46 protein-coding genes and 4 pseudogenes (1 of these 50 running past the window's edge) are annotated in these 57,671 nt (G+C 69.5%); 29 read left to right on the plus strand and 21 right to left on the minus strand.

Going from position 1 to position 57,671, the window contains the following annotated elements:
• The 6 genes and pseudogenes from ABD357_RS08965 to ABD357_RS08990 form a co-directional block, all read left to right on the plus strand.
• A pseudogene (locus ABD357_RS08965) lies at positions 1-287 on the plus strand (sulfate adenylyltransferase subunit CysD); the annotation flags it as partial.
• Positions 288-289: 2 nt separating this feature from the next.
• Positions 290-1,645, plus strand: a complete 1,356-nt coding sequence (locus ABD357_RS08970) for a sulfate adenylyltransferase subunit 1 (RefSeq protein ID WP_344388832.1) — start codon at positions 290-292, stop codon at positions 1,643-1,645.
• A gap of 226 nt (positions 1,646-1,871) precedes the next feature.
• Entirely contained in the window at positions 1,872-2,981 is a 1,110-nt protein-coding gene (locus ABD357_RS08975; protein WP_344388833.1) for an aliphatic sulfonate ABC transporter substrate-binding protein, read from the plus strand.
• A 41-nt stretch (positions 2,982-3,022) separates the two neighbouring features.
• Positions 3,023-3,811 carry an ABC transporter ATP-binding protein gene (locus ABD357_RS08980; RefSeq protein WP_344388834.1) on the plus strand — a complete coding sequence of 263 codons (789 nt, stop codon included), beginning with the start codon at positions 3,023-3,025 and terminating at the stop codon, positions 3,809-3,811.
• Complete coding sequence (locus ABD357_RS08985; RefSeq protein ID WP_344388835.1) at positions 3,798-4,712, plus strand: ABC transporter permease; 915 nt, start codon at positions 3,798-3,800, stop codon at positions 4,710-4,712. Before ABD357_RS08980 ends, ABD357_RS08985 begins: the two co-directional genes overlap by 14 nt.
• 20 nt (positions 4,713-4,732) lie before the next feature.
• Complete coding sequence (locus ABD357_RS08990) at positions 4,733-5,542, plus strand: sirohydrochlorin chelatase (protein ID WP_344388836.1); 810 nt, start codon at positions 4,733-4,735, stop codon at positions 5,540-5,542.
• Between the two features lie 73 nt (positions 5,543-5,615).
• Here the strand turns inward: ABD357_RS08990 and ABD357_RS08995 are convergent, their stop codons facing one another.
• Together ABD357_RS08995 and ABD357_RS09000 are read right to left on the minus strand one after the other, a co-directional pair.
• Entirely contained in the window at positions 5,616-6,638 is a 1,023-nt protein-coding gene (locus ABD357_RS08995; protein ID WP_344388837.1) for a ketopantoate reductase family protein, read from the minus strand.
• A 107-nt stretch (positions 6,639-6,745) separates the two neighbouring features.
• Entirely contained in the window at positions 6,746-9,016 is a 2,271-nt protein-coding gene (locus ABD357_RS09000) for an MMPL family transporter (protein WP_344388838.1), read from the minus strand.
• 416 nt (positions 9,017-9,432) lie between these two features.
• On the opposite strand from ABD357_RS09000, the gene ABD357_RS09005 reads away from it, so the two are divergent.
• Complete coding sequence (locus ABD357_RS09005) at positions 9,433-10,641, plus strand: S8 family peptidase (protein WP_344388839.1); 1,209 nt, start codon at positions 9,433-9,435, stop codon at positions 10,639-10,641.
• Positions 10,642-10,713: 72 nt separating this feature from the next.
• On the plus strand, positions 10,714-11,259 hold the full coding sequence (locus tag ABD357_RS09010) for a DUF1697 domain-containing protein (protein ID WP_344388841.1): 546 nt from the start codon (positions 10,714-10,716) through the stop codon (positions 11,257-11,259).
• A gap of 14 nt (positions 11,260-11,273) precedes the next feature.
• On the opposite strand, the gene ABD357_RS09015 is transcribed toward ABD357_RS09010, so the two are convergent.
• Together ABD357_RS09015 and ABD357_RS09020 are read right to left on the minus strand one after the other, a co-directional pair.
• The gene (locus ABD357_RS09015) at positions 11,274-12,224 is read right to left on the minus strand and encodes a CDP-alcohol phosphatidyltransferase family protein (RefSeq protein WP_344388843.1); all 951 of its coding nucleotides are present in this window, start codon (positions 12,222-12,224) and stop codon (positions 11,274-11,276) included.
• A gap of 240 nt (positions 12,225-12,464) precedes the next feature.
• Positions 12,465-12,929 (minus strand): annotated as a pseudogene (locus tag ABD357_RS09020) (nucleotide disphospho-sugar-binding domain-containing protein); the annotation flags it as partial.
• Between the two features lie 318 nt (positions 12,930-13,247).
• On the opposite strand from ABD357_RS09020, the gene ABD357_RS09025 reads away from it, so the two are divergent.
• Positions 13,248-14,102, plus strand: a complete 855-nt coding sequence (locus tag ABD357_RS09025) for a phosphotransferase enzyme family protein (RefSeq protein ID WP_344388844.1) — start codon at positions 13,248-13,250, stop codon at positions 14,100-14,102.
• A 15-nt stretch (positions 14,103-14,117) separates the two neighbouring features.
• On the opposite strand, the gene ABD357_RS09030 is transcribed toward ABD357_RS09025, so the two are convergent.
• Positions 14,118-15,023, minus strand: coding sequence for a LysR family transcriptional regulator (locus ABD357_RS09030; RefSeq protein WP_344388845.1), 906 nt, complete (start codon positions 15,021-15,023; stop codon positions 14,118-14,120).
• A gap of 80 nt (positions 15,024-15,103) precedes the next feature.
• On the opposite strand from ABD357_RS09030, the gene ABD357_RS09035 reads away from it, so the two are divergent.
• The 3 genes from ABD357_RS09035 to ABD357_RS09045 all read left to right on the plus strand — a co-directional run bounded on the left by ABD357_RS09035 (position 15,104) and on the right by ABD357_RS09045 (position 18,534).
• Complete coding sequence (locus ABD357_RS09035) at positions 15,104-16,093, plus strand: DMT family transporter (protein WP_344388847.1); 990 nt, start codon at positions 15,104-15,106, stop codon at positions 16,091-16,093.
• Complete coding sequence (locus ABD357_RS09040) at positions 16,042-16,551, plus strand: YbaK/EbsC family protein (protein ID WP_344388848.1); 510 nt, start codon at positions 16,042-16,044, stop codon at positions 16,549-16,551. The genes ABD357_RS09035 and ABD357_RS09040 overlap by 52 nt, the downstream gene beginning before the upstream one ends.
• 174 nt (positions 16,552-16,725) lie before the next feature.
• Positions 16,726-18,534 (plus strand): protein kinase domain-containing protein, encoded by a 1,809-nt coding sequence (locus ABD357_RS09045; RefSeq protein WP_344388849.1) that lies wholly within the window; start codon positions 16,726-16,728, stop codon positions 18,532-18,534.
• A 143-nt stretch (positions 18,535-18,677) separates the two neighbouring features.
• Here the strand turns inward: ABD357_RS09045 and ABD357_RS09050 are convergent, their stop codons facing one another.
• From ABD357_RS09050 to ABD357_RS09065, 4 genes are all read right to left on the minus strand, one after another.
• Positions 18,678-19,400: a 3'-5' exonuclease gene (locus ABD357_RS09050; protein ID WP_344388850.1), complete on the minus strand. Its 723-nt coding sequence runs from the start codon at positions 19,398-19,400 to the stop codon at positions 18,678-18,680.
• Positions 19,401-19,522: 122 nt separating this feature from the next.
• Positions 19,523-20,785, minus strand: coding sequence for an SAV2148 family HEPN domain-containing protein (locus ABD357_RS09055; protein ID WP_344388851.1), 1,263 nt, complete (start codon positions 20,783-20,785; stop codon positions 19,523-19,525).
• Positions 20,786-20,857: 72 nt separating this feature from the next.
• The gene (locus ABD357_RS09060; RefSeq protein WP_344388852.1) at positions 20,858-22,189 is read right to left on the minus strand and encodes a copper amine oxidase; all 1,332 of its coding nucleotides are present in this window, start codon (positions 22,187-22,189) and stop codon (positions 20,858-20,860) included.
• Positions 22,190-22,253: 64 nt separating this feature from the next.
• A complete protein-coding gene (locus tag ABD357_RS09065; RefSeq protein ID WP_344388853.1) occupies positions 22,254-23,087 on the minus strand; it encodes a Tat pathway signal sequence domain protein in 834 nt (277 codons plus the stop codon).
• Positions 23,088-23,268: 181 nt separating this feature from the next.
• On the opposite strand from ABD357_RS09065, the gene glgX reads away from it, so the two are divergent.
• The 3 genes from glgX to ABD357_RS09080 all read left to right on the plus strand — a co-directional run bounded on the left by glgX (position 23,269) and on the right by ABD357_RS09080 (position 29,370).
• The gene (glgX, locus tag ABD357_RS09070) at positions 23,269-25,386 is read left to right on the plus strand and encodes a glycogen debranching protein GlgX (protein WP_344388855.1); all 2,118 of its coding nucleotides are present in this window, start codon (positions 23,269-23,271) and stop codon (positions 25,384-25,386) included.
• A 238-nt stretch (positions 25,387-25,624) separates the two neighbouring features.
• A complete protein-coding gene (gene treY / locus ABD357_RS09075) occupies positions 25,625-28,015 on the plus strand; it encodes a malto-oligosyltrehalose synthase (RefSeq protein ID WP_344388856.1) in 2,391 nt (796 codons plus the stop codon).
• A gap of 104 nt (positions 28,016-28,119) precedes the next feature.
• Positions 28,120-29,370, plus strand: coding sequence for a M14 family zinc carboxypeptidase (locus ABD357_RS09080; protein ID WP_344388857.1), 1,251 nt, complete (start codon positions 28,120-28,122; stop codon positions 29,368-29,370).
• 182 nt (positions 29,371-29,552) lie between these two features.
• Here the strand turns inward: ABD357_RS09080 and ABD357_RS09085 are convergent, their stop codons facing one another.
• Entirely contained in the window at positions 29,553-30,881 is a 1,329-nt protein-coding gene (locus ABD357_RS09085) for a M14 family zinc carboxypeptidase (protein WP_344388858.1), read from the minus strand.
• A 193-nt stretch (positions 30,882-31,074) separates the two neighbouring features.
• Positions 31,075-31,629, minus strand: coding sequence for an FHA domain-containing protein (locus ABD357_RS09090; RefSeq protein ID WP_344388859.1), 555 nt, complete (start codon positions 31,627-31,629; stop codon positions 31,075-31,077).
• 209 nt (positions 31,630-31,838) lie between these two features.
• Here ABD357_RS09090 and treZ point away from each other — a divergent pair, with 209 nt between their 5' ends.
• Positions 31,839-33,584 carry a malto-oligosyltrehalose trehalohydrolase gene (treZ, locus tag ABD357_RS09095; protein ID WP_344388861.1) on the plus strand — a complete coding sequence of 582 codons (1,746 nt, stop codon included), beginning with the start codon at positions 31,839-31,841 and terminating at the stop codon, positions 33,582-33,584.
• A gap of 136 nt (positions 33,585-33,720) precedes the next feature.
• Here the strand turns inward: treZ and ABD357_RS09100 are convergent, their stop codons facing one another.
• Complete coding sequence (locus ABD357_RS09100; protein WP_344388862.1) at positions 33,721-34,638, minus strand: aminoglycoside phosphotransferase family protein; 918 nt, start codon at positions 34,636-34,638, stop codon at positions 33,721-33,723.
• Positions 34,639-34,778: 140 nt separating this feature from the next.
• Positions 34,779-35,402 carry a LysE family translocator gene (locus tag ABD357_RS09105; RefSeq protein ID WP_344388863.1) on the minus strand — a complete coding sequence of 208 codons (624 nt, stop codon included), beginning with the start codon at positions 35,400-35,402 and terminating at the stop codon, positions 34,779-34,781.
• Between the two features lie 245 nt (positions 35,403-35,647).
• Between ABD357_RS09105 and ABD357_RS09110 the strand changes: the two genes are divergently transcribed.
• Positions 35,648-36,919: an endonuclease/exonuclease/phosphatase family protein gene (locus ABD357_RS09110; protein ID WP_344388864.1), complete on the plus strand. Its 1,272-nt coding sequence runs from the start codon at positions 35,648-35,650 to the stop codon at positions 36,917-36,919.
• Between the two features lie 279 nt (positions 36,920-37,198).
• On the opposite strand, the gene ABD357_RS09115 is transcribed toward ABD357_RS09110, so the two are convergent.
• The 4 genes from ABD357_RS09115 to ABD357_RS09130 all read right to left on the minus strand — a co-directional run bounded on the left by ABD357_RS09115 (position 37,199) and on the right by ABD357_RS09130 (position 42,981).
• Positions 37,199-37,876 carry an AIM24 family protein gene (locus ABD357_RS09115; protein ID WP_344388865.1) on the minus strand — a complete coding sequence of 226 codons (678 nt, stop codon included), beginning with the start codon at positions 37,874-37,876 and terminating at the stop codon, positions 37,199-37,201.
• 190 nt (positions 37,877-38,066) lie between these two features.
• A complete protein-coding gene (locus ABD357_RS09120) occupies positions 38,067-39,869 on the minus strand; it encodes a S8 family peptidase (protein ID WP_344388867.1) in 1,803 nt (600 codons plus the stop codon).
• Between the two features lie 592 nt (positions 39,870-40,461).
• Positions 40,462-42,231, minus strand: a complete 1,770-nt coding sequence (locus ABD357_RS09125) for an ABC transporter ATP-binding protein (RefSeq protein ID WP_344388868.1) — start codon at positions 42,229-42,231, stop codon at positions 40,462-40,464.
• Positions 42,232-42,450: 219 nt separating this feature from the next.
• Complete coding sequence (locus tag ABD357_RS09130; RefSeq protein WP_344388870.1) at positions 42,451-42,981, minus strand: ATP-binding protein; 531 nt, start codon at positions 42,979-42,981, stop codon at positions 42,451-42,453.
• Positions 42,982-43,222: 241 nt separating this feature from the next.
• Here ABD357_RS09130 and ABD357_RS09135 point away from each other — a divergent pair, with 241 nt between their 5' ends.
• The 4 genes from ABD357_RS09135 (at position 43,223) to ABD357_RS09150 (ending at position 48,532) form a co-directional block, all read left to right on the plus strand.
• Positions 43,223-44,098, plus strand: coding sequence for a helix-turn-helix domain-containing protein (locus ABD357_RS09135; protein WP_344388871.1), 876 nt, complete (start codon positions 43,223-43,225; stop codon positions 44,096-44,098).
• A 28-nt stretch (positions 44,099-44,126) separates the two neighbouring features.
• Positions 44,127-44,339: a DUF397 domain-containing protein gene (locus tag ABD357_RS09140; RefSeq protein ID WP_344389034.1), complete on the plus strand. Its 213-nt coding sequence runs from the start codon at positions 44,127-44,129 to the stop codon at positions 44,337-44,339.
• 130 nt (positions 44,340-44,469) lie between these two features.
• The gene (locus tag ABD357_RS09145; protein WP_344388872.1) at positions 44,470-45,285 is read left to right on the plus strand and encodes an SAM-dependent methyltransferase; all 816 of its coding nucleotides are present in this window, start codon (positions 44,470-44,472) and stop codon (positions 45,283-45,285) included.
• A gap of 145 nt (positions 45,286-45,430) precedes the next feature.
• The gene (locus tag ABD357_RS09150; protein WP_344388873.1) at positions 45,431-48,532 is read left to right on the plus strand and encodes a beta-N-acetylglucosaminidase domain-containing protein; all 3,102 of its coding nucleotides are present in this window, start codon (positions 45,431-45,433) and stop codon (positions 48,530-48,532) included.
• A gap of 6 nt (positions 48,533-48,538) precedes the next feature.
• On the opposite strand, the pseudogene ABD357_RS44585 reads toward ABD357_RS09150, so the two are convergent.
• A pseudogene (locus tag ABD357_RS44585) lies at positions 48,539-48,688 on the minus strand (sugar isomerase); the annotation flags it as partial.
• Positions 48,689-48,821: 133 nt separating this feature from the next.
• Between ABD357_RS44585 and ABD357_RS09160 the strand changes: the two are divergent.
• The 3 genes and pseudogenes from ABD357_RS09160 to ABD357_RS09170 all read left to right on the plus strand — a co-directional run.
• Positions 48,822-49,025 (plus strand): annotated as a pseudogene (locus tag ABD357_RS09160) (DUF6879 family protein); the annotation flags it as partial.
• A gap of 7 nt (positions 49,026-49,032) precedes the next feature.
• Positions 49,033-49,887: a helix-turn-helix domain-containing protein gene (locus ABD357_RS09165; protein WP_344388875.1), complete on the plus strand. Its 855-nt coding sequence runs from the start codon at positions 49,033-49,035 to the stop codon at positions 49,885-49,887.
• 14 nt (positions 49,888-49,901) lie between these two features.
• Positions 49,902-50,075, plus strand: a complete 174-nt coding sequence (locus ABD357_RS09170) for a DUF397 domain-containing protein (protein ID WP_344388876.1) — start codon at positions 49,902-49,904, stop codon at positions 50,073-50,075.
• A 482-nt stretch (positions 50,076-50,557) separates the two neighbouring features.
• On the opposite strand, the gene ABD357_RS09175 is transcribed toward ABD357_RS09170, so the two are convergent.
• The gene (locus ABD357_RS09175; RefSeq protein ID WP_344389037.1) at positions 50,558-51,157 is read right to left on the minus strand and encodes a hypothetical protein; all 600 of its coding nucleotides are present in this window, start codon (positions 51,155-51,157) and stop codon (positions 50,558-50,560) included.
• Positions 51,158-51,445: 288 nt separating this feature from the next.
• Entirely contained in the window at positions 51,446-51,889 is a 444-nt protein-coding gene (locus tag ABD357_RS09180; RefSeq protein WP_344388878.1) for a hypothetical protein, read from the minus strand.
• A gap of 278 nt (positions 51,890-52,167) precedes the next feature.
• Between ABD357_RS09180 and ABD357_RS09185 the strand changes: the two genes are divergently transcribed.
• The 3 genes from ABD357_RS09185 to ABD357_RS09195 all read left to right on the plus strand — a co-directional run bounded on the left by ABD357_RS09185 (position 52,168) and on the right by ABD357_RS09195 (position 53,715).
• Positions 52,168-53,136 (plus strand): AraC-like ligand-binding domain-containing protein, encoded by a 969-nt coding sequence (locus tag ABD357_RS09185; RefSeq protein WP_344388879.1) that lies wholly within the window; start codon positions 52,168-52,170, stop codon positions 53,134-53,136.
• Positions 53,137-53,212: 76 nt separating this feature from the next.
• Positions 53,213-53,509, plus strand: coding sequence for a Scr1 family TA system antitoxin-like transcriptional regulator (locus ABD357_RS09190; RefSeq protein ID WP_344388880.1), 297 nt, complete (start codon positions 53,213-53,215; stop codon positions 53,507-53,509).
• Entirely contained in the window at positions 53,506-53,715 is a 210-nt protein-coding gene (locus ABD357_RS09195) for a DUF397 domain-containing protein (protein WP_344388881.1), read from the plus strand. Before ABD357_RS09190 ends, ABD357_RS09195 begins: the two co-directional genes overlap by 4 nt.
• A gap of 110 nt (positions 53,716-53,825) precedes the next feature.
• On the opposite strand, the gene ABD357_RS09200 is transcribed toward ABD357_RS09195, so the two are convergent.
• On the minus strand, positions 53,826-54,590 hold the full coding sequence (locus ABD357_RS09200) for a sugar isomerase domain-containing protein (RefSeq protein ID WP_425584787.1): 765 nt from the start codon (positions 54,588-54,590) through the stop codon (positions 53,826-53,828).
• Positions 54,591-54,832: 242 nt separating this feature from the next.
• Between ABD357_RS09200 and ABD357_RS09205 the strand changes: the two genes are divergently transcribed.
• Positions 54,833-55,717 (plus strand): MurR/RpiR family transcriptional regulator, encoded by an 885-nt coding sequence (locus ABD357_RS09205; protein WP_344388883.1) that lies wholly within the window; start codon positions 54,833-54,835, stop codon positions 55,715-55,717.
• A 232-nt stretch (positions 55,718-55,949) separates the two neighbouring features.
• On the plus strand, positions 55,950-57,671 hold the beginning of the coding sequence (locus ABD357_RS09210; RefSeq protein WP_344388884.1) for a glycoside hydrolase family 38 N-terminal domain-containing protein. Its footprint extends 2,571 nt past the window's final position; only the first 1,722 of its 4,293 coding nucleotides appear in the window; its start codon is at positions 55,950-55,952; its stop codon lies off the right edge, out of view.

Genomic DNA, 57,671 nt, shown 5'->3' on the forward strand with positions numbered 1-57,671 from the left:
TCTACTTCGCGCATCAGCGTGAGGTCTTCCAGCGCAGCGGCATGTGGCTGACCGCCGGTGACTGGGGCGGCCCGAAGGACGGCGAGACCGTCGAGAAGCGCCTCGTCCGCTACCGCACCGTCGGTGACATGTCCTGCACCGGCGCCGTCGACTCCGACGCCACCACGCTGGACGCGGTGATCGCGGAGATCGCCGCCTCCCGGCTCACCGAGCGGGGCGCGACCCGCGCCGACGACAAGCTCTCCGAGGCCGCGATGGAAGACCGCAAGCGCGAGGGGTATTTCTAGCCATGACCAGCACCACCGAACCCACCGAGCCGCTGTCGGTCGAGCAGTTGTCGGGGACGACCCTGCTGCGGTTCGCGACCGCGGGGTCCGTCGACGACGGCAAGTCCACGCTCGTCGGACGGCTGCTGCACGACTCCAAGTCGGTCCTCACCGACCAGCTGGAGGCCGTCGCGCACGCCTCGCGCAGCCGCGGTCAGGACGCACCCGATCTCGCGCTGCTCACCGACGGTCTGCGCGCCGAGCGCGAGCAGGGCATCACCATCGACGTGGCGTACCGCTACTTCGCCACCGCCCGTCGCCGGTTCATCCTCGCCGACACCCCCGGCCATGTGCAGTACACCCGCAACATGGTGACGGGTGCCTCCACGGCCGAGCTGACGGTCATCCTGGTCGACGCGCGCAACGGCGTCGTCGAGCAGACCCGCCGGCACGCCGCGATCGCGGCTCTGCTGCGCGTCCCGCACGTGGTGCTGGCCGTCAACAAGATGGACCTCGTCGACTACCAGGAGACCGTGTTCGCCACGATCGCCGAGGAGTTCACGGCGTACGCCTCCGAACTGGGCGTCCCCGAGATCACAGCGATCCCCATCTCAGCGCTCGCCGGGGACAACGTCGTGGACCCGTCCGCGAACATGGACTGGTACGGCGGCCCGACCTTCCTGGAGCACCTGGAGACGGTTCCGGTCACCCATGACCTGGCCACCTGCCACGCGCGCCTGCCCGTGCAGTACGTCATTCGCCCGCAGACCGCCGAGCACCCCGACTACCGCGGCTACGCGGGCCAGATCGCGGCCGGTGCCTTCCGCGTCGGCGAGGAGATCACCGTGCTGCCCTCGGGCCGTACGTCGAAGATCTCCGGGATCGATCTGCTGGGCGAGCCGGTGGACGTGGCGTGGACGACGCAGTCGGTGACGGTCCTGCTGGAGGACGACATCGACATCTCGCGCGGCGATCTGATCGTGCCCAGCAAGGACGCGCCCGCGACCACGCAGGACATCGAGGCGACCGTGTGCCACGTCGCGGACGCGGCGCTGACCATCGGCCACCGTGTGCTGCTCAAGCACGGCACCCGCACGGTCAAGGCGATCGTCAAGGACATCCCCTCCCGGCTGACCCTCGACGACCTGTCCCTGCACCCGCACCCGGGGCACCTGGTCGCCAACGACATCGGCCGTGTGAAGATCCGTACCGCCGAGCCGCTGCCGGTCGACGCGTACGCCGACTCGCGGCGCACCGGCTCGTTCATCCTGATCGACCCGGCGGACGGCACCACGCTGACCGCGGGCATGGTCGGCGAGTCCTTCGCTTCGCCGGAGCCGGTGAAGACCGAGGCCGACGACGACGGCTGGGACTTCTGACATGACCACCGAAGACATGACGAGCGACGACTTCTTCTCGACGTTCGCGAAGGAGGGCGGCCGTGTGGGCAGCGGTGCCCTCGGAAGCGGGCAGGGCGGGGTTGCGCGATGTGTGTAAAGGCGTACGCGCATTGCCGGCGCGCCCCGTACCGACGAAAACCCCCTGCCGATCCCCCGGCCACGACCTGAGAGCGTGACCGCCGGGCCGACGAGAGGAACCCCTCCCGTGCCTGCCACCCACTCCGCCCTCCGCCGCGGCCTCGCCGTGGTGGTGGCCGTACCCCTGCTGGCGCTCGCCGCGCCGGCCTGCGGGTACGGCTCCCAGGCCAAGGACAACGGCACGGCGAACGTCGCCGCCCAGGGCAAAAAGCTCTCCGCCGACACCGTCAGGATCGGCTACTTCCCGAACCTGACCCACGCCACGGCACTCGTCGGTGACGAGAAGGGTTTGCTCCAGAAGGAGCTCGGGGGCACACAGGCCACGTACTCGCAGTTCAACGCGGGTCCTGCCGAGATCGAGGCGCTCAACTCGCAGTCCATCGACATCGGCTGGATCGGCCCGTCGCCCGCGATCAACGGCTACTCGACGACCGAGGGCAAGGGTCTGCGCATCATCGGCGGTTCGGCGTCGGGCGGTGTGAAGCTCGTGGTGAACCCGGAGAAGATCAAGTCCCTGAAGGACGTCAAGGGCAAGAAGATCGCAACACCGCAGCTCGGCAACACGCAGGACGTGGCGTTCCTCAACTGGGTCGCGGAGCAGGGCTGGAAGGTCGACGCGGAGAGCGGCGAGGGCGATGTGTCCGTGGTCCGTACGGACAACAAGATCACCCCGGACGCCTACAAGTCCGGTTCCGTGGACGGTGCGTGGGTGCCGGAGCCGACCGCGTCCAAGCTGGTCGCCGAGGGCGGCAAGGTGCTGCTCGACGAGGCCGATCTGTGGCCGGACAAGAAGTTCGTGATCACGAACATCATCGTGTCGCAGACGTTCCTGAAGGAGCACCCGGACGTCGTCGAGGCCGTACTGCGCGGCTCGGTGAAGACCAACGCCTGGATGAACGCCAACCCGGAGGAGGCGAAAGCCGCGGCCAACGCCAAGCTCGAGGAGCTGACCGCCAAGCCGCTGCCCGCCGAGGTGCTCGATCCGGCCTGGAAGTCGATCCGGTTCACCGACGATCCGCTGGCCGCCACCCTCGGCGCCGAGGCACGGCACGCGGTCGACGCGGGCCTGCTCGAGAAGCCCGACCTCAAGGGCATCTACGACCTCGCACCGCTGAACAAGGTCCTCAAGGCCGAGGGCGAGCCCGAGGTCGACGACGCCGGTCTCGGCGTCAAGTAAGTCCAAAAGCCCACACGTTGAGTTCACAGGAGGTGACGACCATGGCAACCGCCCTCGCCAAGGCCGCCGACGCCGGTGCGTCGGTGGCGCACGCCGCGCGCATCGAGCATGTCTCGAAGTCCTTCGCCGGCCCGGCCGGACAGCAGCTCGTCCTCGACGACATCACACTCGATGTCGCGCCCGGCGAGTTCGTCACCCTCCTGGGAGCCTCCGGGTGCGGCAAGTCGACGCTGCTGAACCTGGTGGCGGGCCTGGACAGGCCGACCACCGGCGGTATCACGACGGACGGCCGCCCGGCGCTGATGTTCCAGGAGCACGCCCTCTTCCCGTGGCTGACGGCGGGCAAGAACATCGAACTCGCACTGAAACTGAGGGGCATCGCGAAGTCCGAGCGGCGCGACAAGGCCGAGGAGCTGCTGGAGCTCGTCCGGCTGAAGGGCGCGTACGGCAAGCGCGTGCACGAGTTGTCGGGCGGTATGCGGCAGCGCGTCGCGCTGGCCCGCGCGCTCGCGCAGGACAGCAAGCTCCTGCTGATGGACGAGCCGTTCGCGGCACTCGACGCGATCACGCGGGATGTGCTGCACGACGAGCTGACCCGCATCTGGCGCGAGACGAACCTGTCGGTGCTGTTCGTGACGCACAACGTGCGCGAGGCGGTGCGGCTCGCCGAGCGCGTGGTGCTGCTGTCCTCGCGCCCCGGCCGTATCGCACGCGAGTGGACGGTCGACATTCCGCAGCCGCGCCGCATCGAGGACGCCGACGTGGCGGAGCTGTCCGTAGAGATCACCGAACAACTGCGTGGGGAGATCCGCCGTCATGGCCAGCACTGAGGCGACGGACGCCAAACCCACCAGGGGCAAGGCCGCCGGGGACGGCAACGATCTCGCCGGGCTCGAAGCGGGCCTGGACGCCCTGGAGACGGTCCAGACCGGACGTACGCCCTTCCGGAAGACCCTCGTCGACAAGATCCTGCCACCGGTCGTCGCCGTACTCCTGGTCCTGGCGGTCTGGCAGGTCCTGGTGTGGGCGGAGGTCGTCGACAGCTACAAGCTGCCCGCGCCGTCCGAGGTCTGGAGCGAGGTCCGGGAGGCCTGGCTGCAGGGCACGCTCCACGAGTACATCTGGACGAGCGTCTCGCGCGGGCTGCTGGGCTTCCTGCTGGCGCTGGCGATCGGTACGCCGCTGGGTCTGCTGGTGGCGCGGGTGAAGTTCGTCCGGGCGGCGATCGGCCCGATCCTGTCCGGCCTTCAGTCGCTGCCGTCGGTGGCCTGGGTGCCGCCGGCCGTGCTGTGGCTGGGCCTGAACGACCGGATGATGTTCGCGGTGATCCTGCTGGGCGCGGTGCCCTCCATCGCCAACGGTCTGGTGTCGGGCGTCGACCAGGTTCCGCCGCTGTTCCTGCGGGCGGGCCGTACGCTCGGGGCAACGGGCCTGCGCGGCACCTGGCACATCGTGATGCCCGCCGCGCTGCCCGGCTATCTGGCCGGTCTGAAGCAGGGCTGGGCGTTCTCGTGGCGCTCGCTGATGGCCGCGGAGATCATCGCGTCCTCGCCGGAACTGGGCATCGGTCTCGGCCAGTTGCTGGAGAACGGCCGTACGGCGAACAGCATGTCCCTGGTGTTCTTCGCCATCCTCCTGATCCTGATCGTCGGTATCGCCATCGACCTGCTGATCTTCAGTCCGCTGGAGCGGCGGGTGCTGCGCAGCCGCGGTCTCCTCCCGAACCGCTGACCCGGGGAGTGTCACGTCCCATGCGCCGACCGGTCCTACTTGTCATCGCCCACGGCAGCCGCGACCCGCGCCATGCCGCGACGGTGCACGCCCTGGTGCGCCGGGTGCGTGCCATGCGTCCGGGCCTGCGCGTGGAGACCGGCTTCCTGGACTTCAACGTCCCCTCCGTCCCGGCGGTCTTGGAGTCGCTTGCGGCAGAGGGCGTACGGGACGTGGTGGCACTCCCCCTGCTCCTGAACCGGGCCTTTCACGCGAAGGCCGACATCCCGGCGGTGTTGCGGGAGGCACCGTCGCGGCTGCGGATCCGGCAGGCCGAGGTGCTCGGCCCGTCGCCGCTGCTGACCGCCGCGCTCGAACGGCGGCTGTACGAGGCCGGCTTGAGCCCGGCCACTGCATTGTCCCGGGGGACAACCCTTGGGCCCCCGGCCGAAAACCCCTCCTGGCGGAGCCAAGTCGGCCGGATGAAGTCCTCGACCGGGGTCGTGCTGGCCTCGGCGGGGTCCACAGACCCGGAGGCGATCGCAGTGATCGCAGAAATCGCGCGGGAGTGGCGGCACACCGGCTGGTGCGCCGTGCGACCTGCGTTCGCCTCCGCATCCCTCCCCCGCACGGAGGAGGCGGTACGCGAACTGCGTGCGCTGGGCTGCGCCCGCGTGGCGGTGGCCCCGTACGTCCTCGCCCCCGGCTTCCTGCCGGACCGGATCGCGCGGGGCGCGGCCGAGGCGGACGTACTGGCGGATGTGCTGGGGCCGGCGCCGGAGGTGGCGCGGGTACTGCTGGAGCGGTACGACGGGGCGCGGGTGCCGGTGCTGGCGGCGCTGGGGGCTTGAGCAGCCGCAGACGCCCGCACCTTCTTCGCTGGACGACCCGCGGCTGCTTCCCTGCTCGAGCAAAGAGCGGCGCTCAGTCCTCTTGAACAGACGCGACCGCCTCGCCTGCCAGCCGTGTCAGCTCGGACACCGGCATCGACCCCGCCTCCCTGCGCTCGCGCGCGAAGTCGTTCGCGAGCCGTTGCAGCAGTTCGTTGAGCGGGGTCGGCACGCCGTGCAGGCGGCCCAGGAGGGCGATCTCGCCGTTGAGGTAGTCGGCCTCGATCGTGCCGGTGCCCCGGTGGAGCGACTGCCAGGAGGAGCCGGCTCCGCGGGCTGAGCCGTCGAAGGGTTCGAATCGGATCTTGTCGGCGCGGGCCTGCTTCTGCTCCTCGTCACCGGCGTACGCGATACCAGCCGCGGTGAGCACGGTCTCGCCCTCCGCACGGACGCGGTCGTAGAGCGCGATGCCCTCCTCGCTGGTGAGCACGCCGCTGACCGCCTCGATCGCGTTCGCGAGGTTGCCGAGGAGCTTGGCGTACTGCCAGCGCGTCACATCGGGTACGACCGGAGCCTCGAAGCGGGACTTCTCCAGATCGGCCGCGATACGGCGGGCCGTCTCGTCCGTGCCGGACGGGTAGCGGCCGAGGTGCAGAATGCCGGTCAGCGGCGTACCGGCGGCGGACACGACGCCCGGCTCGACAAAGGCCGCGGGCAGCCAGACGCACATGCCGTACACGCGCCGGAAGCGGCGCAGCGCGAGCCGCTGACTCTCCACCCCGTTCTGCGCGCAGACCAGGGGCAGCCGCTCACCCGCCGTCCCTCCGCCCGCCACCGTGACGGGAGCCCAACTCTCCAGGGCCGCCGCACTGTCCTGCGTCTTGACGGCGAGCACGAGCACGTCGTCCGCCCGCAACTCCCCGAGGGTGTGCGGCCCGTCCACCGTGGTCAACCGATGGACGTGCGGCCCGTCGGGCACCACCAGCCGCAGCCCACGCTCGCGCAGCGCCTCGTACTGTGCGCCCCGCGCGACCAACACGACCTCGCACCCGGCCCCGGCAAGGCGACCACCGATCGCCCCGCCCACCGCCCCCGCTCCGATGATGATGTATCGCATGGGTCAGAGCCTGCCACAGTCGCGTGTACCCGCCATCAAGATTCCGCGCACAGCAACGTGGCCGGGATGCGCGCACCCCGGCCACGTACCGAACTACCGCGAGAAGATCAAACTCCCACCTTCTCCCCCTCCACCGCCGGCGGAGGCGGCGAGGGCACCGGGCCCTGCGGGGACTCGTCGTGGGTGAGGTCCGGGAGGCGGTTGAGCCACTTCGGGAAGTACCAGTTGCGTTCGCCGAGGAGGGCCATCGCCGCGGGGAGCAGGACGCCGCGGATGATCGTCGCGTCGATGAGGACCGCCGCCGCGAGGCCCACGCCCATCTGCTTCATGGACTGCATGGACAGGGTGCCGAAGATCGCGAAGACGGCGACCATGATGACGGCGGCGCTGGTGACGACACCGGCTGTGGTGACGACACCGTGCTGGATGGCGTCCTTTGTCGTGCGGCCCCGCATCCGCGCCTCACGGATCCGGGAGACCACGAACACGTGGTAGTCCATGGACAGGCCGAAGAGGATCACGAAGAGGAACAGCGGCAGCCAGGTGATGATGGCGCCCACGCCCTCCGCGCCCACCAGCGAGGCACCCCAGCCGTGCTGGAAGACGCCGACGAGGATGCCGTAAGCCGCCCCCACCGAAAGGAGGTTGAGGACGATCGAGGTGATCGCGATCGTCAGCGAGCGGAACGACAGCAGCATCAGCAGGAAGGCGAAGACCACGACGAAGGCGAAGACCGGGGCCACCGCACCGGCGAGCTGGTCGTTGAAGTCCTTCGAGCCCGCGACCTGACCGGTGACCGGCGCCTCGAGACCGTCGACCTTGCCGAGCGTCGCCGGCCGCACCTCGTCGCGGATGGTCTCAAGGCTCTTCTCCGCCTTGTCCAGGTCCGAACCGCCCACCAGCGGTACGTACACGAAGGCGACGTTCTGCGCGTCGTGCACCTTGACGTCGACCGGGCCGCGTGAGGCACCCGATTCCACCGCCTGGGCACGGAAGTCGGCGATCGCGGACTTCACCTCGGGCGAGTTGATGTCGTCGGCCTTGACGACCACCTCGGCCGGGTCGGAACCGCCGGGGAAGGCCTCGTTGACCCGGTCGTACGTCGCCACGATGGGCAGGGAGTCGCCGAACTCCTGGTCCAGGGTGAGGTTCTGGGTCTTCATGCCGAGCGCGGGAGCCGCGATGGCCAGCAGTGCGCCGGCCGCCACGATCAGCGAGATCGCGGGCTTCGCCAGCACCACCCGCAGCACGCTCTTCCAGAACCGGCTCTCGCCGCCGGCCGAACCGTCCTTGCGCTTGCGCCGCTTGTCCGGGTGCAGGAACGGGATCCGCCCCTTCTCCACCCGCCCACCGAGCAGCGAGAGCAGTGCGGGCAGCACCGTCACCGAACCGACCATGGCGACCGCCACGACCATCAGCGAGGCCAGGCCCATCCCCTCGAACTCGGCGATCCCGGTGAACAGCATGCCCGCCATCGCCACGCACACCGTGACACCGGAGACGATGATGGCCCGGCCACTGGTCGCCGCGGCGATACGGAGCGCGGTCTGCGAGTCATGTCCGGCCGCCCGCTCCTCGCGCTCGCGGCGCAGGTAGAACAGGCAGTAGTCGACGCCGACCGCGAGGCCCACCAGCAGCATCACGGAGCTGGCGGTGTCGCTCATGGGCATCACATGGCTGACGATGCCCATCAGGCCCATCGTCGCGATGATCGCGGTGATCGCGAGGGCCACCGGCACCAGCGCCGCCACCACCGCTCCGAACGCGACCAGCAGAATGCCGAGGGCCACCGGTACGGCGGAGTACTCCGCCTGCTGGAAGTCCTCACCGAACGCGTCGTCGAACGTCTTCATCATGCTGGCGCTGCCGATCTGCTCGATCGTCAGCGACTCATGGTCCTTCTGCACCTCTTCGACGGCGTCGAGTACGGGCTCCACACGCTCGCCCGCGGTGTCCGCCTCGCCACGCATGTCGAACTGCACGAGCGCGCTGCGGCCGTCCTTGGAGATGGTGTCCGTCTCGTACGGCGAGGTCACGGCCGTCACCTCGCCGGTCTTCTCGACCGCCTGCATCACGGCCGTGACGGCGGCGCGGAAGTCCGCGTCCGTCGCCTTCAGGCCGGAGTCCTTGGCCTGGACGAGCACGGTCTCCCCGGCCGGTTCGTCGATGCCCGCCTTTTCGGCGATTGCCGCTGCCTGGCTGGTCTCGCCGCTGATCTGATCGCTGTCCTTGACCTCGACCGTGCCCGCCGCGGAGCCGAGCCCCATCGTCAGGACGACGAACAGCATCCAGATCCCGACGGCCGCCCAGCGGTGCCGGGCACTCCAGCCGCCGGCCCGGGCGGCTATGCCCCGCACCCGTGTGTCTCCGTTCCCCATGACGGGCTTGCCCCCTTGTCTCGGGTTGACGGCCCCCTGCCGCCTCCCTCGCTTTGAAGGTATGGGCCGGATAAGGGCATCTCGTCGTGCTGCCCGGTGAAGTGACGGAGGGCGGAGTCCTCCCCTTGGCCCCCGCGACATCAGCACCAAGGAGGAGGTGGCCCCTTACACGTAAATGGAGTTCTCGGGGTTCGCGATCATGTCGTCGGGCCCGTTGGACGCCGCGTCCGATCTGTCGCGCCTCAACCCCTTTGTTATTGCGAACACTTGTTGAATGTGTCACAGGTGTATGTAGGTGTTGATCTGCGCGCGTCAATCAGTCAGGGTTTCGTGCCAACCGCCGGGTAACTTTCGGTGCCCGGCGGCGAGTTTCCCCCACAAATCCCCCCACAGAAACCACGAGGAGACCCCTCTTCATGGCAAACAACCAGCGTGTCCGCAGAATCAAGCTGACCGCGGCCATAGCCGCCACCGCCACCGCGGTGGGCGTGACCGTCGTCGCCGGGACCACCGCCGGCGCCGCAACTCCGGCCGAGGGCAAGGTCTACGGCCTCGACGCCAAGGGCGCCGTTTCCGGCAGCTACATCGTGCTGCTCGACGAGAAGGCCACCAAGGGCGCCAAGAAGGACCTCGCCCAGGAGTACGGCGGCTCCCTGAAGCGCACGTACACCTCGGCCGTCAACGGCTTCTCCGCGTCCGGTCTTTCCCAGACCGAGGCCAAGCGGCTGGCCGCCGATCCGTCGGTCGCCAAGGTGGTCCAGAACAAGAAGTTCCACATCGACGCCACCCAGGCCAACCCGCCCTCCTGGGGCCTGGACCGCATCGACCAGACCGCGACCGCGGGCGACGGCGCGTACAACTACCCCGACAGCGCGGGTGAGGGCGTCACCGCGTACGTCATCGACACCGGAGTCCGCGTCAGCCACAGCGACTTCGGCGGCCGTGCCTCGGACGGCTTCGACGCGGTCGACAACGACAACACCGCGCAGGACGGCAACGGCCACGGCACGCATGTCGCGGGCACCATCGCGGGCGAGGCGCACGGCGTGGCGAAGAAGGCGAAGATCGTCGGCGTCCGGGTCCTCGACGACCAGGGCTCCGGCACCACCGAGCAGGTCGTCGCGGGCATCGACTGGGTCACCGCCAACCACGAGGGGCCGTCCGTCGCCAACATGAGCCTCGGCGGCGGGGTCGACGAAGCCCTCGACGCGGCCGTACAGAAGGCCATCGCGTCCGGCGTCACCTTTGCGGTCGCGGCGGGCAACGAGTCGGCCGACGCGAGCCAGGGCTCACCGGCCCGCGTCCCCGAGGCCATCACGGTCGCCTCCTCCACCGAGGACGACCAGCAGTCGGACTTCTCCAACTTCGGTTCCGCCGTGGACCTTTACGCCCCCGGCTCGGAGATCACCTCCGCCTGGAACACCGGCGACGACGCCACCAACACCATCTCCGGTACGTCCATGGCGACCCCGCACGTAGCGGGCGCCGCCGCCGTCTATCTGGCCGGCCACCCCGACGCCGACCCGGCGGCGGTCACCCAGGCGCTCACCGACGGCGCGACCGCGGACACGATCTCCAACGCGTCCCCGGCCACGCCGAACAAGCTCCTGAAGATCGTCGAATAAGCGAGTAACGTCATCGACCGCGGCCGTCGTGCCCGCCCCCACGGGGCACGGCGGCCGCTTTATCGTGTGCGGATGACGACGTATGCGGCGCTGTTGCGCGGGATCAATGTGGGCGGCAGCAAGAAGGTGCCGATGGCCGAACTGCGCACGCTGCTCGAGGGACTCGGTCTCGGCGGGGTGAGCACCTACCTCCAGAGCGGCAACGCGGTCTTCACCGCGGACAGTGGCGACGAGGACTCCCTGGCCGCGGACATCACCGCGGCCATCGAGAAGCGCTTCGGCTTCACCGTCGACGTCCTGGTCCGCGACCACACCTACCTCCAGGCGGTGCTGGAGGCCTGCCCGTTCCCGGCCGCCGAACTACAGCCCAAGCAGCTGCACATCACATACTTCTCTGTGCCGGTCGCCCCCGAACGGTTCGCGTCGATCGACCAACAGGCTTTCCTCCCGGAGGAGTTCCGCCTCGGGGAGCGCTGTCTCTACCTGTACGCCCCCGACGGCCTCGGCCGCTCCAAGCTGGCGGAGACCCTGTCGAAGCCCCGGCTGATGAAGGGCCTGATCGCCACCACTCGCAACTGGAACACCGTGGTCAAGCTGGCGGAGCTGACCCGTGACTGACCGCCACAAGGGGCTCAGGCCGCCTCGGTGACGGCCTCGCGCTCGAAGGAGTCGATCGTGCGGGTGAAGTCCCGGGTGGAGAGCAGCAGCTTGTAGATGATGGCGAGTTCGAAGACGAGGAGGAGGGCACCGGAGACGAGGGTCGCCTCGATCACCACGTCGAGGAGCGGGCCGACGATGAAGACGCCCATCTGGAACTCGACGCCGCTGACCAGGTGGGAGCGAATGCGATGCCGGAGCAGGAAGGACCGTACGCGCAGATAGACCGGGAAACGATGGCGGAACTCCTGGTGCAGATCGATGACTTGGGCCTGCGGCGGCGCACCCGTGCCCTCATCTGCCGTGGCCGTCCTGCGGAGGTCGTGTTCGACATCCGCCTCCGGGTTGTTGCGCAACAGGTCTTCCATGAAAGCGAGTTCGGTGGAATTCTCCGCGCGCCGCGCCTCCCGCATACGTGCCTTGATCTGCTTGCGCATGGAGTGGCGGATCTTGAAGATCTCCAGGGAATTGATGTAGCGCAGTGTGTCGAGGCCGATGACGGCGAGGGCCAGCCAGATGTAGACCGTGTCGTCGGTGCGCTGGTACTGGCCGGCCATCAGCGCGATTCCGCACACCATCACGCGGATGCGGTCGAAGACGAAGTCCAGCCAGGCCCCGAACACGGAGCCCTGGCCGGTGAGCCGGGCCAGCTTCCCGTCCATGCAGTCAAAGATGAAGCTCAGGTGGTAGACGAGCGCGCCGGCTATCAGCCAGCGCCAGTCACCGAGCGCGAAGCACGCGGCCGAGGCGAGTCCCAGCAGGAAGGCTCCCCAGGTGATCTGGTTCGGCGTGATCTTCGTGCGCATCGCGGTGATGCGCACGAGCGGCGTGGCGACCGGGTCGACGAGCAGCACGGTCCACCACGCGTCGCGCTTCTTCTGGGTGATGCGGCGCACCTCGGCGAGGGGCGGTAGTTCTCGGCGCATAGGTCAGCTTCCCAGAGTTGGGCTTGAATTCACCTCACGCTAAGAAGCCGTTCAGGAAAGGACAAGAAGCGGCCCGTGCAACCTTCGAACGGGGGTAACGGTCCGACTCGGTAACCCGGTCCATGCCTCGACCGGGCACACGCCGCGTTATCCGAGCGTTACCGAATGGCTTTTCCGTTATCCAAAGCGCACCATGACTTCACCGTTGGCGTAGAACCGGTCCTGTTCCAGCCACCGGCCCTATTCAATTTCCGCCTCGATCAGGTCCGCCGCCCGCTGTGTGCCTGCCTCGGACGCCATCTGCGCCCGGAGCTCCCTGAGCCGTCGCGCCACCTCCGCGTCGTCGGCCAGCGTGAGGACGGCCTCCCGGAGGGTGTCCGCGGTCGCCTCCTCCATCGGTACGTGGCGGGCGACGCCGAGTGACTGGAGCATGTCGGCGTTCCCGAACTGGTCGACGGCCTGGGGCACGCAGACCATCGGTGTAGCAGTCGCCAGGCCCTCCTGGCTGCCGCCCGCTCCCGCGTGCGTGATGAACGCGTCGGCCTGCTTCAGGATCGCCAACTGCGGGACCCAATCGTGGACTTCCACGTTCCCGGGAATCTCGCCGAGCTCGGCCGGGGCGACGTGCTTGCCGATCTGGAGCACCATGTGCCAGCCCGGCAGGTCGCCGAAGGCTTTGAGGCACTCGCGGTAGAAGGCCGGCTGCGTACGTCACTCGGTGCCCGCGGGCGACCAGCTCCCGGATCACTTCGAGGCTCGGGTTCACGTGCCCGTGGGCGGCGATGGAGAACATGGCGATGTGGGCGGGGCGTGGGGTGGTCATGACGGCGACCATAAGCGAGACGATACGTCTCGTGCAACTTGTTTCCGGACGTCTCGTCTCCGCGGTGTTCCGGGCCCCGTGAGGGCTCCCACCTGGGCGAATGCAACACTGGGCGGCGTATGGCGCGATCTCGACGTCGTACGCGAGCACGCGCCGCGTACGTGTCTGATGCCGGACTGAGCAGCCACGGGAGGCGACCGATGGACGAGGCACGGGCGCGGGACGTGCTCGCCGACGCGGGGCTCGGGCGGGCCGGGGCGGACCTGCTCGCGCTGGGCGAGAACGCCGTGTTCGCCTCCGGTGACCTGGTCGTCAAGGTGGGACGCGATGCCGAACTCCTCGACCGGGCGCGGCGGGAGCTGGCCGTCGCGCTCTGGCTCGCGTCGGCGGGCGTCCCCGCGGTGCGGGCCGCCGAGCCCGAGGCGCGGCTCGTGGCCGGTCACCCGGTGACCGTGTGGCACCGGCTGCCCGATCCCGTACGTCCCGCCGAGCCCCGCGATCTGGCCGAACTGCTGCGGAGGGTGCATGCCCTGGCCGCCCCCGGCTTCCACCTGCCGAGGCGCGAGCTGCTGAGCGGCGTCGAGCGCTGGCTACGGCTCGCGGGCGACGCGATCGACCCGGCGGACGCCGCGTATCTGCGCGATCGCCGCGACGGCGTCGCGACGGCCGCTGTGGCGCTCACCCCGCATCTGCCGCCGGGCCCGATCCATGGCGACGCGCTGCCGCGCAACGTCCATGTCGGCCCCAGCGGCCCGGTCCTGGTCGACCTGGAGACCTTCTCCGCCGACCTGCGCGAGCACGACCTGGTGGTCATGGCCCTGTCCCGCGACCGCTACGGGTTGCCGGCCGAGGCGTACGACTCCTTCACCGACGCGTACGGCTGGGACGTACGCGACTGGGACGGCTGCGACGTACTGCGCGGGGCACGCGAGACGGCCAGCTGCGCCTGGGTCGCCCAACACGCACCGAGCAACCCGAAGGCATTGACGGAGTTCAAGCGCCGGGTGGCTTCGCTGCGGGACGGGGACGCGACCGTGCGGTGGTATCCGTTCTGAAGTCCAGCCTGAGGTTCAGCGGTCCTGGCGTCGGATCGCGTCGGCCGCACGGTGCAGTTCGGTCAGGACCGTGCGGACGGCCTTGCGTGCCGTGCGTTCGGGGCGGTAGAGGGCGTCGATGTGGCGCCGGGCCCGTACGCCGCTGAGCGGCTTGAGAACCAGCTCGGGATGCGGGCGTGTGGTCCAGCGGGGCATCAGGGCGAGGCCTCCTCCTGCGGCGACTGCCTCGGCGACGACGGCGAACTCGTTGATGCGGTGGGCGAGACGGAGCCGTTGGCCCGCGGCGGTGGCGATGGCCTCGATGGTGGCCATGAGCGGGAAGCCGTCGTGCACGGTGATCCACGGCTGGTCGGCCACATCGCGTGGAACGAGCCGCAGCTTCACGGCCAGCGGGTGATCGGCGGGCATGGCCACGTCGAGCGGTTCGCGCAGCAGCGTGGTCGCGGCCACCGTACGCGGCCATGTGGGCGCGTGCTCGAGACGGTGGGCGAGTACGAGGTCGTACTGCCTGGTCAGCGGCGGGAAGTCGGCCTGCGGGACGTCCTCGTCGGCGAGGGCCAGTTGAGGTCCGCCGGATGCGGTGAGGCCGCGTAGGAGCAAGGGGAAGAACGCCGAGCCCGCGCTGTGGAAGGCCGCCACCGACACCTCGCCGTCCGGCCGGTCGACGAACTCGGCGACGGTGTGCCGCGCCCGCGCCAGGGCCGTCTCCACCTCGATCGCCGCGTCGGCCAGGGCCTGTCCGGCGTCGGTCAGCGCCAGCCGTCGCCCCTGCCGCTCGGTGAGCGGGACGGGCATCGCGCGTTGCAGCAGCCGCAGTTGCTGCGAGATCGCCGAGGGCGTCACCAGCAGCGCCTCGGCGACGGCGGTGACGCTGCCCAGTTCCCCGAGCTCCCGCAGAATCCTCAGCTGCCGTTCGTCCATTGCCTCAGTGTAGGGAAGCTAAAGGATTGCTTAAGAAGGTGGCTCTGGGCTTCATGGACGGGGAAAGGCAAGGTGGGCGCGTGTCTGATGCCCGCCGTACCGATGCGGTACTTCTCCTTGTCGCGCTCGTCTGGGGCTCGAGCTATCTCTCCGCCCAGACAGCAGCCGCCGCGCTCCCGGTCCTGGTGGTGCTGTTCGCCCGGTACGCGCTGTCCGCGCTCGCCTGCCTCGGACTGGTCGCCACTGCCGCCCGTCGAGGACCCCGTAGGTGGACTCGTGAAGAGATCCGGGCCGGCGTGCCACTGGGAGTCACACAGGCGGCCGTCCTGCTGATCGAGACATACGGCGTCGCCCACACGAGCGCTGCCAACGCGGGGTTGATCATCAGCCTCACCATCGTGCTCACCCCTCTCCTGGACCGCTCGGGTCACCGTGGCGGTCTGCCTCCGGTCTTCTTCGTCGCCGCCGGGGTGTGCGTGCTGGCCGTCGGGCTCCTCATGGCCGGCAATGGATTCCACGCGCTCCGCCTCGGTGACCTGCTGATGCTCGGCGCCGCGGTGGTGCGGGCGGCGCACGTGGTCCTCGTCGGACGGCTCACCGCGGGCCGGACGATACGTCCGCTGCAGCTGACAGCGGTTCAGACCCTGGTCGGCTCGGCCCTGTTCCTGGTGCCCGCCGCCCGCGACCTTCCGGACCTGGCGCACGTCGGCCTCGCGGCCTGGGCGCAGCTGCTCTATCTCGCCCTGTTCTGCAGCGTGTTCGCGTTCCTCGCACAGACCTGGGCCGTGCAGCGCACCTCGGCCAGCCGGGCCAGCCTCCTGCTCGGCACCGAACCGATCTGGGCCGCCGCGGTCGGCATCGGTCTCGCAGGCGAGCACTTCACCGTGCTCACCGCGCTCGGCGCGGCCCTGATGGTCACCGGCACGTACTGGGGGCAGGCCGTGGAGCGCGCCCATCGCGGCACCGCGCAAAGCGCAGAAAACCCGAAGATCCCGCACCACACCGAAGAGGACCCCGCATGCCCGACAGCCACGGCACCACCCACACCCACGAGACCTACCAGCGTCTGATCACCCTGCTCGACACCTCCTCCGTCGCCTACGAACTCATCGACCATGAGCCCGAAGGCACCACCGAAGCCGTCAGCGCACTGCGCGGTCACCCCATGTCCGAGGCCGCGAAGTGCATCGTCCTGAGAGTCAAGGTCGACCGGCGGACCACGCGCCACGTCCTCGCGGTCGTCCCCGGAGACCGCCGCGTGGACCTGGACGCCGTCCGCGCGCTCCATGCCGCCCGCTACGCCGGCTTCAGCGACGCGGCCACCGCCGAGCGCCTGGCCCGCGCCGTACCCGGCACCGTCCTCCCCTTCAGCTTCGATCCCGACCTCGAACTCGTCGCGGACCCGGACGTCGTGGCGCAGCCGAGGCTCTATTTCAACGCGGCCCGCCTAGACCGGTCCCTGGTCATCTCCGGCGAGGACTACGCCCGTGTCGCCGAGCCACGGGTGGAACGGATCGCGAGTCCGTAACGATCCGCGCTCCCGCCTGGCCCGGCACGCCGAAGCCGGGCACCAGAACAAGCCATCCCTGGTGGTCCGCGTGACAGAAGTGGTTGAAAGGCTGAATGCAGGTCCGGGCTGGGTTAGCCTCGTTCTCCCATTGGGGGCGAACTGACGTACGCATGAAATCACTTCGGGGGGTACGTGTCGGAACAGCGGCCGGCGCCACCGGACTCATCAACGAACGAGGCTGCCGCACTGCGGGAAGCCGGTGCCGTACCTCTGCGGCCCGGCGACCCGGGTCGTGTCGGCCCCTATGTGCCGCTGGGGATGCTCGGCAGTGGTGGCATGGGGCGGGTCTATCTGGCTCGTCCCGCGGACGACGGCCCCGGCCTGGTCGCGGTGAAGGTGATCAGGCCGGAGTACGCGGAGGACGCCCAGTTCCGCCGCCGGTTCAAGCATGAGGCGTCGGTGCACGCCCGGGTCCGTACGCCGCGCACGCCGCGATTATGCGGCACAGGCTTCCAGGACGAACTGCTGTGGATAGCCACCGAGTACGTCCCGGGACTCGATCTGGCCGATGCCATCCGTGAGGACGGCGCCCTGGAGCCGGCCACGGTGTGGCGTCTGGTGAAGGAACTGGGGCAGGCGCTGTCCGACCTCGCCGCCACGGGGATCGTGCACCGGGATCTGAAGCCGTCCAACGTTCTGCTGTCCGCCCGGGGCGCGCATGTGATCGACTTCGGCCTTTCGAAAGCCGCGGACGCAAGCGCGATCACCGGCACGGGCAACCGGGTGGGAACTCCGGCCTACATGTCGCCGGAGCATCTGCGGACGGGCCGGTGCGACACGGCGTCGGATGTCTTTTCGCTGGCCGGAACGCTGGTCTACGCGGCGACGGGGCGTGGTCCCTTCGGTGACGGCACGGGTGTGGATGTGATGCACCGGGTGGCGTTCGAGGAGCCGAATCCGGAGCTGATGGCCAAGGTCGCGGCGGCGGACGCGGCGCTCGGTTCGCTGCTGTCCCTCTGCCTGGCGAAGGAACCCGAGAGGCGGCCCGCCCCGCAGGACCTGATCGACGCGGCGGCCGGGGCGCACTCCGGGACGTCCACCTGGCCCGAGCCGCTGCGCGGCAAGGTGCTGGCCCGGCAGCGGGCGTACGAGGCACTGCACCGCCTCCCCGTCGAACAGACGACTCGTCAACGCTCCTCGGACGACCGGCCGGTGACGGAGCCGCGGCCCCCTTCCGAGCCGGTGCCCCAGCCCACTCCGCCCGGTTCCGGACCATCGGTTCAGGCGGCAGGTCCTTCCGACGTCACACCGCCCGGGGAGTCCACGGGGCAGTCACGCCCGGTGGGAGCCTTTCCTTGGGTACGGAGGAAGCCGGTGCTGGCCGTCGCCGCGGGCATCACCCTCTGCGCGGTGGCCGCGGGAGTCTTCATGCTCACTCGTCAGGACACCGACACAAGCGCTTCGGCTCCGGGAGCCGGTGCGACGTCCGCCGTCGGTACCACGCCCGGCGATGCCGAGGTCTCGCCGGTGCCGGGGGGCCCGGACGGGACGTCTGCCCCGGGTGCGTCCGGCAACGGTGCGTCCGGCAACGATGCCAACGGCGTCGTCGGCGGCGACGCCTCGCGTCCTGAGGTCTCCAGCACCGCAGACGACGGCCGACGAAACGATCCCTCTGAACCCGGTACCGAGACCAGCGCCCCCGCTGACGCCACTCCGTCCCCGAGCAGCCCGCCTCCCGAGCCCGCAACCCCGCCCTGGATCTCCGACTGCACGCACTACTCCGGCAACGGACGCACAGGCCAGGGAGACAGTGGTAAACGCGTGCTGCAGGTGCAGTGCATGCTGACGAAGCGTGGATACAGCGTGGGGAACACCGGCGTGGACGGCGACTTCGGCCCCGGCACGGAGTCCGCGGTGCGAAGCTTCCAAAGCGGCAAGGAACTGACCGCCGACGGCGTCGTGGGCCGCGAGACCTGGGTCGCGCTGCGCAGCACGGAGTGACGTCCCCGGCGCCGTGACACGTCGCGCCGCCGCGGCGGCGTCGACAGCCGAGACAGCCGGCGCCGGGCATGGCGGCCACGCCGGGACTGCGGTGTCACCGCGTCCCGTGCGGGGCAGTGCGTGGCCCTGCGGTCGGCGCGCCCTCAGACCCGTTCGTCCGCCAGGTCCCGCAGCGGCCACGTGCCGTCGACCACCGCGGTCGCGTCGCCCTTGCGGCGCAGGAAGCTCTGGAAGTCGGCCGCCCACTCGGCGTACCACTCGATCTGGCGGCGGTGCAGCTCCGCCGGGCCGAGGGCCGCGACCTTGGGGTGGCGGCCGGCTATGGCACCGGCGAGGCGGGCCGCGGCCAGGGCGTCTGCCGAGGCGTCGTGGGCGGAGTCGAGTGCGACTCCGTACTCCGCGCAGACCGCTTCGAGGTTGCGCTTGCCTCGGCGGTAGCGGTCCACGGAGCGGTCGATGGTGTACGGGTCGATGACCGGTGCCGGGGCGAGGCCGTCGAGCCGCTCCCGCAGTGAGGGCAGGTCGTGGCGGCGCAGTTCGGCGGAGAGCAGGGTCAGGTCGAAGGCCGCGTTGTACGCCACGACCGGTACGCCCGTCTTCCAGTACGAGACGAGTACCGAGGCGATGGCGTCGGCCACTTCGTCGGCCGGGCGGCCCTCCGCGGCCGCCCGTTCGTTGGAGATGCCGTGCACCGCCACCGCGTCCGCCGGAATCTCGACTCCCGGATCGGCCAGCCACTCGCGGTGCCCTATCGGCTCTCCGCCCCTGACCTCGATCACCGCTCCCGTGACGATGCGCGCCTCGCGCGGATCCGTCCCGGTCGTCTCCAGGTCGAAGCCGATCAGCAGCTCGCCGTGCCAGCCCATACCGGGCCCCCTTCTTCGTGGTGCGTTCCCCCCAGTGACCTCCACGATCCCATGGGCCACTGACAATCAGAGGACCGCATTCCGCTTACCGCCACCACTGCGCCTACCGGTCACGGGAGTTGTCAGGACACAGGCCGCGAATCCGCCCAGGCCATCTCGAACTCCTCGCGATATGTACCGAAAAGCCCCTCTTCGCCGGTGTCCTCCGCCTTGACCACGCGTCCACCACCGCGCAGGACGAGCACCGGCGCCTCCATCCCCCGCGTCCGGCGCAGATACGACTGGACGACCGCTATGCCGTCCGAGCCGTCCCCGTCGACGAGGTACGCGGTGAAGCGGGGCGTCTCGTCGTAGACCTGGATCTGGAAGGCGCCGGGATCCCGCAGCCGGGACCTCACACGCCGCATATGGAGGATGTTCATCTCGACGGAGCGGCTCAACTCGCCGCGCTTTATGCCGAGTTCGCGCTCGCGCCGCTTCACGGCGCTGGAGGCGGGGTTCAGGAACAGCAACCGCACCCGGCAGCCGGACTCGGCAAGGCGTACGAGCCGCCGTCCGGAGAAGTTCTGCACCAGGAGGTTCAGGCCGATGCCGATGGCGTCGAGGCGGCGGGCGCTGCCGAAGATGTCCTCGGCGGGGAACTGCCGCATCAGCCGCACCCGGTCGGGGTGCACGGCCACGACGTCCGCGTAACGGTCGCCGACGAGGTTCTCGACGGCGTCGACGGGCAGCCGCCGCGCGGACGGCACATCGCTGCCCGCCCCGAGTATCTCCAGGAGTCTCGCCGAGGCGCGCTCGGCCTGGGCCAGGACGGCCTCGGACAGGGCTCGGTTGCGGGATACGACGTTCCGGGTGACTTCCAGTTCGTCCAGGGCGAGTTCGACGTCCCGGCGCTCGTCGAAGTACGGCTCGAAGCACGGCCAGTGCTGCACCATCAGCTCGCGCAACTGCGGCAGTGTGAGGAAGCTGATGACGTTGTCGTCGGCCGGGTCGAGCAAGTAGCCCTTGCGGCGGCTGACTTCGCGTACCGCGACCGCGCGCTGCACCCACTCCTGGCCGGCGGGTCCGGCGGCGGCGACCACCCAGTCGTCCTCGCCGTGCACGGGTTCGTAGATGGGGCGCAGAACAGCGGCCACGACCGCGCGCAGCCGCTGTTCGACCAGGTTCAGCCAGATGTAGGCGCGTCCGGCCCGCTGGGCGCGCGTACGCACCTCGCCCCAGGCATCGGCGCCCCAGTCCAGCTCCGCACCGATTTCCATCGGCCGTGCCAGAGACACCGCCCCGGGCGGGGCATCCGTGGAGTTCCCTTCGTGACCTACGTCACCAGAAGGCAACTCCCGCCCTCCCGAGCCCACCCGCGCACCGCCTTCCGCTCCCCCGAGCACTCCCCCAGCCAACGATCAAGGAAGGGTACTCCGTGGGCGGTCAACGGTGCAGCCGGATGGACAGGTCGTTTCTCAACGACCGTTTTCCACATGCCCGTTCTGATCGGCCAGCGCGGGCGGAGTGAGCGGATTCATAGCGGTGACGTCGCGCGGGACGATGGAGAAGCCCTGCCAGTGGACCGGCATGGGCTGCTGGTCCTCATCCCGGGCGACGTGGTGGAAGCCGCTGTTCACCCAGACCACCGGGCGGGTCAGGTTCTGCCCGTTGACCCACTTGTCGACGGACTTGCCCGCTCCGGCACCGCAGTTGCGCGGGTTGTGGCTGGCGAACTGCTCGCACTTCTTGTACTCGGTGAAGTAGATGTCCCGCTTGGTGTAGCTGCGACCGGGGTACTTGGACGTGACGCCCGGGACGATCTCGTACGAACGGGCGTGTTCGTCCTTGTTCTTGCCGACCGTGCTGACCACGCGCCACCAGCGCATGTTCTTGGCGTTGCCCGCGAGCTCCTTGGTGATCTTCTTGCGGGTGGTCTTGTTGCTCGGAGCCTCGCCGCCGCCGGCGGGCGGGCTGACCACGGAGTCGTACTGCTCGACCTTGTTCTTGGAGGAGCCGTCGAGGCCGAAGTTGAGCCGCCAGAAGACGTTGTGGCTGTGGCTGGTGGCGTAGTCCTTGGCGCCCTTGCCGATCGGCCAGCCGCGGCCGTCGCCCGCGTCGTAGTCGCCGGGCGCGAGGCTGCCGGTGGCGCCGACGTTCATGTTGACGGTGCCGTCGTCCTGGAAGCGCCACTCGGTGATGTACTCGTACCAGCCGGTCTGGTTGACGGTGTAGACGAGAAGGTCCTTGCCCTGCTTCTGCCAGACCTTGTTCGCGGAGTTGCCCTGCATGCGGTAGGCGTGTCCGCGCGAGCGGGTCGTGGTGCACAGGCCCTTGACGTTCGAGTTCTCCGGGTCCCAGGAGTCCGGGACCTTGACCGTCTTGATGGTGCCGCCGGGACACTCGCCGGGCTTCATGTTCATCAGGCCCTGCGCGAAGCCGGCGCCGGTGAGGTCGTCGTACTCGACCGAGCCGTCGTCGTAAGGGACGTGGATCTGGGCGAGCTTCGCGCTGGTCAGGACGCGTATCGGACGGGCCTCGCCCTTGGGCTGGTACGAGATGTTCTCCAGGACGAGCCCGGCATAGCTGTCGTAGCGCCAGCACATCGTCCACTTGGTGCCGGTGGCCAGTTTCTGCTCGATCTTGTACGCCGCGCTGCAGTCGGCGGCCGCCGCGGGGGCGGCCTTCGGCTTGGCCGCGGGTTCGGCGGCGGCCGGGCCCGCGGCCGATGTCGCGCCGACGGTCAGGGCGGCCACCGAGAGGCCCGCCATCGTCCGGCTGCGGGCACGGCTGATTCTGTTCACACGCATGGAGAAATGACTTCCTTACAGAAGAGCGTGAGTTGGGAAAGCGGACTTAGCGAACTGAGTCGGCTCAGCCGACCTTGGCGACCTTGCGGGCGCTGAGGTCGATCACCAGGTCACGGCTGTCGATCCAAGGCCCGTTCTTGACCTTCACGAACAGACGCAGGCAACGGTGCTCCCCGCAGTCGGCGAGGGCTGCGGGTGTTCCCGCGTTCGCCCGGTAGACCATGCTGTTGAGCAGGAGCTGATCGGGCTTGGTCAGTTCGTTGCCGGTGGCGTCCTTGTAGTCCGCCTTCAGACCGTCGCCGAGCGGGTCGGCGATCAGGAGCTCCGCGGCCTCGACGGTCTCGGCACGACTGAGCGGCGGCTGGACACCTTGCTGGGTGTCCGTCGCCTCGACCTTGCCGGTGTCGAGGTTGACGGTCTTCGTGACGAGCGAGTCGTCCTTGTAGTCGTAGAACGACACCTCGGCGCGGCGCGGCGCGTCCGCGTCGTCCAGTTCGCTCGTCTCGGGGTCGGCGAGGTCGACGGTGAGCGGCTGCGGCCCCCCTTCGCCCTCGACGTTCTCGCTGGAGCGCTGCAGCTGCCGGTCCAGGGCGAGCTGCTCGACCCGCTCGGTCTCGTCCTCGGTCAGCGGATCGCGTCCCTCACCGGTGTCGCCCTCCGCCGGCGCCTGCTCGACGGCACCCGGCTGCACGGCGGCCTGGCCCTGCTCCTGGCCCGCCTGCTGACCTCCCTGGTCCGCCTGCTGGCCGCTCTGACCGGCCCCCGCGCCGCTGGGGCCGGAATCGTCGGCCCCCGCCGAACCCGGCAGCGTGACGGCCACCATCACGGCAGTCGTGGCCACCGCGATACCCGCCCCCGCGACGACCTTGCCAAGATGGCGGTGCACTATCTTGCGCACATTTCCCCCTACTCCCCTGTATCTCTAGAAGTCCCTTGAGCCCCACTGGTCGGCATACGCACCGCGTATGCACTGGTCAGTCAGTAAGAGGGACGTAAGTCATAGGTGGTTCCATCACTTTCGGGGAGACTCGGGCCGGAGTCGCCCCACGCGACGTCGCACAACTGGAAGAGTCGTATCCATGCAGGTCTGGCCTGGACAGGCGTACCCACTCGGTGCCACGTATGACGGCGCCGGCACCAACTTCGCGGTCTTCTCGGAGGCCGCCGACCGAATCGAGCTGTGTCTGCTCCATGACGACGGTTCGGAGACAGCCATAGAGCTGCGGGAGACGGACGCGTTCGTGCGGCACGCGTACCTGCCCGGCATCATGCCGGGACAGCGCTACGGCTTCCGCGTGCACGGTCCGTACGCGCCCGAACGCGGACAGCGCTGCAATTCCGCGAAGCTGCTGCTCGATCCGTACGCACGTGCCATCAGCGGCAGCATCGACTGGGGCGAGGAGGTGTACGGCTACCACTTCGGGGCGCCGAACAAGCGCAATGATCTCGACTCGGCGCCCCACACGATGTCCTCGGTGGTGGTCAACCCGTACTTCGACTGGGGCGACGACCGGCTCCCGCGCACCGAGTACCACGAAACGGTGATCTACGAGGCCCACGTGAAGGGCCTGACCATGCGCCATCCGGCACTGCCGGACGAGCTGCGCGGCACATACGCGGCGCTGGCGCATCCCGCGATCATCGAGCACCTCACGGAGCTGGGGGTCACGGCGCTGGAGCTGATGCCGGTCCACCAGTTCGTGAACGACCACCGTCTGGTCGACATGGGCCTCAACAACTACTGGGGCTACAACACGATCGGCTTCTTCGCCCCGCACAACGCGTACGCCTCCTGGGGCGACCGCGGACAGCAGGTGCTGGAGTTCAAGTCGGCCGTACGCGCGCTGCACGAAGCAGGCATAGAGGTCATTCTGGATGTCGTCTACAACCACACGGCGGAGGGCAACCACCTGGGTCCGACGCTGTCCTTCAGGGGCCTCGACAACGCCTCGTACTACCGGCTGACGGACGACCCCCGCTACTACATGGACACCACGGGCACGGGCAACTCCCTGCTGATGCGCTCCCCGCACGTGCTCCAACTCATCATGGACTCACTGCGCTACTGGGTCACCGAGATGCACGTCGACGGGTTCCGCTTCGACCTGGCGGCGACGCTCGCCCGGCAGTTCCACGAGGTGGACCGGCTGTCCTCGTTCTTCGACCTGGTCCAGCAGGACCCTGTGGTCTCCCAGGTGAAGCTGATCGCCGAGCCCTGGGACGTCGGCGAGGGCGGCTACCAGGTGGGCAACTTCCCGCCGCTGTGGACAGAGTGGAACGGAAAGTACCGCGACACCGTACGGGACATGTGGCGGGGCGAGCCGCGCACGCTCGCGGAGTTCGCGTCCCGGCTGACGGGATCCTCGGACCTCTACCAGGACGACGGCCGGCGCCCGCTCGCCTCGATCAACTTCGTGACCTGCCACGACGGCTTCACGCTGCACGACATGGTGTCGTACAACGACAAGCACAACGCGGCGAACGGCGAGGACAACCGCGACGGCGAGAGCCACAACCGATCCTGGAACTGCGGAGTCGAGGGCGAGACAGACGACCCGGAGATCCTGGAGCTGCGGGCACGGCAGATGCGGAACTTCATCGCGACGCTGATGCTCTCCCAGGGCGTGCCGATGCTCAGCCACGGCGACGAGTTCGCGCGTACGCAGGGCGGCAACAACAACGCGTACTGCCAGGACAACGAGCTGGCCTGGGTGCCGTGGCCGGAGGACCCGGAGGATGGCGGCGAGCTGCTCGCGTTCACCCGCGCGATGGTGTGGCTGCGCCGTGAGCACCCCGTCTTCCGGCGGCGCCGGTTCTTCCACGGGCGGCCCGTGCAGGGCACCCACGACGAGCTGTCCGACATCGCCTGGTTCACCCCGGCAGGAGAGGAGATGACCCAGCGCGACTGGAACTCCACGCAGGCGCGCGCACTGTCCGTCTTCCTCAACGGCAACGCGATCTCCGAGCCGGGGCCGCGCGGGGAGCGGATCACCGACGACTCGTTCCTGCTGATGTTCAACGGCTCGCCGAAGACCACGGAGTTCGTGGTGCCGGTCGATCACGGGAAGCAGTGGCAGGTCGTCGTCGACACGGCGCGGGCCGAAGCGGTGCCTCCGGGAACGGGGGCGAAGGTGCAGGCGGGGGACCGCCTGACGTTGGCGGACCGGAGCGTCATGGTGTTGCAGCGGCCTGCGTGATCGCTCCGTGGGAAGGGCAGTACTGAAGCTGCGGGCCGTCTGTGGCTGGTCGCTCCCCCACTCTCGGCTGCGCTCGAGCGGGGGCACCCCCATCGCGGCGGAGCCGCATATGTCACAGCACCGCGCCCCTAAGAGGCCTGCGGCCTCCTTAGGGGCGCGGTACTGCACCGGGCTTCAGAAAGTCACCTCTGCGCGTGTCTATGACACGAAAGGCTCGCTTGCGGGTACGTACGTTGCCATGACACCTGAGCGTTCCGAACCGGCTCCGACCGCCACGTACCGGCTTCAGCTGCAGCCGGAGTTCCCGTTCGGGGCCGCCGCGGCAGCTGTGCCGTATCTGGCCTCGCTCGGCGTCTCGCATCTCCACCTGTCGCCGGTGCTGGAGGCCGTACCGGGGTCGCTGCACGGCTACGACGTGGTGGACCACGCGCGCGTGCGGGACGAACTGGGCGGCGAGGAGGGCCTGCGGTCCCTGTCGCGCACCGCCCGGGAGCACGGCCTGGGGCTCGTGGTGGACATCGTGCCGAACCACATGGCGATGGTCCCTCGGCACAACCGTGCCCTGTGGGAGGTGCTGCGGGAGGGCCCGGACTCGCCCTACGCGCGCTGGTTCGACATCGACTGGGAGGCCCAGGACGGCCGGGTGCTGCTGCCGGTGCTCGGGGGGCGGCTCGGCACGGAGCTCGGCCATCTGGAGGTCGACGGCGACATGCTGCGCTATCACGATCACGCGTTCCCCTTGCGTGCCGGCACGGAGGAGCTGCCACTGCCCCAGCTCCTGGATGCGCAGTGGTATCGCCTGGGGTGGTGGCGACTGGCCCGCACCGAGCTCAACTACCGCCGTTTCTTCAGCATTTCGGAGCTCATCGGGGTACGGGTCGAGGACCCGGAGGTATTCGACGCCACCCACGCGAAGATCCTCCAGCTGCTGGGCGAGGGCGTGGTCGACGGGCTGCGGATCGACCACCCCGACGGCCTCGCGGACCCTGACGCGTACCTCCAGCGGCTCCACGAGGCGACCGGCGGGCGCTGGACGGTCGTCGAGAAGATCCTCGCGGAGGGCGAACCGCTGCCCGCCGCCTGGCCGGTCGCGGGCACCACCGGCTATGACGCGCTGCGGCACATCGACGGACTCTTCACGGACCCGGCGGGCGCGGGCGAACTCCTCGGCCAGTACCGGCGGTTCGCGGCGCCCCAGGCCGACCGTGGCGGCGTCTGGGAGGCGACGGTGCGGCGGGCCGCGTACAAGGTGGTCCATCACGAGCTGGCCACCGAGATCGACCGCCTGACCCGCGAGGCCGACCGCCTGTGCCGTACGTCCCCGGACCCGGCGCTGCGCGACCACGCCCCCTGGGCCCTGGGCACCGCGCTGCGCGAACTCCTCGTACGACTCCAGGTCTACCGGCCGTACGCCTCCGGGGACGCCGCCGCGGTCGTCACCGAGGAGGCCGCACACGAGGCGCGCGGGGCCTTCACGGTGCCCGAGGAGGCCCACGCGGTGGACGCCGTACGGGACCTGGTGCTCGGCCGGACCGGTGACGGGCCCGGGCGCGAGGGGTTCCGGGCCCGGTTCGCGCAGACCGCGTCGGCGCTGCGGGCCAAGTCCATGGAGGACACGGCGTTCTACCGGTACGTACCCGTCCTCTCGGCGAACGAGGTGGGCGGCGAGCCCGAGTTCCCCGCCGTGCCCCCGGAGGACTTCCACGCGTACTGCGCGCGCGTGCAGCGTGACTGGCCCGCCACAGGCACCGTGCTGTCCACCCACGACACCAAGCGCAGCGCCGATGTGCGGGCGGCGATCTCCGTACTCACCCAGTGCCCTCTGCGCTGGGCCGACCTGCTGGCCGAGGTGACCGGGCAGACGGCGGTCGACGGGGTGGGCGCGCCGGATCCCCAGGTGGCGTGGGCGGCGTGGCAGACGGCGGTCGGTCTCGGGCCCGCGGCCGAGGACCGGCTCCAGGGCGCCTTGTTGAAGCACGTCCGGGAGGCCGGCCTGTTCACCTCGTGGACGGAGCAGGATCCCGCGTACGAGGCCTCTGTCGCCGCGTTCCTCAGGGCGGGGCCCTGCGGGGCACCTGGGCGGCGTGCGGCCGAGTTCAGGGCCGTCCTGGAGCCCCATGTGCGGGTGAACGTCCTAGGGGCCGCCCTCGTCCAGCTGACGATGCCGGGCGTGCCGGACGTCTACCAGGGCACGGAGGTCGAGTACCGGGCACTCGTGGACCCGGACAACCGGCGCCCGGCCCACTTCCCGCCGAAGGAGTCGGACGGCCTGTCCGCCGAGAAGGCCGCGCTGACCGCGACCGCGCTGCGACTGCGCAGGGAACGCCCCGCTGTCTTCGGCGAGTCGGCGACGTACACCCCGCTCGACGCGGAGGGCCCGGCCGCCGCGCACTGCGTGGCCTTTGTACGCTCCGGGGAGGCGATGACCGCCGTCACCCGCCTGTCCCTGCGTCTGGAGGAGGCGGGCGGCTGGCGCGACACGGTGCTGCCACTGCCCGCAGGCCGGTGGGCCGATCTGCTCACTCCCGGACGGGAGTTCACGGGGCACGCGCGCGTGGAGGAGCTTTTCGAGCCGTTGCCCGTGGTGCTCCTGGAGAGGGTGAGCGATCCCGAGGGCTCGCGTGCTTGATGTCAGCGCCGTTAACACTCCTGCACGCCTGAGGCCACCTCCTTGACAGTTCATCCAGTCCGTGGAGTACTGCGGATGGCGACGCCGGGCGGTCCAAGACGGGGGTGAGTCTCCTGCCGGAGCTGCGCTACCCCAGTGTGACCGAAATCGTCGCGTCCGCCCGGGCGTTGGCGGCTCAGCGGCCATGGCTGTGTTCCCTTGAGCAGGTCGGGGTCTCGCGGGCGGGACGACCGCTGCATCTGCTGTCGCTGGGGCATGCCGAGCGGGCCGTGCTGGTGGTCGCGGGGGCTCATGCCAATGAGCCCACCGGGGGTTCCACTCTGCTGGCGCTGGCCGAACGGGTCTTGTACGAGCGGCAGTTGAGAGCCGACACCTCGTGGCATTTCCTGCTCTGTGCGGATCCGGACGGGGCGAGTCTTCATGAGACTCCGGCACCAAGGACCCTGCTCGACTACCACCTCGGGTTCTTCCGTCCCGCCGGACCCGAGCAGCCGGAGTGGTCGCCGTCCGTGCTGCCGCCCGATCGGCTGCCGCCCGAGACGCGTGCCCTCACGAGGGTCATCGACGAGCTGCGTCCCTATCTCCAGGCGACGCTCCATGGGACGGACCTGGGCGGTAGCTGGGTGCAGTTGACGAAGGACGTGCCGGGGCTGGCGGAGCCGTTCGCCAAGTCAGCGGCCGAGCTGCACATTCCGGTGGAGACGGGGGCCTCGGACGCGGCGGGCTGGCCTGCCTCCGGGCCCGGGGTGCATGTGATGCCCGAGCCGGGCTCGGACGCGCCGTACCCGAGCATCCCGGACGATGTCCGGCACAGCACCTGGTACCACGCCCATCGGTACGGCGGTCTGACCGCGGTCGTCGAAGTGCCGATGTGGGCCAGCGACCTCGTGGACGACCCTGCGCCACATCCGGCGCCGGATGCGGCGATGCGGCATCTGGCGCGCCGGCTGCTGCGGGACTCGCTCCAGGTGGAGGGCGTCCTCACCGAGGCCCTGCCCCGCCTGCCGGGCCCCGACGGGCCGTTGCTGCGAGCCACGAAGTGGGCCCTGGAGCTGGTCCCGGGGCTGGCCGGCGACTGGGCCCAGCATCCTCCGGCGGAGACGACGAGGGCGTACGTGGGCAGCGTGGACGCCTTCGGCCGCCGGCTCCCGCTGCGGGCCGCCGCGATGCTGCTGCGCGTCCTCCAGGAGGCCGACGACCGGGCGGCACCGCACCTGGAACACCTGGTCGCCTCCTGGAGCGAGGCCTTCGCCGAACGCTTCCGCGCCCGCTGGGTACCGCTGGAGCACCAGGTGGAGCACCAGAGCCGCACGGTCGTGGCGGCGGCACACCACGCACGGGAGCGCGCGGAGTAGGCGCCGCGCCACTAAAGGAGGCCGCAGGCCTCTTAGGGGAGCGGGGCTGTATCAATATGCGGCTCCGCCGCGACGGGGGTCCCCCCGCTCATGGAGGTCCCCCCGCTTGAGCGAAGCCGAGAGTGGGGAGCGACAAGCCACAACGGACCCGCGGCTTCGAACCATTCCAGCCGAGCGCGCGCTCATTCGAAGGGCACTTCGGCCTTCGCCGGGCTCGTGCCGACCGTACTGGCGCCGGGTCGGGAAAGCGGTGCCCGGCGACCCGCCAGCTCAAAGGCGTGGAGCACCACCCGCGCCTGGTACTCGACCTGTCGCGCGACGGGAATCCAACGCGCCTGGTACCCGTCGTGGTAGTCCGCGCACCACGCGTCGATCAGCCGGTCGAGGTCCGGCAGCGCGCCGGACGGATCGTGTCCGGCGTGCGTCACGAGCTGGTGCAGCAGACCCGCCGTGCGCAGCGCTATCCGCCGCGCGGAGATGCGCAGGGCGGTCAGCCGGGCGGTGTCGAGCGGCGGCAGGGGGTGCGTGCCGTCGTCGGTTTCCGTGTCGGGGTCCCAGGAGTCGGCGAGGCCGGGGCAGACCAGTAAATAGTCGTCGACCGGTGCGAGCAGGGAGGCCGTGTCCGCTGCCGTGCCGAGGCCGGGGCGGATCCGCGTCAGCAGCGCCTGCAGAAGCCGGGTGTCGCGGCGCAGCGTGCGGCTCACGGTCCTCAGCGCCCCGTCGGCGTCGGCGGACGGCGAGGCGTCCCCCACGGCCCGTACGCCCCACATGGGGGCCTCGACGACCGCGGTCACCGTGCCGTACGGGTGCGGGTGGAACCAGGTGGACTCGACCGCCGCCTCCGTGATGGCGGCGGCCAGGTCCGCGCGCCGCGGGGGCGGGATGCGGTAGACGGCGGGCCCCAGGGTGGGCCAGTACAGCGTGTCGTACGGCCCGAGTTCGAGGGGGATGCCCAGGCGGGCCGCGGTGTGGGCCAGGCGCGGGGCGAGGCCGGGCAGTTCGCGGGTCAGCTCGACGAAACCGCCGCCCACGTCGACGCCGTGCAGGGAGCACTGGAAGAAGGGCCGCAGTTCGTCCTGGAGGTCGAGCAGGGCGCGGGTCTCCGGCAGGGCGGCGCCGTCCGCGCCGTCGGGCAGCCACTCGGGCTGCTCACGGAAGCCGGGTCTGAAGAAGTGCCGGAAGTAGTGGCCGAGGGTGTACGGGCCTGACAGCCAGCCCTCGTTGCGGCGCGCGCCGTCCGGGTCGAGGCACAGCAGCAGGTTCCAGGTCGCGTCGGCGCCCTCGCACAACCGGGGGTCGGCCAGCGCCCGTTCGGCAAGGCGCAGGGCGGTGGCGCCGCCCACGGGCTCGTTGGCGTGCGGGCCCGCGACGACGAGGGCCTGACGGCTGCCGTGTCCGACGGACAGCAGCCACATCGGGAGGCCGGAGCGTGAGGTGCCCACCCGGCGCAGCCGGGCGTCCTTCGGGTGACGCTGGACGAGTGCCGCCGCCCGGACGCGCAGCTCGTCCACGGACGGGTAGCGGAGGAGTTGCGGCAGGGTCTTACCTCCGCTGCGAGTAGCCGTCGGTTCACTTGCTGTGGATGGTGTACGCACAGTGAGTCACGATCGCGCGGGTACGTCAACACCGCCGTACGAGCAGGATGTTCGGCCTTCGTGGGCCGATTGCCCGGACGCGACGGTTCCGCCCGCCGGCCAGGAGGCGTCAGTCCGTGGCGAGCCGGAACGTCATGCGCCCGAAGCTGACCTGATCGCCGGACTGGACCACGGCGGCGCCGATCACCCGCCGCCCGTTCACGGCGGTGCCGTTGGTCGAGCCGAGGTCGCGCAGCACCCACAGGCCGCCCTGGCGGGTCAGTTCGGCGTGCACGCGGGAGACCGTCTCATGGCTGAGCCTGAGCCCACTGGCCGGGTCGCGGCCGATGCGCAGCGGGTACGGGCTGTCGGGGCGGGGCAGCAGCAACTTGGGGAGCTTCTCGGCCTGCCAGGCCCTGCGCAGCCGTACGGTGAATCCGGAGACCGACTCCACGGCGCCGAACAGCAGACGCGAGACACGGCTCTCCGTGCGCAGGTCGGCGGTGAGCGCGGCGAGTTCGTCGGAGGTGCGGGCGGCGAGCGCGAGTTCCATCCGTTGGACGAACGTGTTGTGGGAGATCCGGCCCAGGACGGCGCCCTCTCGGAGCACACTCAACGCCCTGTCGCGCTCGGCGTCCGACAGCCGCGCGGCGGGATAGGTGTGGAACTCGAAAGACGACGTCACGCTGGTGATTGTCGGTCAGCGGCGCCAAGGTGTCCAGAAAACGAGGAACTAGCGGGGAACTTGGTACACCTCTGGTTCGGCTCTGGTCCGGTACTGCGACCGATGCGGGTTCAATCCTTCGTTCGAGCGGTTTCAGCCGCGCGACTGATCTCGTGTGACGCACCATGGGACCGGCGAGATCACCGTGAGCAGACGAGGGAGAACCGTCCGTGCAGTTCGAGGTGTGGGCACCACAGGCCGGCCGTATGACGCTCCACTGCGCGGGCGGCACACAGACGATGGAGCGCGCTCCGGACCGCGCGGGGTGGTGGACGGGTGAGGCGCAGGCCGAGGACGGCACGCGGTACGGGTTCGCGGTGGACGACGGTCCCGTACGGCCCGATCCGCGCTCGCGGCGGCAGCCCGACGGGCCCGACGGGCTGAGCGCGGTGGTCGATCACGAGCGGTACGCGTGGCGCGCCGAGTGGGCCGGACGCGGGCTGCCGGGCGCGGTGCTGTACGAGCTGCATGTGGGCACGTACACGCGCGAGGGCACCCTGGACGCGGCTGCCGAGCGGCTCGGGCATCTCGCGGAACTGGGGGTCACGCACGTCGAGTTGATGCCGCTGTGCCCGTTCCCGGGGCAGCACGGCTGGGGGTACGAGGGCGTCTCACTGTGGGCGGTGCACGAGCCGTACGGCGGCCCCGAGGCGCTGAAACGATTTGTCGACCGGGCACACGAGCTCGGGCTCGGTGTCGTCCTGGACGTCGTGCACAACCATTTCGGCCCGTCCGGCAACCATCTGCCCGCGTTCGGCCCGTACTTGACGGACACGCACCACACACCCTGGGGTGCCGCCGTCAACCTGGACGCGCCCGGTTCGGACGAGGTGCGCGCGTATCTGCTGGACAGCGCCCTGGCCTGGCTGCGCGACTACCGGATCGACGGGCTGCGGCTCGACGCCGTGCACGCGCTGCGGGACACGCGCGCGTACCATTTCCTCGAGGAGCTGTCGGCCTCCGTGGACGCGCTCTCCGTCGACCTGGACCGGCCGCTGTTCCTCGTCGCCGAGTCCGATCTGGCCGATCCGCGGCTGATCACGGCCCGCAAGGAGAACGGGCTCGGTCTGCACGCGCAGTGGAACGACGACTTCCACCACGCCCTGCACACCACGCTGACCGGTGAGTCGCAGGGTTACTACGAGGACTTCGCCCGGGCCCCGCTCGCGGCACTCGCGAAAACGCTCACGGGCGGCTTCTTCCACGACGGCACATACTCCAGCTTCCGCGGCCGGCGCCACGGCCGCCCCCTGGACCGTACGCGCGTCTCCTCACACCGCCTTCTCGGCTACTCACAGACCCATGACCAGGTCGGCAACCGCGCCCAGGGCGGCCGGCTCTCCGCCACCCTCTCCCCCGGCCTGCTCGCCTGCGCGGCGGCGCTGACGCTCACCGGGCCGTTCACGCCGATGCTGTTCATGGGCGAGGAGTGGGCGGCGGGCACGCCCTGGCAGTTCTTCACCGACCACACGGACCCCGAGCTGGCCGAGGCCGTACGCCGGGGCAGGCGCCGGGAGTTCGCGGCGCACGGCTGGGCCGAGGAGGACGTCCCCGATCCTCAGGACCCGGCGACGCGTGACCGCTCCTGCCTGGACTGGTCCGAGCCGGAGAACGAGCCCCACGCGCGCGTGCTCGCCTGGTACCGCGAACTCATCGCCCTCCGGCACGACCAGGCGGATCTCACGGACCCCGACCTCTCGGACGTCAAGGTCGCCTACGACGAGGAGGGCCGGTGGCTGGCGTTCCGCCGGGGTGACGTCCGGGTGGCCGTGAACCTCGGCAAGGAGACCGCGTCGATCCCTCTCGGGACGGCTCGCGTGCGCATGCTGGCGGCGTGGGAGCCGGTCGAAGTGCCGGGCGGGGACGGGCTGTTGAGCCTGCCGGGCGAGTCGTGCGTGGTGCTGACGCAGGAGTGATGCGGTGCTGCTGCTTACGCGTTGGTGAGCGCTGACGCGGGAGTGATCCGTGGCGCTCACCCGGGAGGGATCAGTGACACTGACGCACGAATGATCAGTGATGCCGATGCGGGAGTGCGAGCTGACGCCGGAGCGGTCAGTCCTCGTCCCGCAGCTCCGTGACCCGTTCGAGGAGGATCGCCTCCCACGCGCGGTCCAGCTGGGAGCGCAGCGGTGGCAGCGGGTCGCTGCCGTGCCCCCGGAGGCGGTCGGCGAGGCGGATCAGGGCGTCGCAGCGGGCCAGCCACAGGCCGCGCAGGCAGGGTCGGGCGCCGTATCCGGCGAGGGTCGCCGCGCGGACGGCTGCGGGAGCACCGACGGCGCGGGCGAGACCGGCGATGTCCTCGGCAGGGTCGCCGACCAGGGCGTCGGCCCAGCCGAGGACGCCGCGTACGCGCCCGTCGGCGCTCACCACGAGTCGATCCCCCGTAAGGCCGTGGTGGACGAGAACGGCGGCCCCGGGCTGCGCCCCTAGCTGCACGGCGGCGGGCGCGGTGAGCTGGTGGAGCCGCGCGGCGTCGAACTCGTCGGCCGCGCCGAGCTGTTCGGCGGCCCGTGCGGCGGCGGTACGCAGCCCCTCCAGGGAGCGGGGCGCGGCACGGGGAACCCCGAGAGCCTCGGCCTGGCGTACGGGCACTTCGCGCAGCCCGGTGAGCAGCCCCGCCAGATCGGCCTCCCCCACGGCGGAGACGTCGTGCCGCTCGCCGGAGCCGCCGGGAATCAGGGTGTCGAGCGTGTACGTCAGACCGCTCGCCCACTCGCCGTGCGCGATGCTCGCCGGGACGGCTGCCGGCAGGTACGGGCGCACCACGTCCCGCAGGCGAAGCTCGCGTCGCTGGCCTACGGAGGCCTCGCGGTCCGGGGCGAGGCGCAGCACATGGCGTGTGCCGACGTACCAGGTGGCGGGCTCCGCGCCGGTGCCGACGGGCCGGATGTCGGATCTGCCGCCGTCCGGGAGCAGGGAGCGGACGAGGCGTCGCACGGTGTCCGCGGTGGGTGTCGTTGCCTGGGTCATGGTCGCGCCGTCGCCGTTCGGTGTCCCGGTTTCCGTAGGTCAAAAGGGCTACGGTCAGCATCCTGCCCGGACAGCGGGGGCGACGCGAGCCGGTGAACAGCACTTTCCGGGGCCCCGGGAGCGGCCACCCGACGACGGAATCAGCTCTCCAGTGCCAGCCGCGCACCCAGAAGCAGCAGTACGCCTCCGGAAACCTGCTCCAGTCTGCGCCGCACCCCGGCACGGGACAGCACCGTCTTCATCCGTCCCACGAACCACACGTACAGGCCGTAGTAGCCGACCTCGAAGACCGCCCAGAGTGCGGCGAGCCCCACCATGGCGGGCAGATGCGATGCTCCCTCCGGCACGAATTGCGGGAGGAAGGACATGGCGAAGATGGCCGCCTTCGGGTTGGCGAGATTGAGCAGCAGCCCGCCCCGGTAGGAGGACCAGCCGCTCTTCTCGACGGCTTCCTCTCCGTCCGCGTCCGCCGCGCCCTTGGCGTGCCGCGACTGCCACAGCGTCTGCACACCGAAGACGACGAGCACGACGGCGCCGACGATGCGCATCACGTCGTACGCCACTTCCGATGCCGCCAGCAGCGCCGTCAACCCGAACGCCGCGAAGATCCCCCAGACGAAGACACCGGTTTCGTTGCCGAGCACGGTCAGGAAGCCGGAACGTCTGCTGCGGATCGACTGCTTGATGATCAGTACGGTGCTCGGGCCGGGCGAGGCGGCGATGAGCAGACAGGCGCCGAGGAAGGCGAGCAGGGTGCTGAGCATGGGGCCATCGTCGCCTGCGGGCGGGTGCGGGGCCAGTTCTTTTCCCGGGCCTGGTCGGTCGTACGGGCAGCAGTGACTTTGACGGTGGCTCGGGCGGTATTTGGCGGCCGTACACCGTGGTGTCGACGGTACGACGCGCCTGCTTCACCGTCAGCCGCGACTCCTCCCAACCCCCTTGTGGCAGCGACATCTACGCGCAGAGACTACGGGAGTTCACGCATTCCCCCTCCTCCTCCGGAGCCCCGATGAACCACCCCAGACCGCAACGTCCACCGTTCTCGCGCCGTGCCGCCCTCGCCGGTCTCGCCTCAGCCGCACTGGCCGGTACGGCGGCATTCAGTGCGGACGCGTCCGCCGCGTCCGCGGGCTCGTACCGACGGAGCGTCCGTTTCGCCACGTTCAACGCCTCGCTGAACCGCGGCACTCAGGGCGCCCTCGTCGCGGATCTGTCCACGCCGGACAATCAGCAGGCGCGGAACGCCGCCGAGACGATTCAGCGTGTCGACCCCGATGTTCTGCTGATCAACGAGTTCGACTACGACGAGGACGGCGCGGCGGCCCGGCTGTTCCTGCGCAACTACCTGGCCGTCGGTCAGAACGGGGCGAAGCCGGTCCGTTATCCGTTCCGCTTCACCGCGCCCGTGAATACGGGTGTGGCCTCCGGGGTGGACTTCGACGGCAAGAACGGTGCCGTCACCACGCCGGGGTCCGATGCGTACGGGCAGGACGCGTTCGGGTACGGCTGGTTTCCGGGGCAGTACGGGATGCTCGTGCTGTCCAAGTACCCGATCGATGTCCGGGCGGCCCGTACGTTCCAGCACTTCCTGTGGAAGGACATGCCCGGGAGCGTCATGCCGCCGGGTTACTACAGCGAGGCGGCCAGGGCTGTTTTCCGGCTCTCCTCAAAGAGCCACTGGGATCTGCCGGTCCGGCTCGGCCCCGGCCGGTCCTCCACCGTCCACTTCCTTGTCTCGCATCCGACTCCGCCCACGTTCGACGGCCCGGAGGACCGTAACGGCCGTCGCAACCACGATGAGATCCGTCTCTGGGCGGACTACATCGGCGGTCGCCGCCGCAGCGCGTACCTCTACGACGACAAGGGTGTACGGGGCGGTCTGCGGCCCGGGGCGCGCTTTGTGATCGCGGGTGATCTGAACGCGGACCCGCACGACGGCGACAGCTACAACAAGGCCGTACTTCAGCTCCTCGACCACAAGGCGGTCAACCTGCCCGCCACGCCTCCCGCTGCCGCGGGCGGCGAAGAGGCGGCCCGCCTCCAGGGCGGCGCCAACACCTCCCACACCGGCAACCCGGCTTACGACACCGCCGACTTCAACGACAACGCCCCCGGCAACCTCCGCGTCGACCACGTCATCCCGTCGCACGGTCTCGTCCCGGTCGGGAACGGCATCTTCTGGCCGACGTCGGACGATCCGCTGTACCGGCTGGTCGGCGGCGGCACGACGGTTCCGACGTCGGACCACCGGCTGGTGTGGCAGGACGTGCGCCTGGGCTGAGGCCTGGGGGTGTCGCCCCCGCCGCCCTTACCCATTCCCGTCCTTGGAGCTTCGCCCCAGACCCCACCAGGAGGCTCCGCCCCTGGACCCCCTCGGGGCTCCGCCCCGGACCCCGTTTTCGGGAGCCAGCCCCCGGACCCCCGCTCCTCAATCGCCGGAGGGGCTGGAAATCAGCCCCTCCGGCGATTGAGGACGAGGCCGCCAGGCCGATGGGGGTCTGGGGGCGGAGCCCCCAGCGGGGTCTCAGGGGCGGAGCCCCAGTGGTAAGGACCGTACGTGTCAATGCTGTTGAGGCTTTTGCGGCGTCGCCTCACTTGGGCGTACGACCACGTACCCCTCACCCTGCAGCACCAGTTGCACCGCCTCCCCCGAGCCGCCGCGCAGCATCGAGCCGATGGACTGCGAACGGTGCAGGGACGTCTGGAGGTTGGCGGTCCAGCCGACGATCGCGTCCGTGTCGACGTACACCGGGTACTGCGGCGAGACCGGGATGACCAGCGGATTGCCCTCGCAGACGAGGCCGAGCCTGCCCTGCCCGGTGAAGACGCTGTTGAACAGGCCGCCGCCGGTCATGCCCGCGCCCTTCACGGTCTTGATCTCGTACTGCAGGGAGGCGTCGAAGCACAGGACGTTGCGGCCGTTGACGGTGAAGACGTCACCGGGGTCGATGTCCACGATGAAACAGTTCTGTGCCTCCTGCGCGAACCAGGCCTCTCCCTGCCCGCGGACCGCCATGAGCGGCAGCCCCTCCCCGGTGACGGCTCGCTTGAGCATGCCGCCGACTCCCTGGCCCTTGCGCTCGAACTGCAGGTTTCCCCGGTAGGCGATCATCGCCCCCTGTCGCGCGAGCATTTCGCCGTTGATCATGTATCGGATCGACTTGGCGTTCTGCACGCTCATGCCCACGGTGGTGGCGGGCTGCACCATGTACTCGCTGGAAAACAGATCACCCTTCATTCGGGCATCGTGTCGCGGACGTGCACGTTCCGCCAAGAGCTATTGCCACGACGCGCCGTAGCGGCGCAGACGTACGCGGAGGACTGGAACGAAGGGCGGGGCGGCCGACGCCCGCTCGCGTCGGCCGCCCCTGTGGGGGGTGGCGGTCTGTAGCTGCCGGAAGGTCAGCAGCAGGTCGTCACATGGCCCTTCAGAAGGTCAGTTTCCAGCTGTTGAGCCTGCCGGTGTCGGCGGAGGCGACATCCTGGACGCGGAGCTTCCACGTGCCGTTGGCGGTCTCGCTGGAGGCGTTGACCGTGTAGGTGGTCTTGATGTCGTCGGCCGAGTCCGAACTGCTGGACTTGAGGCGGTACGCCGTCCCGTCCGGGGCGATGAGGTCGAGCACCAGGTCACCGCGGTAGGTGTGGGTGATGTCGACGCCGACCTGGAGTGCCGAGGGCGCGGTGCCCGTCCGGCCGGTGACGGCGATCGGGGACTCCACGGCCGAGCCGTTGTCCGGGATGGACAGGGCAGAGGTGCTGGTGAAGGTGGTGCCCCCCGTGGAGCCGTCGGTCCCGCTCACCGCCTGCACCGTCTTGGCCGCGTCCGCCAGACCCGCACCACAGCCGCCCGAGCAAGTACCGGGCAGAGCACGCGAGTTGGTCTTGATCGCGGACTCGATCTGGGCCGGGGTGAGTGAGGACTTCGCCGACTTGGCCAGCGCCGCGAGGCCCGCGATGTGCGGGGCGGCCATGCTGGTGCCCTGGTAGTAGGCGTACGACTCCGAAGACGGGCCCTGCGCACCGGAGTTCAGCGTGGACAGGATGCCGTTGGCGGTGGTGGTCCTGGTCTCGCCGCCGGGGGCCGCGATGTCCACGGTCGAACCGAAGTTGGAGTAGTAGGTCCTGGAGCCGGCGCGGTTGAGCGCGGCCACGGAGATGACGTTGTTGCAGCTCGCCGGGGAGTAGTTGGCGGCGTTGGCGTTGCTGTTGCCCGCCGCGACGACGACCGTGGTGCCGCGGTTCACGGCGTTGTTGATCGCGGTCTGGGTGGCGCTGGTGCAGGCGCCGCCACCGCCGAGGCTCATGTTGATGACCTTGGCGACGTTGGTGTTGGCGGGCACGCCGGAGACGGTGCCGCCGGACGCCCAGGTGATGGCGTCGATGATGTCGGAGTCGTAGCCGCCGCACTTGCCGAGGACGCGCACCGGGGAGATCTTCGCGTTGTACGCGATGCCGGCGACGCCCTTGCCGTTGTTGGTGGCGGCGGCGATGGTGCCCGCGACGTGGGTGCCGTGCCAGGAGGAGCTCTGGCCCGCCGACTGCCCGCACTCGCCGGCCGCGTACCAGTCGCCCGGGTCGGCCGGGTTGCTGTCGCGGCCGTTGCCGTCGACCGCGACCGCGGGGTCGGCGATGAAGTCGTAGCCGCCGACGATGTTCGCGGCGAGGTCGGAGTGGGTGACGTAGCCGGTGTCGATCACGGCGACGGTGACGCCGCTGCCCGTGGTGGTGTCCCAGGCGCCCGGTACGCGCATGCCCGCGGTGGTCTCGAACAGGTCCCACTGCTTGCTGTACTCGGTGTCGTTCGGGTCCGCGAGGGGCTTGTTGAGGCGGTCCGGTACGACGTACGCGACCTGCGGGTCGGCCTGGTACTCGGCGACGACGTCGGCGACCGCGGCCTTGCTGAGCTTCTTGCCCAGGTCGACGAGCGCGGCGCCGGTGCCGAGGCGGCGCTGGAAGTCGAGGTCCTCGCCCGCGTCCTTGCCCTTGGCCTCGGCGTCTTCGGCGGCGTCCTTGTTCGACTTGGCCTCACTGGCGCCGGACTTGTAGCCGACGATCAGCCGCTCGGCGGGGGCGGCCACGGCGGAGGCTGCGGCCGTGGCCTGCTCGGCGGCGGCAGCCTTGGTCTGCCCGGTGGGGACGGCGGCGGCCGAGGTGGCGGCGCCTGCCAGCAGCGTCGCGGATATCGCGGTGACGGATATCAGGGTCCGTCTCGCAGAGCGTGAAGTACGCAAGAGTGTGTGCCTTTCGGGGGCCGGCTCCGGGGCGAGCGCCCAGCGCGACGCAACGGAGCAGCGTTCGAATCGCTTCGTCGTCGAAGCGGCGGGGGGTGCGATCGAAAACACGGGGGCGATCGGAAAGACGCGGTGGCCGGCCAGGCGCGAGCGACCCTTATGGGGGTGACCCATGGGTCAGCTGTGTTCGAACAATAGGCGGGGCCGCGATCCTCCGGATACGGGGAAAACCCTCGATCAGCGCTCGGGATCCCCCTGCGGACCGCCCAGTCGAGGACCGGAAGAGACCGCTTTCCCCCGCTCGGTCCGCTCTCGTCCGGCCCTTCCGCGCGGACGGCAGGAGCTGCGAGCCGAGGTCCAGTCAGGTCCAGCCTTACCCGGCGTTGGCCCCTCGCTGAAGGATGCGTTCCATGAACTCGCCGCGCCTGCACCCACCCGCGGGGCTGTATCAATATGCGGCTCCGCCGCGATTGGGTCCCCCGCTCATGGGGGTCCCCCGCTCATGGGGGTCCCCCGCTCGAGCGAAGCCGAGAGTGGGGAGCGACAAGCCACAACGGACCCGCAGCTTCGAACCGTCCTCCCAGCGGAGCGCTTAGGCGTCGGCCGACGCGAGGAACTGGGTGGCGGCGAGTTCGGCGTAGAGCGGGTCGGCGGTCACGAGTTCGCGGTGGGTGCCGACGGCTCGTACCTCGCCCGCGTCCATGACGACTATGCGGTCGGCCATGGTGACCGTGGACAGCCGGTGCGCGACGACCAACACCGTGGTCGTACGGGCGACATCTGCGACGGTGTCGCGCAGCGCCGCTTCGTTGACCGCGTCGAGCTGGCTGGTGGCCTCGTCGAGCAGCAGCAGACGGGGCCGTCTCAGCAGAGCGCGGGCTATGGCGACCCGCTGGCGCTCGCCACCGGAGAGCTTGGTGCCGCGGTGACCGACAAGGGTGTCCAGGCCGTTCGGCAGCCGGTCGACGAGACCGTCGAGACGGGTGGTCTTCAGCGCACGGAGCAGATCGTCCTCCCCGGCGTCGGGATTGCCGAGCACGAGGTTGTCGCGGAGGCTGCCGGAGAGAACGGGCGCGTCCTGCTCCACATACCCGATGGCGGAGCGGAGCCTGGACACATCCCAGTGCGCGAGGTCCTGGCCGTCCAGGGTTATCCGGCCCTCTCCAGGGTCGTAGAACCGCTCGATGAGGGAGAAGACGGTGGTCTTGCCCGCGCCGGACGGCCCGACGAAGGCGGTCATGCCGCGCGGCGGGACGGTGAAGGTCACGCCGTGGTGGACGTACGGCAGGTCGTCGGCGTACCGGAAGCGGACGTTCTCGAAGGCGACCGCGGCGGGTTCGGCGCCGGGGCTGGGCAGTGGCGCGGGTTCGGTCGCCGGCTCGGCGGGCAGTTGCCGGGCCTCCTCGATCCGGGCCAGGGCCGCCGCACCGGTCTGGTACTGCGCGACGGCGCCGACGACCTGCTGGATCGGCGACATCAGATAGAAGACGAACAGCAGGAAGGCGACCAGCGTGCCGATGTCGATGGCACCCGTCGCGACCCGCGCCCCGCCCACCGCGAGCACGGTGATGAACGCTACCTGAATCGACAGACCGGCCGTGTTCCCGGCCAGCGCCGACCACTTGGCGGCCTTCACGCTCTGCCGCCACGACTCCTGGGCGGCGGCATGCACGGCCTGCTCCTCACGGTGCTCGGCCCCGGACGCCTTGACGGTACGCAGCGCGCCCAGGATCCGCTCCAGTGCGGCACCCATCGCACCGACCGCGTTCTGCGCCTGTCTGCTGGCCCGGTTGATACGGGGCACGATCACCCCGATCACCACGCTCGCGCCGACCACCACGCCCAGGGTGACGGCGAACAGCACCGGGTCGACCAGACCCATCATCACCAGCGTGGCGAGCAGGGTCAGTCCGCCCGTACCGATACCGACCAGCGAATCCGTGGTGACCTCGCGCAGCAGTGTGGTGTCGGAGGTGATCCGGGCCATCAGATCGCCGGGTTCGCTCCGGTCGACGGCGGCGATACGCAGCCGCAGCAGATGCGACACCAGCGCGCGCCGCGCCCCGAGCACCACCGATTCGGCGGTGTACCGCAGTACGTAGCCGCCCAGCGCGCCGATCGCGGCATTGGCGACCACGAGTGCGGACATCGCCAGCAACGCCCCGGTGATGGCCCGGTCGTGCTGCAGATCGTCGATCAGCCCGCGGGCAACCAACGGCAGCGCGAGCCCGGTGGCCCCGGTGATCAATGACAGAACTGCTCCGCCCAGCAGCGCCCAGCGATGCGGCCGCACATAGCCGAGGAGCAGCCGCCACGGCGGCACGACCCTCGACACAGACGCCTCGGTATCCGACACCGACACGGCACTCCCCCCATTCCCCGTCCCCATCCAGCCAAGGTACGGCACGGGTCTGACACGACATGGGGGTATGGAGGGGTGCCCCGCCCTCAGGCCGGCCGCACGTCCTGCCACACCAGCCGGTGGGCAGGTCTCCGGAGGCGTACTGCTGCTAGGGGCGCTGCTGGCGCTGGACGGCTGACGGGCGGTCTGGAAGTCGGGGCAGTCGGGGCACCAGCTGATTCACGTCCAGGACGGATCGGCTGCATGGGCGTCGGCCGATCCGTCCTGGGGCTCTGGTACCGCCGGCGGTGTCGTCGCCTCCATCGACTCCGCAGGCAGTTCGGCCCAGACGATGCGGCCGGACCCGTGGGGTGCGTCCCGGACGCCCCAGTCGCTGCTCAGCATGTCGACGAGCAGAAGCCCGCGACCACCTTGGTCGTCGGGCTTCGGCTGTCTGCACGCGGGGAGCGTACGGCTGCGGTTCTGGTCCTCGACCTCGACATGGAGCCGGTCCCCCGAGGTGCGGAGTCTGCACACGATCAGATCGCTCTCCGTGTGCGTGAGCGCGTTGGTGACCAGCTCGGAGGTGACCAGCACGGCGTTGTCACAGGTCTCGCGGCTGATGCCCCACTCGCTCAGCAGCAGCCGCACGTTCCTGCGGGCCTCGGCCACCGAGACGGGGATGGCGGGCAGGCCGAACACGCCTGCTTTGTGGAGGAGTTCGTCACCGGAAAGTCGGCCCAGGGACTGAGGGAAGGAGGGCGAAACCATCGCCGTACGCCTTTCGTCTGCAGAGCACAACACTCCGAGTTGCGGCCCTTGATCCCCCAACTGGGCTACATCGCCCCTTCGTTCACCGTCCCGGGGCGTACGACCACTGTGACACCTGCCAACAACGTCCCGCAACCAGCAAGTTGAAAATTGCAATTTGTAGGGCGCAGGCCGCCCCAGTCGCCGATGATCGTGACAGACTGCGATGCGTTGGCCCGGACTACGGGTGAGGAGGTAAGGCGTGACCTCGGAAACCGACTGGGGCGGCGCGCCTTCCGTCCTGCGCATGATCCTCGGCAGGCAGCTCGAGGAGCTGCGCAACCGGGCCGGCCTGACGTACGAGCAGGCGGCCACGGCGATCGGGGTGAGCCACTCCACGATCCGCCGGATGGAGTCCGCCAAGGTGGCCCGGCTCAGGCTCGCGGACGCCGAGAAGCTGCTCCAGGTCTACGGCGTCAAGGACCAGCAGGAGATCGACACCTTCCTGAAGTCGGTCCGCGAGGCCAACAAGCGCGGCTGGTGGCACACCTACCGTGACGTACTGCCCGACTGGTTCGCCGCGTATCTGAGCCTGGAACAGGCGGCGTTGCAGATCCGGGCGTACGAGGCGCAGTTCGTGCACGGACTGCTGCAGACCGAGGCGTACGCGCGTGCCCTGCTCGGCGCGGGCAATCCGCACGCTTCGGAGGAGGCGACGGAGCGCCGGGTTGCGCTGCGTATGCAGCGCCAGGAACTGCTGTCCCGTCCGAACCCGCCCCGTGTGTGGATCGTGATGGACGAGACGGTGCTGAGGTGGCCGGTCGGAGGACCCGAGGTGATGCGCGCCCAGGTCGACCACCTGATCACGCTGAACGCGCTGCCCCATGTGACGGTACAGATCATGCCGTTCAGCAACGGTCCGCATCCGGCGATGCGGGCCGGCGCCTTCCATCTCTTCCGGTTCAGGGCCAGGGAGTTGCCCGACATCGTGTATCTCAGCGGCCTGGTGGGCGCTGTGTATCTCGACAAGGCCGACGACGTCCTGGTCTATCGCGAGGCCCTGGACCGGCTGGGCGCCCAGTCGACGCCCGCCAGCAGGACCGAGGCTTTCCTCGGTGCGATACGCAAGGAGCTCTGACGTGCACCACCACCACATACGCAACGGCATGCCGGCCCGTGATCTCGGCGCGCATGACTGGCACAAGCCGTGGAGCGACGACGCGGGCGGCGCCTGCCTCGAAGTGAAGAAGCTGGGCGACGGAAGGGTGGCGGTGCGTCAGTCCACCGACCCTGCCGGTCCGGCGCTGGTCTTCACCGACCGCGAGATCACGAGCTTCCTGACGGGCGTGAAGGCGGGCGACGCCGACTTCCTGCTCTGATCAACCCCGGGCCTCAAACACCCCTGTCTGAAGCACCCTGTCTCAAACACCTCAGTCCGAAGCACCTCCGTCTGAATCACCTCCGACTGAATCACCCTTGCTGACCTACGACTTGATAGGAGGGGCCGCGTTGTCCGACAACGGATGGCCTGCCGACCGAATCGACACCGAGAGCGCGCACTCCGCGCGTATCTACGACTACATCCTCGGCGGAAAGGACTACTACCCCGCCGACAAGGAAGCGGGCGACGCCATGTCGCGCGAGTGGCCCGCCCTGCCGATCCACATGCGGGCCAATCGCGACTGGATGAACCGTGCCGTGCGCTGGCTGGCCAAGGACGCCGGGATACGCCAGTTCCTCGACATCGGTACCGGCATCCCCACCTCCCCCAACCTCCACGAGATCGCCCAGTCGGTGGCCCCCGAGTCCCGCGTCGTCTACGTGGACAACGACCCCATCGTCCTCACCCTCTCCCAGGGCCTGCTGGCCAGCACGCCCGAGGGGAAGACGTCGTACATCGAGGCCGACTTCCAGCACCCCGAGGCCATCCTCGACTCCGCCGAGTTCCGCGACACCCTCGACCTCTCCAAGCCGGTCGCGCTGACGGTCATCGCGATCGTCCACTTCGTCCTCGACGAGGACGACGCGGTAGGCATCGTCCGCCGCCTCCTCGAACCGCTCCCCTCCGGCAGCTACCTCGCGATGTCCATCGGCACCGCCGAGTTCGCACCCGAGGAGGTGGGCCGGGTCGCGCGCGAGTACGCGGCGCGCAACATGCCCATGCGGCTGCGTACGTTCCCGGAGGCCGAGGAGTTCTTCGAGGGCCTCGAACTGGTCGAGCCGGGCATCACGCAGGTACACAAGTGGCATCCGGACGGCACCGATTCGGAGCCCATCCGGGACGAGGACATCGCGATGTACGGGGCGGTGGCTCGCAAGCCCTGAGCCAGTCCCTGTCCCGGCCACAGGCACCGTTGAATGTCCTATTCAGCATCTCTAGCATCACTCGGTGGGTCCATTCACCCACCGAGGAGATCCCGTGCTCTCAGCCACTCGTGTCAGAGGTAGGAGACGGACGCGGCGACCGGCGATGCTGGTCGCCGCGCTGCTGACGGCCGCGGGGGTGCCGGCCCCGCCGTCGTCGTCCGCGGCGGAGCGGCCGCCGAGCGCCGTTCCGAAGGTGTGGCCGACTCCCCAGAACATGAAGGCCGGTTCGGGTCGACTCACCGTCCCCGACCGGGTCGTGGAGGTCGTCGGCCCTCGGACCGACCCGTCGGCCCGAGGGCTCGTCGAGTCCGTTCTGCGCGATGCCGGAGCCGACAAGATCATCACCGTGAGCGACGGTGACAAGCCCCCCGCCGCCGGGCTCACGGTCTACGTGGGCGGCCCGGACGAGAGCGGCGCCACCGGGAAGGCACTGAAACGGCTGGGCGCCGAGCCGCCGACCGGCCTGGCTTCGGGCGGTTACGTCCTGGCGTCCGGGCGCAAGGACGGACGGGCCCTCGTCGCCTTGTCCGGCGTCGACACCACCGGCACGTTCTACGCGGCCCAGACCCTGCGCCAGCTCGTCACCAAGACGCGCGGATCGCGTTCCGTACTCCCCGAAGTGGCCGTGCGGGACTGGCCGGCAGCCGCGCTGCGCGGGGTCATCGAGGGTTTCTACGGGACTCCCTGGTCGCACGCCGAACGGCTGAACCAGCTGGACTTCTACGGCCGTACGAAGCAGAACGTCTACGTCTACTCGCCCAAGGACGACCCGTACCTGCGGGCGAAGTGGCGCGACGCCTACCCGTCCGCCGAACTGGCCCGGATCGAAGAGCTGGTGGACCGGGCCGACGCCAACCACGTCCGCTTCACCTACGCCCTGTCGCCGGGACTGTCGGTCTGCTACTCCTCGGGCGCCGACATCAAGGCCCTCACCGCCAAGTTCGACTCGCTGTACGACATCGGCGTGCGTTCCTTCGCGATCCCGCTCGACGACATCAGCTACACGAAGTGGAACTGCGACGCCGACGAGAAGGAGTTCGGCACCGGTGGCGGCGCGGCGGGCACGGCACAGGCCCAGCTGCTCAACCAGGTGTGGCAGGACTTCTCCGCCACGCACTCCGGGCTGCAACCGCTGGAAATGGTCCCCACCGAGTACTCCGACCTCGCCGACTCCCCCTATAAGAAGGCGCTCCGGGAGAAGCTGGACCCTTCCGTGGTGGTGGAGTGGACCGGCGTCGGCGTGATCGCGCCGACCATCACCGCCGACCAGGTCGAGCAGGCCCGCAAGGTGTACGGCCACCCGATCCTGATCTGGGACAACTACCCGGTCAACGACTACGTCACCAGCCGCCTGCTCCTGGGCCCCTACACCGGACGCGAACCCGCAGTGGCCGCGGCGGCAACCGGAGTGACCGCCAACCCCATGGTCCAGGGCGAGGCGAGCCGGATCGCCCTGTTCACCTCCGCCGACTACCTCTGGAACCCGGACGCCTACGACCCCCGTACGTCCTTCCTCGCCTCCGTCCGCGACCTCGGCGGACCCGCGGCGGCGAAATGGCTGCGGATCTTCGCCGAGAACAACTACTCCTCGCAGCTCGACGCGACCGAATCGCCCACGCTCACCCCGCTCATCGACGCCTTCCGCAAGGCGTACGAGCAGGACAGCGGCCTCGACCAGGCCGCCGAGGCGCTCAGGGCGTACTTCTCCGACATGGCCGCCACGCCCCGCGAACTGCGCGCCCGGCTCGACAACTCCGGCTTCCTGACGGAGACATCCGCCTGGCTGGACAAGCTCGGCCGCTACGGCACAGCGGGACAGACGGCCGTGGACCTGCTCCTGGCGAACAAGCGGGGCGACGCCGACGCGGTCGCCACGTACTGGAAGAAGCTCAGGGCCGAACGCAAGGAGCTGGACGCGATTCCCCAGCAGGTCTCGCCGGGAGTGATGGACCAGTTCCTCTACACGACGGTGGTCGAGAACGCGCCCGCCCCCGGCGTCGACATCTCCTTCGATCCCGGTTCCCTCGCCCTGAAGCCCGGCACGACCGAGACGGTGACCCTGGCTCTGACCGACAGGCGGTCCACGTCCGCCCGGACGGTCTCCTGGAAGCTCGACGTGCCCGACGGCGTAACCGCCGCACCCGACGAGGGCACCCTGACCGTCCCCGCCGGAGGCAGCGCCTCCACCACCGTCACCTTCACGGCGCGGGACGGCGCCGCAGACGGGGTCCGCTCCGTCGTGGCGACGGGCTCGGCGGACGGCACGGCCGTCCTGGACCGGGCGATCCCGGTCCAGGTCGGTGACGGCACGGGCACGCCCCGGGCGCTGACGGCCAACTTCAGCGGCGCTTCGGTCAGTTCGATCGACCTGGACTCCGGGAAGAACACCGACATCTCGGTGGGCGACAACCCCGGTGAGGTGATCCTCAGCGCGGACGGGCGTACCGCCTACGCCGCCAACCAGGGCTCGAACTCGGTCAGCGTCATCGATGTGGCGCGCGGCACGGTCACCGCCACGGTCACCGTGGGGCGCGTTCCCGCCGGGCTCGCGCTCACGCCGGACGGCCGTACGCTCTGGGTCGCCAACTACTCCGACAACACGGTCCAACCGGTGGACACCGCCGACCTCCAGGCGGGCACCCCCGTCCCGGTCGGCTCCGGCCCGGAGAACATGGCGATCACGCCTGACGCCAGAACGCTGTACGTGGCCGACATCCACGACAACACCGTCACGCCGATCGACCTGGCCACCCAGAAGGCCGGTGCTCCCATCCCGGTCGGCCCCCGCCCCTTCAACGTGGTGGCCGCACCCGACGGCAGGACGGTGTACGTGTCCAACTCCGGTGGTTCGACGGTCACTCCGATCGACACGGCCACCAACGAAACCGAGCCGACGCTCCTGGTCTCCGGCCAGGCCTACGGTCTCGCCCTGTCCCCGGACGGACGGACCTTGTGGGTCAGCCCCAGTACCGGCGACACCGTCACCCCCGTCGACACGGTCACCGGCGCCCCCGGCACCACGATCAAGGTCGGCAGGTCCGCCTTCGACGTCGCCCTGGACTGGAACGGAGCCAAGGCCTACGTCACCACCGCCGACGGAAACGTCCTGGTACCGGTCGACACCTCGTCGGGCACCACCGGGTCGCCTCTGGCCACCGGCGCCTATCCGCTCGCGGTGGCGCTCACACCCGTACCGGTGGAGTAGCCGGCGTCAGCTCGCGGTGCGGCGGATGCGCCCGGCGTAGTGCTTCTCCAGCTCCAGGTTGCTTTCGAAGCCGCCGGGGACGTCGGCCGAGACGTACACCGGTGGACGGCGGCGGCCGGCGGCGAGGAAGAGGAGGGAGGCCACCTCGGCGACGGCATCCGTGCCCGGGCCGCCCCGCTCACCAGCGGTGCGAGCCCGGCGAGGCGGATCGGTGGCTCTGCCATGACGGCGGGCAGCAGCCGCATGCGATACGCCTCACGCTGTGCCCGGGACGTGAAGGTGGGCCCCTTCGCCCCACCAGCCTTCCCGCTCAGTCAACGGCAACGACTGGTGGCTGTACGACGATCGGCTTCTTGCCGTGGGCCACTTCGACTCTGAGGGCCGCGTGCTTGGCTCAGAGGTAGTCGAAGACCCGGACACCGTGGCCGAGTGCGTCCACCTGCGCAACCTTCTCTGGACCGTTGCCGTCCCGCACCCCGAGTACAAGCCATAACCGTTCCGTGAGCTCACAAGTAGAAGAGGCACTGCAAGCGCTGGGTGCCCGGCTGCGCGGTTTCCGCAAGGACGCCGGATTCTCCAGCGGCCGGGCATTCGCGCATGCCACCGCGTGGCAGGAGTCCAAGGTCTCCCGCATCGAGAACGGCAAACAGCGCCCCAGCGAGGACGACATCCGTGTCTGGTGCGAGGCCACGGGCCAGGGCGACCAGCTCGGCGACCTGATCGCGATAGTCCGTCACGTTGACGAGCTGTGGCTTGAGATGCGGCGGCTACTTCAGACAGGCGCGGAGAAGCGACAGCAACAAGCCATTCCGGTGTACGGCAAGACCAAGGTGTTCCGCATCTGGCACCCCACGGTCGTCTGGGGAACGCTTCAGACGTCGGAGTACGCTTCCGAGGTCTTCAAACAGGTCGTCAGCTACTACGGGATTCCCGACGACGCCGAAGCGGCAGTGGCGAAGCGGCTTGAACGTCAGCAGTACCTGTACCAGGGCGACCGCATCTTCAATGTCCTGCTCGGCGAACAGGCCCTCTACACCAACTTCGGGGGCCCGGAAGTGATGAAGGGCCAGCTTGACCGCCTCCTGGCCGTGGTGAGGCTTCCCCGCCTCAGCCTGGGCATCGTCCGCCGGTCCGCGCCGACCGCAATCTGGCCTGGCAACTCGTTCTCGATGTTCGATGAGAAGCTCGTCCTCGTTGAGACCTACTCTGCGGAACTCTCCGTATCCCAACCCAGAGAGATCGAGATGTACGCCAAGGCCTTTGCCCTCTTGCAGCAGTCAGCGGTCTACGGAGCCGCTGTCCGAGACCTCATCCTCAATGCCATCCAACACTTCGGCCGCATGCCAACCGACTAGGGGGCTCTGCCTTGATGATTGAACCCAACTGGCGTACCAGCTCCTACACGAGGTCCGACAGCTGCGTCGAAGTAGCAGACAACGACCCTGAGAAGGTCATGATCCGTGACACGAAAGACCGCAGCCGGGGCAACCTGAGTGTGCAGCCGGCAGCATGGGCTGAATTCGTGGAGTTCAGCAAGAAATAGGGCGGATTTCGGCGGCGGCTGCTCGAATCCCTCCGGGCGGCAGCCCGGACAGCAGTCCGGTGGTGACAATTCCGGCGGCCGATGACCGAGACCCGAACATGCTGAGTCGCATCTTCCTCAACGGTGCCTATCTGGCTTGATGGTGCGGCAACGTCCTTGCTCTGCTGGGGGACGACGACGCATAGAAAATTTCAGTTCGCAGAACCGCTCTCTGCCTGTGATGGCACCTCGGTGTTCTCCCCTAGGAGGGTGGCGGACTGGGTAGCCAATTGTTTGTACCCAGCCACCACGATGCTGCGCCAGGAGTAAATGACGGCCCCGCTGCGGAGCAGCCCCACTATTGCCACCACTGGAACGTGAGCGCCGGTATCACTGAGCGATTTCCAACCTCATGTTGATGCGTGAGGACGGCCTTCACGACGTCGGTGATTCGGTTGGTGCTGCAGCGGTCGGGCCGGCGAGGTACAGGCCGGCGCAGATTCTCAGTTGGTCCAGACGACCGGGCTGTCGCGGTACGCGTCGCCCTCGTCGAACGAGGCGCCGATGATGGGCGAGCTTTTCGTGGCGCTGAGCGCGCAGGTCTCGTACGACGCACCCTCGGTGGTGAACTCGGTGGGCGCGCTCTCGCGGTCGCACTTGCCCGGGATGTCACCGAACAGTACGACGCCCGTCCCGGCGCCACCTTCCAGCACACCGTCCAGCTTCAGCGACGCGTAGGACAGGTCGGTGCCGCCGACGTTCTCCACCTTCATCTTGATGAAGTAGGGCGTCATTCCCTTGGCCTTCTCACCGAAGGCGGCCATGTCGGCCTCGGCGCCCTTCTCGATCGCCGTGACGGTTACGGCGATGGTGCCCTTCTTCTCGCTCGTGTACTCGAAGGGCAGGACAGCCCTGTCGCCGACCTTGAGTTCCGTGCCCGGCGCGGTGACGTCACCCTCGGCCGGCGCGGCACTGTCGTCGCCGCTGTCGGCAGCCGGGCTCTCGCTGCTCGGCGCGGACGAGGCCGGGGCTGACGCCGCCGGCGAATCCTGCGCCACCGGCCCTCCCTCGTCGCCGGCGCAGGCCGAAAGCCCGAGCCCCATGGTGGCCAGAGCAGCCGCGAACACGATACGTCCCTTGTGCACTACTACTACCTCACTGGTAACGAGAGCTGTCCGATACGGCAGCTTTGAACGGTCGATGGTTTCGAGAAATGACCGACCACACAGCCGGACATGCCAGAGCGGCTTCCCGACGCGTTTCGTCGTCGACGCGCACAGTGAGCCTCTTCCATCCTCGGCCTGAGCTGGCGTGATGCAGGCAGAGGATGGCCTGGACAAGGCTCGTGATGCGGGTGTGTGACGCCCCGTGAGACGGACGCGTTCGGCGGGTCAGTCGCAGAGATGGCCCCACGCGTGGTTGGGACGCCAGGTCTTCTCGCCGGAGGACGCACCCTTCCAACTGAAAGTCGCCACCACGCTGAAACTCTCCCGTGGCCGGCTGCACGGGTTGACGGTGCTGGTGCCGGCCAAGTCCTCGGTGCCATGCCAGCCGTCGTAATCCTTCGCGGAGCGCACCGTCACCCAGTCGCTGCTGCTGGTGCGCAGAAGCTTCACGTTGGTGACCTTGACCTGGTAGCTGCCGCCACCGGCGACGTCGGTGATCTTCGCCCGCGCTCGGAAGGTGTCGGCGGTCTCGTCCCACCAGACGGTGGCGCAGCGCTTGACCTGGGTGCCGTAGCACTCCCAATCGCTTGCTGCGGATGCGGACGACGGGGTGATGACGATCGACGCACCAAGCGCCGCGGCGACCAACGCGCCGGTAGTGCGGAACATGTGACTCCCCCTTCTCTGGCCTCGCCCATGGACCTTAGGGTCATCGGGGGCTTCGGACTTTGTCATCCGTGCAGGGAACTTTGTCAGTGGTGCACCACCTCAAGGTGGCGCCGCATCAGGTGAAGGTCCTGCGCGTGCCCGTCGAAGCCGTTGCACAGCGAGAGGGAATCCCGCCAGACTGATGTCGGGAACTGTCCGTGTCGAGGGGGACTTGTGGGGGAACGGGCCGAGGTACTGTCAGGCCGGCTCGGTGACCGACGCAGACGAGGGTCTGCCTCATGAGCCCGGTCCTGGACACCGCGTTCATACCGCCGCGGGACCGAGAGGAAGTGGTCCGCAACGCGGTGTGGAAATCCATGGTGGCGGTCGATATCGACCACCGTCCCGTGGCTGAGGACATCTCCGTTCGCATAGGGCTCGGCACCGTGGGACCCATCAGGATCTGTTCGGCGCGGGCGACCGCGGTCGCCCTCCGTCGCACGGAGCGGCTCGCTCGGGAGGACGAGGAGCCGGCCGTCACTCTCGGTGTTCAGATGACGGGCAGCAGCGTGGTGGTGCAGAACGGTCGCGAGTGCCTGCTGAGGCCGGGGGAATTCGCCGTCTACGAATCGATCGCTCCCTACACACATCTCTTCGACGAGGGAGTCGACTACCGCTTCATCCGTTTCCCCCGCGCGGCACTCGCGCTCCCCGACCGGTTGCTCCGCGACATCACCGCGGTCCCGCTGGGATCCGACAACCCCGTTGCGCGCCTCGCCTTCACCTACTTCTCCCAACTGGCCGTCACCGACGAATTGCACCAGGGCGTGCACGCCGACGCCGTCGTGGACCCGAGCATCGAACTCCTCCGTGCCGTCCTGACGTCCCAGCACTGCAACTCCAGCCTGGCCAGAGCACCGTTGGAGGCGACACTCAGCCTGCGGATCACTCAATACCTCCGGGAGCATCTGGCTGATCCCGATCTGTCGGCGGCACGGATCGCCGCCGCACACGGCATCTCCGTACGTCATCTCTACGCGGTGCTGTCCCGGTCGGGCATCAGCCTCGGAGACTGGATCCGTACACGCCGCCTGGCCGCATGCCGACGAGAGCTGGCCGGCCCGAACGGGCGGCTGCGGACCATCGCAGCGATAGGACGAAGGTGGGGCTTCGTGGACGCGACGCACTTCAGCAAGGTGTTCAAACAGGCATACGGAATCTCGCCTCGGGCCTGGCGCGACCAGAACCACCCCCGCTCCTTGGCGTGATGGCCTCCGCGCGGCCGCGTTTCGCGTGACCGGCCATGCACGGCCTGGGGCTGCTGGTCAGGCGACCAGTGCCACCATGCGTGAGCAACTCCGACGGCTCCTCGACGTGTCGGAAATGCCGAACGTCACCGTGCAGTTGATGCCGCTGAACTCCACCGCGCACCCCGGTGTGGTGGGCGGCTTCACCCTGACCGGATTTCCCCAACCCATGCCGTCAGTAGTGCTCTTGGAAAACCTCAGCGGCGCGACGTACGTTGAGGGCGACGACGCGACGCCCTTCGCCAAGGCCTTCGAACGCATCCGTGCGACGGCGCTTCCCGTGGAGGACTCGCTCGCGAGGATCGCCGAGTTGGAAGAGGGCCACCGGAAGTGACCGACCCCAAGGCTGAGCTGTACGCACGTGACCTCACCGGGGCGATATGGCGGAAGGCTTCCGCCAGCGGCGCGGAACACGACTGCGTCGAGATCGCCGACAACATCCCCACCCTCGTGCCGGTCCGCGACAGCAAGCGTCCTACCGGCCCAGTGATCACCTTCACCTCCCACGCCTGGCGCACCTTCATCGCCCACCTGCGCTGAACCCGACGCCCCCCAGAGACCCAACGCGGGGCGATCACCCCCGCCGAGCCCGACCTCGGCGCCGGAACCCTCGAGCGAGGCCGTTGCCGCGGGTGCCGTGCCGTTCCGGCTCAGCTCGCGGTGCGGCGGATGCGCCCCGCGTAGTGCTTCTCCAGTTCCAGGTTGCTCTCGAAGCCGCCGGGGACGTTGGCCGAGACGTAGACCGGTGGGCGGTGGCCGGCGGTCAAGAGGAGCGAGGTCGCCTCGGCGACGGCCATCTGGACCAGCATCACGCCGGTGAGTGTGGACAGGGCGCATACGGCGCCGCCGTCGGGGAGTTCGAGGAGGGCGTCGCCGGGTGGGGCGGCGTTGTCGAGGACGACGTCGGCGAGGTCGGCGAGCTTCTTGCCGCTGGGGTGGGCGGCGGGGACGGCGCGGGTGTGGGCGACCGAGGTGATGGCCAGGAGGCGGTGGCCTTGTTCCTTGGCGTGCAGGGCCATCTCCACGATCACGTTGTTCACGCCGGAGTTGGAGATGATGACGAAGAGGTCCTCGGGGCGTGGGGCGGCGAGGTCGTAAATCCGTCGGGCGACACCGGACTTGCGCTCCAGAAGCGGGTCGTCGAGGACGCCGGGGTCCTCGCCGCCGTACAGGACGAGGTCGGCGATGCTCAGCCGGTTGGTGGGCACCAGGCCGCCGGCGCGGCCCGCGACCTCCAGGACGATGGCCTGGGAATGCCCGGTACCGAAGGCCTGGATGACGCCGTCCGCGCTCACGCAGTCGGCGATCAACTCGGCGGCACGCCGCACCTCGCCGCGCGCGGACCCGGTGACCCGTTCAAGGACAGCCAGGCTCTCGCGCGCGAAGCCGTCGGCGCTCACGGAGCCGCCGTTCACGGACTCGACAGACAAGGGGGACTCCCCACCGGTGGCTGAAACCACCATCGCATGCATCCGTACGTGAATGAATAAAACACACCTCTCGATCAGCGGGCAACCACGGGCAACATCCGCAGTCGCATCCCGATCACATCCACCGCAGCGTCCACTCACAGCCCCGTACCCGCCGGTCCTGAATTTCAAGAACCGAGTTGTACGGTGGCTGTTACCTTCTCAGCGGCCAGTTTCAAGGAGATCGGATGCCCCCGACGGACGTCACCTCACTCATCCGCACCGAGCTGCCCCGGCTGGCCGGCTCCCTGCGGAAGGTGGGCGAGCTGATCCTGGAGGATCCGGCGAGCGTCACGCACGCCTCGGCCGCCGAGCTGGGCCGCAGGACCGGGACCTCGCAGGCGACGGTGACCCGTTTCTGCCGCGCCATCGGGCTCGACTCGTACCAGCATCTGCTGATCGAACTCGCCCAGGAACGCGGGCGCGGCGAGGCCTCCGACTGGGGCAGCGCCGAGATCGGCCCGGACATCTCCCCGGACGACGACCTCGAACGCGTTGTCCAGGTCGTGGGCAGCGCCGACCTGCGCGCGGTGCAGCAGACCATCGACCGGATCGACCTCGACGCGATGGAACGCGCGGCCCAGGCCGTCGCCCGCGCCCGCCGCATCGACGTCTACGGCGTCGGCGGCAGCGGCGCGGTGGCACAGGAGACCGAGACCCGGCTGTTCCGCATCGGCTGCTCGGTGCGCGGCTGGACCGAGGTGCACGCCGCGGCCACCTCCGCGGCCCTGCTCACCCCGGCGGACGTCGCCATCGGCATCTCACACTCCGGATCGACGCGGGAAACCCTCGAGCCCTTCGAACTGGCCAAGCAGCGCGGCGCCACCACCGTGGCGATCACCTCCGACCCCCGCTCACCGCTCGCCCGCGCCGCCGACATCCGTCTCATCTCCGCCACCACGGAGACCAGCTTCCGCACCGGCAGCATCGGCGGCCGCCACTCGGTGCTGGTGCTCATCGACTGCCTGTACGTACGGGTCGCCCAGCTCTCCTACCAGCGGGCGAGCGCGTCGCTGGCGCTGACCGACCACATCACGCCGCAGCATGCCGTGAAGTCCCGCCGCAGCCGCTAGGCGCTCCGCTGGGCAGTGATTTTGGCTGCGGGTCCCTGGGGGCTGATCGCGCCCGCGCGGCGGAGCCGCAAATCGATACAGCCCCGCGCCCCTTATGGGGCGCGGTACTGCACCGGAGGTCGCGCAGGCACCCCCTGCATGGATAAACCACCAACAACGCGCATGCATGGTTGTTTGAACCAACCTCCCGGTGTCAGGATGTGGCTCCGCCGAGCCCCCTCGTAGGAGACCCATGCGCGTCACCTCTGTCGAGTCGACCGAGCTCTTCGTCGGAACCACCGAGCAGCCGCGCCAAGTGGTCGCCGTCGAGCTGAGCCACCTCCCCGGCCGGACCGTACGCCTCACGGTCGAGGGACCCGGCGTTACCGGGGCGACCGAGGCCACCACCGCCGAGGACGGCACCGTACGCGCCGACATCCCCGTGGTCACCGAACTCCCCGTCGGCGAACGGCGCGAGATCACGGTGACAGCCGCCGACGGAGAGCAAGGAGACCAAGGAGACCAACTCGCCCACCACGCCGGTGAGTTCACGGTCGCCGAGCCCGGCTGGACCATGTTCATGGTCAGCCACTTCCACTACGACCCCGTCTGGTGGAACACCCAGGCCGCGTACACCGAGACCTGGGACGTCGCCGACGACCCCGCGACGAGCGGACTCCCGGCCCGTACCTTCGACTCGCGCGGCCAGTCCGGGATGAGCTTGGTGCGGGCCCACTGCGACCTGGCGCGGCGCGATCCGGCGTACACCTTCGTGCTCGCGGAGATCGACTACCTCAAGCCGTACTGGGACGCCTACCCGGAGGAGCGCGCCTTTCTGCGCGAACTGATCCGCACCGGTCGCGTGGAGATCATGGGCGGTACGTACAACGAGCCCAACACCAACCTCACCGGCGCCGAGGCGACCGTACGCAACGCCGTGTACGGCGACGGCTTCCAGCGAGCCATCATGGGCGCGTCCCCCGAAACCGCCTGGCAGCTGGACGCCTTCGGGCACGATCCCCAGTTTCCCGGGCTGATGGCGGACGCGGGGCTGAGCTCCAGCTCATGGGCACGCGGGCCCTTCCACCAGTGGGGTCCGACGCTGTCCGTCTTCGGGGAGGAGCCGCGGGATCCGAACCGGATGCAGTTCCCGGCGGAGTTCTCCTGGATCGCTCCCTCGGGGCGCGGGCTGCTGACCGCGTACATGGTCAACCACTACGGGGCGGGCTGGGCGATCGACAACGCGCCCACCCTGCCCAAGGCCGAGCAGGCCGCGTACAAGCTGTTCAAGGGGCTCAAGCAGGTGGCGCTCACGCGCAATGTGCTGCTGCCGGTCGGAGGGGACTACGCGCCGCCGTGCCGTTGGGTGATGGACATCCACCGGGACTGGAACGCCCGTTACGTCTGGCCCCGCTTCGTCAGCGCGATCCCGAGAGACTTCTTCGCCGCCGTACGGGCGCAACTCGACGAGGAAGGCCGCAAGGCCTCGCCGCAGACGCGGGACATGAACCCCGTCTACACCGGCAAGGACGTCTCGTACATCGACACCAAGCAGGCGCAGCGGTACGGGGAGACGCTGCTCGCCGACGCGGAGGCGTGGGCCACGCTCGCTTCGATGGTCACCGGGCATCCATATCCGGACGCGGCGCTCGACAAGGCGTGGCGGCAGCTGGTCTACGGCGCCCATCACGACGCCATCACCGGCTCCGAGTCCGACCAGGTCTATATAGACCTGCTGACGGGCTGGCGGGAGTTGTGCGACCTGGCCGGGACGGTGCACGCCGACGCGACCGACGCACTGGCCCGACGGGTCGCCCAACTCCCCGGCGGCGCTGCGGACTTGGTCGTCTTCAACTCCGCGACCCGGGAGCGGCGGGACGTGCTCTCTGTGGCCGACCCGGGTCTCGTACCGCTCGACGACACGGGTCTGCCGCTGCCCGCCGTACGCGACGACGACGGCCAACTCCGCGTCGTC

Origin of the sequence: Streptomyces vastus (assembly GCF_039532825.1) — a bacterium.
GTDB classification, from domain to species: domain Bacteria; phylum Actinomycetota; class Actinomycetes; order Streptomycetales; family Streptomycetaceae; genus Streptomyces; species Streptomyces vastus.

Excerpts from the sequence above, each read along its gene's own strand:
- ABD357_RS08970 (WP_344388832.1), top strand. The coding sequence starts at position 290 with ATGACCAGCACCACCGAACCCACCGAGCCGCTGTCGGTCGAGCAGTTG.
- ABD357_RS08980 (WP_344388834.1), top strand. The coding sequence starts at position 3,023 with ATGGCAACCGCCCTCGCCAAGGCCGCCGACGCCGGTGCGTCGGTGGCG.
- ABD357_RS08985 (WP_344388835.1), top strand. The coding sequence starts at position 3,798 with ATGGCCAGCACTGAGGCGACGGACGCCAAACCCACCAGGGGCAAGGCC.
- ABD357_RS08990 (WP_344388836.1), top strand. The coding sequence starts at position 4,733 with ATGCGCCGACCGGTCCTACTTGTCATCGCCCACGGCAGCCGCGACCCG.
- ABD357_RS08995 (WP_344388837.1), bottom strand. The coding sequence starts at position 6,638 with ATGCGATACATCATCATCGGAGCGGGGGCGGTGGGCGGGGCGATCGGT.
- ABD357_RS09000 (WP_344388838.1), bottom strand. The coding sequence starts at position 9,016 with ATGGGGAACGGAGACACACGGGTGCGGGGCATAGCCGCCCGGGCCGGC.
- ABD357_RS09005 (WP_344388839.1), top strand. The coding sequence starts at position 9,433 with ATGGCAAACAACCAGCGTGTCCGCAGAATCAAGCTGACCGCGGCCATA.
- ABD357_RS09010 (WP_344388841.1), top strand. The coding sequence starts at position 10,714 with ATGACGACGTATGCGGCGCTGTTGCGCGGGATCAATGTGGGCGGCAGC.
- ABD357_RS09015 (WP_344388843.1), bottom strand. The coding sequence starts at position 12,224 with ATGCGCCGAGAACTACCGCCCCTCGCCGAGGTGCGCCGCATCACCCAG.
- ABD357_RS09025 (WP_344388844.1), top strand. The coding sequence starts at position 13,248 with ATGGACGAGGCACGGGCGCGGGACGTGCTCGCCGACGCGGGGCTCGGG.
- ABD357_RS09030 (WP_344388845.1), bottom strand. The coding sequence starts at position 15,023 with ATGGACGAACGGCAGCTGAGGATTCTGCGGGAGCTCGGGGAACTGGGC.
- ABD357_RS09040 (WP_344388848.1), top strand. The coding sequence starts at position 16,042 with ATGCCCGACAGCCACGGCACCACCCACACCCACGAGACCTACCAGCGT.
- ABD357_RS09050 (WP_344388850.1), bottom strand. The coding sequence starts at position 19,400 with ATGGGCTGGCACGGCGAGCTGCTGATCGGCTTCGACCTGGAGACGACC.
- ABD357_RS09060 (WP_344388852.1), bottom strand. The coding sequence starts at position 22,189 with ATGCGTGTGAACAGAATCAGCCGTGCCCGCAGCCGGACGATGGCGGGC.
- glgX (WP_344388855.1), top strand. The coding sequence starts at position 23,269 with ATGCAGGTCTGGCCTGGACAGGCGTACCCACTCGGTGCCACGTATGAC.
- treY (WP_344388856.1), top strand. The coding sequence starts at position 25,625 with ATGACACCTGAGCGTTCCGAACCGGCTCCGACCGCCACGTACCGGCTT.
- ABD357_RS09100 (WP_344388862.1), bottom strand. The coding sequence starts at position 34,638 with ATGACCCAGGCAACGACACCCACCGCGGACACCGTGCGACGCCTCGTC.
- ABD357_RS09105 (WP_344388863.1), bottom strand. The coding sequence starts at position 35,402 with ATGCTCAGCACCCTGCTCGCCTTCCTCGGCGCCTGTCTGCTCATCGCC.
- ABD357_RS09110 (WP_344388864.1), top strand. The coding sequence starts at position 35,648 with ATGAACCACCCCAGACCGCAACGTCCACCGTTCTCGCGCCGTGCCGCC.
- ABD357_RS09115 (WP_344388865.1), bottom strand. The coding sequence starts at position 37,876 with ATGAAGGGTGATCTGTTTTCCAGCGAGTACATGGTGCAGCCCGCCACC.
- ABD357_RS09130 (WP_344388870.1), bottom strand. The coding sequence starts at position 42,981 with ATGGTTTCGCCCTCCTTCCCTCAGTCCCTGGGCCGACTTTCCGGTGAC.
- ABD357_RS09140 (WP_344389034.1), top strand. The coding sequence starts at position 44,127 with ATGCCGGCCCGTGATCTCGGCGCGCATGACTGGCACAAGCCGTGGAGC.
- ABD357_RS09150 (WP_344388873.1), top strand. The coding sequence starts at position 45,431 with ATGCTGGTCGCCGCGCTGCTGACGGCCGCGGGGGTGCCGGCCCCGCCG.
- ABD357_RS09170 (WP_344388876.1), top strand. The coding sequence starts at position 49,902 with ATGATTGAACCCAACTGGCGTACCAGCTCCTACACGAGGTCCGACAGC.
- ABD357_RS09175 (WP_344389037.1), bottom strand. The coding sequence starts at position 51,157 with ATGGGGCTCGGGCTTTCGGCCTGCGCCGGCGACGAGGGAGGGCCGGTG.
- ABD357_RS09180 (WP_344388878.1), bottom strand. The coding sequence starts at position 51,889 with ATGTTCCGCACTACCGGCGCGTTGGTCGCCGCGGCGCTTGGTGCGTCG.
- ABD357_RS09185 (WP_344388879.1), top strand. The coding sequence starts at position 52,168 with ATGAGCCCGGTCCTGGACACCGCGTTCATACCGCCGCGGGACCGAGAG.
- ABD357_RS09190 (WP_344388880.1), top strand. The coding sequence starts at position 53,213 with ATGCGTGAGCAACTCCGACGGCTCCTCGACGTGTCGGAAATGCCGAAC.
- ABD357_RS09205 (WP_344388883.1), top strand. The coding sequence starts at position 54,833 with ATGCCCCCGACGGACGTCACCTCACTCATCCGCACCGAGCTGCCCCGG.